Below are 52520 nucleotides of genomic sequence, written 5' to 3' on the forward strand. Positions count from 1 at the left end.
AACTGAAACTGCCGGTCTTGATGGCGCACTGAAGGAGGCTTGAACTATGAAGACGATCAAGATTCCGTAAAGGAGCTGGGTGCTTGTCTGTGATGCCGCCAAGGCATTGCTTTTGCGCGATGACGGCGACGGCGAACATTTGAATTTAACGCCGGTGAAAATCGAGACTGAGGACCACCCGCCCACCCATGAGCTGGGAACAATTCTTGCGCCAGCATCTCGACCCATCCGTTCAAGAGGTCCTTTCAGGAGAAATTGCAAAGAACCTCGCATATCTGCCGGTATGGGAAATCGAAAGACATCTGACAAAGATCGATCAACGCGGTCTCGCCCTGATCGCCAAGCGCAAACTGGCAAGTGCCTTGATGATCAATATCATCAAGACGGCGCTGGCGAAGGAATTCGGCAAACCACTATCCATCGAATGCGTTTCCGTTCCGGGACCGGGCGAAATCCTCGCGAAGGTGTCATGACCTGCGGCATATGCCATACTGATCGGATTTATTGTGATTGTGGCTCGAGCTGTTCACCCGCTCGCGATCTCGATTACGACGTCAAACCATGGTGACACTTTGTGGATGGGTTCGGAGGATCTCTCTACCAGGATTGAAGGGTCGGGGGATCCATATCCAGGAGGGTTATGTTCATGAAAGCGATGACGCTTCAGTCCATCGGAAAGCCTCTGGTTCTCGTCGAGCGGCCAGATCCGTCACCGGGGCGAGGTGAACTCAGACTGAAGGTGGAGGCCTGCGCCGTTTGTCGCACGGATCTGCATGTCATCGATGGCGACCTCGCCAATCCGAAGCTGCCGCTCGTGCCGGGCCACGAGATCGTCGGGATCGTCGATGCCGTCGGTGACGGGGTCGCGGCCACGAGATTAGGAAGCCGTGTCGGTGTGCCATGGCTGGGCCACAGCTGCGGGGTGTGCCCCTATTGCCGGTCGGAGGCTGAAAACCTTTGCGACCGGCCGGAGTTTACCGGCTATACGCGCGATGGCGGCTTTGCCACCGATGTCGTGGCCGATGCGTCCTATGCCTTTGATCTTGATCCAAAAGATGATCCGGTTTCGCTTGCACCTTTGCTCTGCGCCGGGCTTATCGGCTGGCGCTGCCTGAAGAAGGCCGGTGACGGCAGAAGGATCGGGCTTTACGGCTTCGGGGCGGCAGCCCATATCATCGCCCAGGTATGCGTATGGCAAGGTCGTGAGGTCTACGCCTTTACGCGTAGTGGAGACAATGAGGCGCAGCGTTTCGCGATAAGTCTCGGCGCCGCGTGGGCGGGAAGTTCAGACGACAGGCCGCCGGTGCTGCTGGACACGGCGATTATATTTGCGCCGGTCGGAACCCTCGTGCCGGCCGCCCTCAAGGCGGTCCGCAAGGGCGGACGTGTCGTTTGCGGCGGCATTCACATGAGCGACATTCCGGCCATGCCCTATGCCGTCCTTTGGGGAGAGCGGGAGCTTGTTTCCGTTGCAAATCTTACCCGTGAAGACGCCGCGCAGTTCTTTCCGATCGCCCGGCAGGCGGCCGTGCGCACACATACGGTCTCGTATCCCCTCGATCGGGCAAACCTGGCTCTCTCAGATCTTCGCGCCGGCCGGTTCAGCGGCGCGGCCGTCATCGTTCCCTGAGGCAAAGCCATGAGGTCTCGAAGAACCTTGACCTTCATCAAAGCGAAGTGGACGAAGGATGGATATCTGCGCCAAGCGTGGGAAAGAGCATCCGGACGACCAGCACCATCGTCCTTGCCGCGCCGGAAATGAAGAGAGCGACCAAAAGACACTCAAGGGAGAACTGATTTGGAGCCGGCCGCATCGCCCATCCGCAATGCTCATTCAATGACCGTCTTGGAAGTCGCTGCTGCGCTCGGCGTTGAACCGGCCCGCGGGCTTGACGAAAAGGACGCCGAGCATCGGCTGCAGCTGTTCGGCGCAAATGCCCTTACGGCGAAAAAGCGCCTTTCGGATGTTCGCCTGATGCTGCGGCAGTTCGCCAGCCCGGTCATGCTGTTGCTCGCCGGCGCTACCGCGCTTTCGCTTGCGTTTGGCGAGTATCAGCAGGCCGTGGCCATAGCTGCAGTGCTGTTTATCAATTCGGCGATCGGCTATTTCACAGAGCGGAGGGCGGTTCGCTCTCTGGAAGCGCTAAGGCGACTTGGAAAACGCAGCGCGCGCGTACGTCGGGCAGGACATGTGCTGCAGATCGCGGCGGAGAAGCTGGTTCCCGGAGATATTGTCCTTCTTGATGCAGGCGACGTCGTCGCAGCGGACATGCGGTGCGCGAGTTCCGCCACGTTGAGAATCGACGAGTCGGCTTTGACCGGTGAATCCGTGCCGGTCGGCAAGGGGATCGAACCGGACTCAGCACTTGCCGGATTACACGAGCGCAACGCCATGCTCTTTAAAGGCACACACATCGTGAGCGGAGGTGGCGAGGGCATCGTGACGGGGACCGGTCTCGCCACGGAACTTGGCCGCATTACCCAACTGGTCGACGAGGCCAGTGGCGGAGTTTCTCCTCTTGAGCGTCAGCTTGCGTTTCTGTCGCGGCAACTCATATGGATTACCTTGGTACTTGCCGCGGCCATTTCCGCAGCCGGGCTCTCTTCGGGAAGACCGGTCTTCTTGATGGTGGAAACGGCGATTGCGCTTGCCGTAGCCGCCATCCCCGAGGGTCTGCCCATCGTGGCGACGCTGACACTGGCACGCGGCATGCTGCGCATGGCCCGGCACAACGCACTGGTCGAAAACCTGGCAGCCGTAGAGACGCTCGGTTCGACGACCGTCATCATGACCGACAAGACCGGCACACTTACCGAAAATCGCATGGAGGTTGAGCAAATTCTGACACCTTCCGGTGATTTTTCCATTGACCGTGGTCTGGCCACCATCGTGAAGGAAGGCGCCATCGTCGATCCCTCGGCCGATCCGGAGCTCATGCAGGCACTGCTGATCGGCGTTTTGTGTTCAAACGCGGAATACGACCGCCATGCCTTTTCCGGCACCGGTGATCCGATGGAGATCGCGCTCCTGCGCGCGGGAAGTTTCGCAGGGCTCGATCGCAAGGAACAGATTGTGACGTTTCCGGAAGTGGCCGAGCATCCCTTCGATACCACGACCAGGCGCATGGCAACCATACACAGGACCGGCGACAATCACTTTGCTGCCGTAAAAGGTGCTCCCGAAGAAGTGCTGGCGGCTGCAGACCGGATCGGCATCAAAATGGAACCGCTTGGTGCGACCGAACGGACGGCATGGCTGCGGCGCGGTGAAGAACTTGCTGCAAGAGGGCTCAGGGTCCTTGCAGTCGCCGTTCATCCGCGTGCGCTCCAGGATCAACCGGTTCCAGACGCATTGGTCTTCTACGGCCTCGTCGCTTTTCGCGACCCGCCGCGAGGCGATATACCGGAAACGATCGCCGCGTTACGAAGGGCAGGTATCCGCGTCGTCATGGCAACCGGCGATCACCCGAGTACCGCGCTTGGGATTTCGCAAGCGATTGGCCTGACGGAGCCAGGTGCGTTGGTGATGACCGGCGCAGAACTATCCCGGCTGGGTGACGCGTCGGCGGCCGAGCGTCAGGAGATCGTTCGTAGACAGATCTTCGCGCGCGTGAGCCCGGAGCAAAAGCTCGAATTGATCAGCGCCTTTCAGCGCGAAGGCGAAGTGGTCGCCATGACGGGAGACGGGGTCAATGATGCGCCGGCTCTCAGCAAGGCAGACATCGGTGTCGCCATGGGCCAACGTGGAACAGATGTGGCCCGAGAGGCTGCGGACATGGTCTTGCTCGACGACGCCTTTTCAACCATCGTGCATGCCGTTCGCGAGGGACGGATCATCTTCGCCAATATCCGCCGGTTCTCCGCATATCTGCTCTCGTGCAATCTGGCAGAAGTGCTCGTTGTAGGTATTGCCGTCTTCACGGGACTTCCACTGGCGCTGCTGCCGCTCCAAATTCTTTTCCTGAACTTTGTCACGGATGTCTTTCCGGCCTTTGCGCTTGCCGCCGGCGAAGGCGAAGACGACGTACTCGACCGGCCGCCGCGCCAGCCCAACGAGGCAATCCTCACGAAGGCGCAATGGCTCTCTGTCGCAGTCTATGGAGCGGCAATTTCGGGCGCCACGCTTTTGGCATTGATTTCTTCGATCCGCTGGCTTGGCCTGGCAGCCGAACAGGCGACGACGGTTTCCTTTGTCACCATCGCGCTTGCCCAGCTGTGGCATACCTTCAACATGCGGGAGAGCGGGAGTGGTTTTTGGTCTAACTCCGTCACCCAAAACCGCTTTGTTTGGTATGCCACCGCACTTTGCCTTGCACTGCTGTTTGCGGGGATAAACGTGCCGTTACTATCGGAAACCCTGGAAATTGCGTCGATAGGGATGGAAGGCTGGGCGCTTGCCATCGGCTCCAGCCTGCTGCCGCTTGTTGCAGGGCAGCTCTGGCTTTCGTTGAGCGCTCGACGACCGGCCCTCGGCCCGCATCTCAAGACGGAGCTGAATGAGCAGCCCTGACGGGGACAACGGGGCATGGCAGCGTTGATCTTCATCAATGCGGGCACATTGCGGCATGCTTTGATATTCTTCTGCGGACTTCATCAAGGGCGAGGGAGCTCTTTACCACTGTCAGCGGCTGCGCCATCCGGATGAACGGCTAAAAAACGGAGATAGCAATGGGTCTCGACGATCAGCGGGAGGCAATAGCCTTCCTAAGCGATCCGAAATCGTACGGTCTCAGCGTGCCGGTTGATGTGATCGAAACGCATATCTCGCGGATTTTTCTGGCAGGTCCGCGCGCCTACAAAATGAAGAAAGCGGTGAAGCTCCCTTATGTTGATTTCTCGACCGCAGCCCTGCGTTTGAATGCCTGCCAAAAGGAGGTGGAGCTGAACAGACTGACGGCGCCCGGCCTCTATCTCGGCGTCAAGACCCTCTCAAGGGACAAAGACGGCGCCGTCTGTTTCGCAAAAGACGGCACATGCATTGACGCCGTCGTCGAGATGACCCGCTTCGACCAGGATCTCTTATTCGACAGGCTTGCGGCAGCCGACAAGCTGACCGACGATTTGATGACGTCGACAGCGCGAATGATTGTACGCTACCATCAAGATGCGATTGTCACGCAAGGCAAGGATGGTGTGGCCGAGATGGAGGCGGTCCTGAGCGTCAACAGGGCGGGATTTGCGACCAGCACGCTCTTTACCGAAGACGAGATAGTTTCCCTTGACTGGCTTTTTCGACGCGCGCTTGAACGGCATGCGGATCGATTGCGGACGCGAGGTGCGACGGGACGTATAAGGCGATGCCACGGCGATCTGCATCTACGCAATATTTGCCTTCTCGACGGCGAGCCGCGCCTGTTTGATTGCATCGAATTCAACGATGCTATCGCCACCGTCGACGTCCTTTACGACCTTGCCTTTCTGCTCATGGACCTTTGGCACCGAGGCCATCGTCATCATGCCAATCTGGTTGCTAACCGGTATTTCGACGAGTCCGACAATGAGGATGGCTTCACGCTCTTGCCTTTCTTCCTGGCGGTCCGCGCTGCGGTCAGGGCTCACGTGACGGCAACGCAAGCGGAAACTGCAAAGGAGAATATCGACGTGCTGCGCGCCGAAGCCCGTTCCTATTTCGCGTTGGCGCAAGAGCTGCTGGGAGCGCAGCCTCCACGGCTGATCGCACTCGGCGGGCTGAGTGGCTCCGGCAAGACAACGGTGGCTGAACGCCTTGCACCCCACATCGGCACGGCGCCTGGCGCGCGCATCATCGAAAGCGACCGCCTGCGCAAGGCCATGCACGGCGTTCCTGCGGAAACGCGCCTTCCGAAGGCGGCCTACCGCCGAGAGGTGTCCCAGCGCGTATATACGGAAATGGTCCTGCGGACGGACGCCATTCTTTCCGACGGCGGATGCGTCGTGGCCGATGCCGTCTTCGACGACGCCGGGCATCGGGCTGCCATCGAGACACCCGCGCGTCGGCGAAGCATCCGTTTCAGCGGGTTCTGGCTCGATGCTGAACCTGCCTTGTTATGGAAACGCGTGGAGGACCGGCGAGGTGGTCCTTCGGATGCGAGGCTCGAGGTCCTTGTGATGCAGCTTTCACGCCGGGTTGATGACCTCGCCTGGCGCAAGATCGATGCCTCCAAAAGCGCTGACCTCATCTGCGACGAGATTCTTGCGGAATCGATGTCCGATGAGCCGGCCACGGCAGGAACTTGAAATTTCCGAACCGCCTGCAATGCGGCAGTCGTGACCTAGAGATTTGATGCGAATCAAAGCCAGCCGCTATCGCAGCGCTAAGGTCGAGCCCGTGCGTTTCAGCGTGGCTCGCGCGGCCGTCAAGGCTCGCAAGCCAAAACCGTCTGCCGCTCAAGGTGAAAGGGCGCCGAATGTCGATCAAGAACCTTGCGCCGCTGCTTCACCCTCGATCGATTGCCATTATCGGCGCCTCTACGCGGCCGGACGCGATCGGTTCAAAGATTCTGGACAATGTGCTGCGCAGGATTTGCCGGTGACATCTGGCCGGTCAACCCGAAGCACCCGCAAATTCTCGAGCAAAGCTGCTATCCAAGCGTCTCTGCATTGCCTGCCGCGCCCGACATCGCAATTGTTGCGACACCGGCGCCGACGATCCCGTCGCTTCTTCACCATTTGGGAGAGAAGGGAACGAAGATCGCGGTTCTTGTCAGCGCAGGACTGTCGGACAAGAACGGTCTCAGGCAAGCCGCGCTTGAGGCGAGCAAACCTTACGGCTTGCGGCTCTTCGGGCCAAACGTCGTTGGCTTGATCCTGCCGACGGCAAATCTCAATGCAAGCTTCGTGCTCACAGGTGCCAGCCGCGGCAACATTGGGCTGCTATCCCAATCCGGCGCTATCGTAAGCTCTCTTCTTGATTGGGCAGCCGATCACGATATCGGTTTTTCAAAGGTCATTTCGCTTGGCGATATGATCGATGTCGATATTGGCGATGCGATTGATCTCCTGGCGACCGATCACGACACGTCTGCAATCATCATATATCTGGAATCCATCGTTAATCCGAGGAAGTTCATCTCTGCCGCGCGTGCGGCGGGGCGCCTGAAGCCGTTGATCGCCATCGTCCCGGGCCGCCATAAGGCTGCTGCTGCGGCAGCGGCGACCCACACTGGTGCGCTCGCCAGCAACAACCGCATTCTTGATGCGGTCCTGAAAAGGGCCGGGATCATTCGGGTCATGACGCTTTCGGAGCTGTTTGCCGCAGCCGAGATCACCGCGCGCTTCCCGCCGCTCTCGCCTGCGCATATCGCCATCGTTACCAATGGCGGTGGAGCTGGTGTGCTTGCGGTCGACAGCCTTCTCGACAAGAGCGAGGTGCTTGCATCATTGACGGCAGAAACGGTGGCCGATCTCGACCGGCTGCTCCCGGGCGGATGGTCCAGGAGCAATCCCGTCGATGTCGCGGGCGATGCAACACCCGACCGCTACGCTGCAGCAGTCAGGACGACCGCGGCCGATAGCGGGGTGGATGCCATTCTTGCCTTGCATTGCCCGGTACAGGCTGCGCCGCCGGCTGCGACCGCCCTGGCGGTTGCAGGCATAGTGCAGGAGGGCACATTGGCCGGAAAGCCGCTGCTCACCTGCTTCCTGGGCGGGAAAGCGGCCAGGGGCGGCCGCCAGATTCTGCGCGGTGCTGGCATCTCCGACCATGAAATGCCCGACGACGCGATAGCCGCCCTTCATATTCTCGCCCAGTGGGGCCGGCGCAAGGAGCAACTCACGCACATTGCGGGTTCGACCACCAAAGAGATCAGCTTCGATCGAAATGCAGCTTTCGGCATATTTGAGGAAGCGGCGAGCGAGGGGAGGGCTATGCTGACAGAGATCGAAGCAAAAGGCGTGCTTAGGGCTTACGGGATTCCAGTTCCCGAACATCTCGTTGCTGAAACGATCGCGGCCGTCGACAACCTTGCGACGAGAATGTTGCGGCACCATCGAGCCATCGTCTTGAAGATCCTGTCGCGGAAAATTACCCATAAATCGGACATTGGTGGCGTCGCCTTGAATCTCACAAGCACGGCCGAGGTGCGCCGGGCCGCCCGTAAAATGAAAGCAGCGGCAACGACGGCAGGTTTTGCCGACCAGATCGACGGATATGTCCTCCAGCCGATGGTCAAGGTCGACAATGGGTTCGAACTTCTGGCGGGACTTTCGGCTGATGCCGTATTTGGGCCAGCCATCGTGTTCGGGGCTGGAGGCATTGCAGTCGAGCAGACCGACGACATCGCCACGGGCCTACCGCCTCTTGATGACGGCCTGGCAGACGATCTGATCAAAGCCACCCGCATCGACCGGCTGTTGCAAGGCTTTCGTCACATTCCGGCCGCAGATCGTGAGGCCATCAAAAAAGTGCTTCTCGCGCTGTCGCAGATGGCGGTCGATTTTCCGTTCGTTCGTGCTGTCGATATCAATCCGCTGGTCGCCGGATCTCGAACAATCATCGCCCTCGACGCCCGCATCGAGATCGATCCATCCAGATTGCGGGAACCAGCGCCGAACCGGAACCTGGTGATCAGGCCATATCCGGCCGGGTGGAGCCGCGACGTCACCTTGAGCGGGCAATGCTTCTCCTTGCGCCCGATCCTTCCATTGGACGCCGAGCTATATGCGGGGCTGCTGGAGCAGACAACGGCAGACGATTTGCGGATGCGTTTTTTTGGGCAGGCCAGGCTTTCCGAGGCGGCAATCGTCCGCATGACACATATCGACTATGAGCGGGAGATGGCCTTCGTGGCGATCGATCCGGCAGGGCAGCTTGCGGGCGTTTCGCGTCTCGTGATCGATGCAGGGCGGGAGTGGGGCGAGTACGGACTGCTTGTCAGGAGCGACCAACAGCGCATCGGCTTGGGAACGGCGCTCTTGCAACAGCTCCTGATGTTTGCGCGTGCTGAAGGTCTGACGGAGGTCCGTGGCACCGTTCTACGCGGCAACGAAAAGATGCTCGGGCTGTGCCGCAAGCTTGGATTTCAGGTGGCGACCTCAACGTGCGATGCCGGGCTGAAACAAGTGCGCATCGCGCTTGACGGTCCGAATGCGGCAAGAGGTGTGGTCCAAGCGTGATGCAAACACGGGAGGCCATAAACTGCGACGGTCATTTCCCAATCCACCTTGAGCGAGATCAAGGACGAAGACGAAGAGATGGCGTAGCTCAATCATTTGAATAACCGCGGAGGCCGCACATGACCAGCCTGCAGATGTCACTTCCATTCTTGCAATTCAGCCCATTCGGTGCTGCCATTTTGGCAGGCACGAAGTTTCAGGCGGAGTTTGCCGGCGCGGCGCTTCGGTATCAGATCGAGGGCCTCTCGTTCTGGCTAGATCGCATTTACAAGGACGTCATATTCGCCAGCGCCCTCGCAAACCCTCAGGCGGTGCGTGACGCATCAGACCTTATCAATGATTTCTCAACACAAATGATCACGGACTATGCACGCGAAACCAGCCGCATCTTTGCCGTTGCGGCAAAGACTGCAAACGAGACCGCGACAATCGCACACGTCGAGGCTTTGCGAACGATCGAGGACATCGCCGCCAGTTCGGTTGCTCCCTGACGCCTGCAATGGGTCCGTCCGTCATCTGCCAGCTTCGCGTTGCGGCCTTGCTCTCCCTGGCCTCTGCGCCGTGAAGATCGGCTCGTGCATCTTCTCGTGAAGAAGTACTTCATCGGCGGCCGGCGGGCGGCAGGGAGGTCGGCGACGATCGCCTGCAGCGGATTCGCTTCTTCCGGCAAGACAAGGACGGTTGCCACAGCTCGTACACGTCAACAAGGATGCCATGAGGACACTGGTTGAGGAGCCATTCTCGCTTGTCGGCCGATCGCATAGGCGGGAGCTTTCGGCTGTCCCTCCTAGCCGTTCAGCTATCGGTTCCCATCACCAGGACCACGCAGAGGACTCTCGCCTCAAGTCATGGCCGGATTCCATCCCGGCCAAAGCGGTGCTCTCACCGCACGCAATGCCGGCGCACAACACGAAAGGGAGGGGTTCCCCGGTTGCCCCTCCCTTTCCCGCCGGCCCCCAGATTCAGTCCCATCGAGACTGAGCCGGCGGATGCGCCCTGCGCATTCAAGTTGCCTTGATCGAGATTTTTTTGCCGTTCTGCTGCGCGCCTGGCGTCTTCGCAAGGACGACCTTCAGGATACCGTTCGCAAACGACGCATCTATCTTATCTGCATCGACACCATCGGGGAGCTGGAGGCTACGCTCGAAGGAGCCATAGCGGCGTTCGGAAAGGAAGTATTCCTTTTCCGTCTGCTCTTTACTTTCCTGCTTCTCGCCTTTGATGGTCAGTATGCCGTTTGTCAGCGTCACATCGAGCTCGTTTGCTTCGATGCCCGGCAGCTCGGCGGTGAGCTCATAGGCATTGTCGGTTTCGGCGAAATCGATCGCGGGGACACCGCGCGTGTAGGCGGCTGGCAAGCGGGAAAATGATGTCCGATCGAAGAACCCCGGATTGAACTCGTTGAAAACCCGATCGATCTCCGACCTGAGGCTTTCAAAGGGTGACCATCTTGGTGTCGTGGGTGTGACACTCTTGTCCGTGCTCGCAGGGAGCTTGGTTGCCATATTGGCCATGGCTTTCTCCTCATCGTTACGGTGACCGCAAAAAAGCATTCCTCATCGGCGGCCACTTTCTCGTCTTCGTAAGACGCAGGCTCTTCATAAACCAACCGCCAGGCGGCACATTGATCAGCATCAATCACGCGGGCCATGCTTTGCGAATTTCGTGCCGGGCACAGGACCCTTTTGGTGGACGGAGCAATTGCGAACCTAGCCAACGTCATTTGCGCAAGATCAACGCGAGCATGAGTCATTCGGATAGCCTTCCAGCCTACAACCGAGATGAGGAGATACGTCATGAGAGTTCAGTTCCACCTGCCTTTGCTCACCTATCCCGACCCCAGCTCTTTTGCTCTGATCCAGAATGCCATCGACTTTGCACGGCGCCAGGAAGCGCAGCTTCATGTCAGCGTGTTCGAGGTCAAGATTCCGAGGGTGTCTCCGCCATTTCCACCCATCGTCGATGTCGATAAAATGAGCGCTGACGCAGAGCGCTCCAGCCGCGCTTGCGCTACCGCACTGATCGAAACCGTGCGAGATTATGCCCATAAGGCCGACCAGGCAGCGGCGATTTCATCATTTGAGGCGACCGAGCCGCTCGTCGGCGACAGGATTGCCGAGATCTCGCGTATTTACGACCTCTCGATCATGGAAACCTCGCCAATCACCAGTTCCGTCATCGAACGCGTTCTGTTTCAGAGCGGGCGACCGCTACTGTTGTTCCCGGCAGACAATTGTTGCGGACGAATCGATACGGTCGCAATCGCCTGGGACGGCAGCGCGACATTGGCGCGGGCGCTGACCGGCGCGCGCGCGTTCTTGGACAACGCTTCCAAAGCTGTGCTCATCTCGGTCACGGACGACAAGGCGATAGACGCCGACCTTCGCGATCGCTTCGCGACACTCATCCGCGCTGGCGGCCTTGCTGTCGAGATCGTCGATGCGCAATCGCAAGGGACACCCGTAGCAGCCAAAATACAATCCGTCGCCGCTGAATCGCGAGCAGACTTGCTGATCACTGGAGGCTTTGGCCACTCAAGACTGCGCGAACTCATTCTGGGGGGCGTGACACGATCGCTGCTTAACGGCCTAGAAGTACCGGTTCTCCTATGCCATTGAACGTCAGGCCTCCGCTTGGCAGTCAAGACAGAACCAGGCGGGCCGATAGGGGCCGGGCCGAGTTCACTGTCGGTTGCTCGATCCGCTGACGGCCTGAGCCTTCTTAAAGGAGATCCTTGCCGCCAAGCCCCACGAACTCAATGCGAAAGCCTTGAGCGCGTGCATTTTTGATAAATCGATCGGCGCTCAAGACGTCGACAACGATGCTGCCGCCGAGACAATGACCGAGAGGTTCGCATAGTTCCTTACGCACCCAGGCATCGGCGCGGGGCGAGCGGATTGAAATTTCCCATCGATCGACCGCTATCCTGTCGAGCGTGAGGTCGCAGTCGCAGTGATGCGGCACAGGACACCCTGCCCCGGCAAGCAATGCCTCGCCAGTCCGCGAGCAATTTGGACCGATCGTCATTGATACGCTCCTTTGCCTCGTTGTCACGATGTCCCGAGCCTCGCCGCAAGCCGGTCTCTCTTTGTTTTAAGTTGAAGCGTCGCGAATTGCATCGAGATCCTCGGCCTGCTCCTGCGCGCTCTTCAGCAACTCCTCCGCATATTTCTCGGCCGAGGAGATATCGGCTCCACTCAGCTTGGCATCGCGGCACTTGCGGTCGACGGCATGCCGCAGCGCTTCCATCAGGGCAGATCGCTCTTGCGGATCATGAAGGCGAAGAAGACGTGTGAGCGCCGTCACAGCGACAAGCTCGAGGATCATCATTCGGCCTTCGATTTCGCCGAGCGAGGGGATTGCCTTGCCGGGTTCACCTCCAAGGCGGTCGCGTTTGGCCCTGAGCATGGTCAGATCCTTTGTAAAGACATTCGTATAGTCTGCGGAAACTCCGCCAGCCGCTTTGATCCGCATCAACCAGACAAGAATCATGCCGGGGATAGACAGGTCCAGCGATCATGCCACCTTTTCCGGCTTCCACGCGTCACCAATTGCTTTTCTTCCCGTCAGTTCCTGCACGATCACGCGAAAGAACACGACGGTAGGCATGACTTCAAGTTCGCGGGATTGCGGTTTTGACCCACCCGGCTCCCACCAGTCGTTGTGGTCTTGAAGGGCCGCCCAGGCGCGCATTCGCTCGTCGTGCCACTCTTCGGTGTCAGGTAGCTCCTGGTATGTCCCCCGCGCAATGACGCTCGCCCAGTGGCGATCGTCCTGGAATTCATCGACCTCGATGCAGACATGCGGATTGTCCCGTATCCACTCCACCTTCTGACCAGGCAACGAGAAGCCGTAAAACCAGTTTCCAGCAAACGCATAGTGTATGGGCACGACATATGCCCAGTTGTCCTTCGTACATGCCAGTCTGCCAAGGCGGTGGCTGGAGAGGAAATCTACGCATTCCTGCCATTTCATCTCAGTGATGATCATTGAAGTCTCCTTTTTCAGACAGGCACGATGTCCTCCCGTTGCGCTGCGCACGTTGATCCGTGTCAAATGCGCGAAACCACGGAATGTGACGGCCGTATTCGGCTTTCGATCCTGTAGGCCGCAGCGCTCGCAAGGCGTTGAGGATCACGGCGACATCGATTGCCTCCTGCAGCAAGGCGCCCTGCAGGGGCAGAAGAAATCCACAGGCAGCTGCAATCATCCCGGCGATTGAAAGCCCGAGCCCGACGATCACGCTCTGGCGTGCAATGACGACCGCCCTTTGGGCGACGGTGAGCGCGTCAGCCAGAGGTTCGAGGCGGTCCACGAGCAGAACAACGCCGGCGGCCTCCGAGGATGCGGCCGCTCCCCGCGCACCCAGCGCGACACCGACGTCGGCTGCGGCAAGTGCGGGGGCATCATTGATACCGTCGCCAACCATCATTACAGGGCCGAAACGCCGGGCGGATTTAACGCATTCTACCTTTGAAGCAGGGCTTTGCTCACCAAGAATCTCCTCGATGCCAAGTGCTTCGCCGACATCCCTGGTGACCTCTGATCTGTCTCCCGAAGCCAGAATTATTCTTACGATCCCCGCATCGCGCAGTTTTCGAAGCACGGTCACTGCTTCCGGGCGCACAGGATCTGCCATAACGATCAGCCCTGCCGCAACGCCATCGACTGCAACGGCCACTACGACCTCGCCCGTACGGCGCCCGGATAGAAATGCGCGCGGACTGCCCTTCAGCACCCGGTGCTCCACGAAACCGCTGCCGCCGACGATCACGCGATGCCGGCCGACAGTTCCTTCGATCCCTGCTCCAGGGGATTCCGTGACATTGCCTGGCGGCACAAGGTTCAGGTCGCGTTCACGCGCAGCCGCGATGAGTGCTGCAGCCATGACGTGGCCAGAGGCCTGATCGAGCGATGCGGCGAGACGAAGCAATTCGTTCTCGTCGATCCACTCGGCATTTTTTATAGCGACAATGACCGCCGCACCGTGGGTGAGTGTACCCGTCTTGTCCAGAATGGCGACGCGCACGCGGCTTAAAGCTTCCAGGACGCCGCCATCTTTCACGAGGCATCCGATGGCAGCGCAACGTGAGATGCCCGACATGATGGCGACGGGAACGGCGAGGATCAGCGGACAGGGAGTGGCTATGACAAGAACCGCAAGGGCCCGGCGTGGTTCATTGGAAAGGAACCACGCCGCCAGAGCCAAAGACACACTGACAGCGAGAAATACCAACCCGTAGCGATCTGCAAGGCGAGACATGGGCGCCCTGCTCTTCTGTGCGGCTTCGACAAGACGGATGATCGCGGCGTATGTGCTTTCGGATGCCGAGCGAATTGCCCTGATATCAAAGACGCCTCCGACCGACGTGCTGCCGCTCAGGACTTCGTCATCGATACCATGTTTTCGCGGGAGCGCTTCGCCGGTCAACGCAGACTCATCGAGAAGGGCATCATCTGTGACGACGATTCCGTCGACCGGCAGAACCTCGCCTTGACGCACCATAAGGCGGTCGCCGGCCTTGATGTCTGCAATTGGGACCTCCTGCAGACGGCCGTCTTCGTATCGAAAGGCCGTCTGGGCAACGCGGCCCAGCAACGCCGTCATCTCGCGGGCAGCGCGCTGGGACGCGTATGCTTCCAGCATCTGGCCGCCGGCATACATCAGAGCAACGACATTGGCGGCAAGGGATTCGCCGAATGAAAGGGCGAATGCCATCGACAGTGCGGCTAGGATGTCCAGCCCGAAATCGCCGCGATGGAGAGACCGGAACGTCTGCCACAACAGCGCGCCGAGGACCGGCATGGTGGCGATCGTCCATACAAGCCGGGCATTGGCCGGATCCTTCGCTAGCGTAAAGATCAGCCCCGCCGAAAGCCCGAAAACCGCAACTAGCGGCAGCCACATGCGGCGGGCTTTGGAGAGAAAGGCTATCGGTCCGGTCGCTGCGTTCACCGTCATGATCCGCTTCCACCACCGTGGCATGCGCGCGAAAGCGCGGCGTTGTGTACTAGGCCTTGATCGACGACTTGATCAAAGCTGCTGCATCAGGCGCCGCATTGATCTGTCTCAACACCGCACGAAAATCGGGATCAGATGATGAACCCGAGGGTGATATTCGACGCCAAGTCAGGCGCTTATTGACCGTCTATCAGATGAAGCATGTGCGTTGCGGAGTGAGTGAGCTCGTTGGCGCACGCATTTGCGCTACATCAATGCCGGAGCTGCCGCAAACAGAGAAAATGAACTGAACGGCAGCAAAGCCGTGAGAGGAGGACCAAGACATGACTGCACAGTATTTTCTTCCGCTGGCGACCTATCCCGATTCAAGTTCCGGACTGATCGTTTCGAACGCTGTAACCTTTGCCTCGTCCTGCGGCGCAAATCTTGATGTGTGTGCGATAAGGATCGAGATTCCGCACATCCCCAACGCATGGTCTTCCTTGCTGTTGGATACCCCAAAGATGATCGAGCAGGCAGAGATATTGAGCCGCGATCGCGCGGCAACGCTGATGGCAGCCGCGACGAACCTTGGAGCAAACGCCGATATTGGACTTTGGGCAAGAGAGGTAAAAGCGAGCTTGCCCTTTCTGCATGAGACAGCGGCAACAGAAGCGCGTTTTTTCGATTTGACTATTCTCGAATGTGTTGCGGAGGTTCCCGATACGCGCAGTATCGCTGAAGCAGTGATATTCGGCTCTGGCCGGCCAGCTGTCATCTTTCCCAACAGGACCTTTGCCGGCCCGATTGATCATCTGGTCATAGCTTGGGACGGAAGCCGGGCCGCCGCCCGGGCAGTCAACGATGCCGGCCCCTTCATCCGCAAAGCCCGACGGGTTTCGGTACTGTCTTTGACCGGCGAAAAGCCGCTGCCGGAAACAAGCGGAGCGCGCCTCGCTGAAATCCTGGTCTCCAGCGGGATCAATGCAGGCGCAACCGTTGCCCCGGCTACTTCGTCATCGATCGGCGCAAGCATTCAACGGGCCGCGCTCGAGCTGGGTGCTGATATGCTGGTCATGGGGGGATTCGGACATTCGAGATTGCGAGAGTTTGTCCTCGGTGGAGCAACCGACGGCGTCTTGGAAGAGCCTCTTTTGCCTGTGCTCATGTCACATTGATAGACACACACCGTTCCGATGGCGGAAACGGCTGTGTTACGGCGTCTGCAATGACGGCGATCCCAAAAAGGTCTGCCGCGCTCTGCCGGCGGCCTTGGGCGGTTGTCGATCGATCACCAGCGCTCGGACAGGCGCTGACTGTCCTGTGGTGTCGCGCTTCCACGCGGTGGCAGCTTTTGCAAGGACTCCAACCTCGTAAGCACATCGATACTTATCCGGAAGTGGCCAAACGATCGCGTTAACTATTTCTAACGTTAGCGCCGTCGTTGCAATACTCCCGCACAGGCGGCGGCGTTCCGCTTCGCGGTCATGTTGCGGTTCTATCAAACGGATCTCTATTCCGCCAAGCTTAGGATATAGGCCGACACGTCCTGAACATCGGTCTGCGAGAGTATTATGTTCGGCATGGTTGGATGACTTTGGGCCGTGAGCCAAACGTTAAGTGCCATGGCGGTCATTCCCGGTGTCCCAGCCACCGCTTCGAAGCTGGGCGCCTCGGCAACAGGGGATCGAGTTTGACCCACAAGGACGGCATGGCATGTTGCGCATACCTCAAGCGCGAGCCGGCGCCCGTGCAGAATATCCTGTGCCCGCGCTGCCGAGACTGTTGCAAGGATGCCGGCAATGACTGCGACGGTCGCTGTTCGCATCGCAATATCCCTTTTGGATCTTTTCTGTTGAGACGACGATATGATTTGCTCACCGGCCCCCGTGCGTACGCATGATTGGCGATGGCTTCGTCACCTGTGAGTGCAGTTGCAACCATGTCGTCCTTCTTTTCGTGGGAACTTCGCTTGGTCGCAAAAGTTCCGGCCCGCGGGCTTGATGATCCATTCAATATACATTATGTTTAATTATATAATAATGCAACACGAGTCACTCTATGACGATCTCTAAAATCTCCGACATGCTTTGCGTGATGCCGCAGCCTGATATTGGCGACTTTCAGTCCTTGCGCGACCAGGGGTTTACAACCCTCATCAACGCGCGCCCGGACAAGGAGGAGGCCGGCCAGCCCGGAACTGCTGCTGAGGAACGGGCCGCCGCCCATTCGAACATGTCTTATTCCTACATACCGATCACCATGGCGACCGTCACCGAGGCAGACATCGGTGCCTTCCAGAAGGCACTGAACGATTCAGTGGGGCCGGTCGTTGCCCACAGCAAGTCGGGAACGCGCGCGCTTCTTCTCTATGCGCTCGGCGAAGTTCTAGACGGGCGGATGAAGCCGGAAGATGTGCTACCGTTCGGTCAGAAGAACGGATTCGACCTATCGGCCGCCGCCAATTGGGTCGAGAAGCGAGCTGCATCGCGCCCGCAAGTCAAGGGTTTCTTCGACAAGCGGACATGGAGCATACAATATGTTGTGTCGGATCCCGAGACCGGAGCGTGCGCGATCATCGACCCCGTGCTCGACTTCGACGAGAAGGCGGGCGCGACGGCGACGCATAGTGCCGACGCCATCCTTGAATACGTGCACAAGAACGGTTTTTCGGTGGAATGGATCCTCGACACCCATCCGCATGCCGACCATTTTTCCGCCGCCCGGTACCTGAAGGAAAAGACGGGCGCGCCGACGGCGATCGGAGAACGCGTCGTCGACGTCCAGGAGCTGTGGAAGGACATCTACAACTGGCCCGAACTCAAGACGGATGGTTCCCAATGGGATCGGCTGTTTGCAAGCGGCGAAACCTTTAAGGTTGGCTCGATCGACGCCAACGTGATGTTTTCGCCGGGGCACACGCTTGCTTCCGTCACCTATGTGATCGGCGATGCCGCCTTCGTCCATGACACCATCTTCATGCCGGACAGCGGAACGGCTCGAGCCGACTTCCCTGGCGGCGACGCACGCATGTTGTGGAGGTCCATCCAGGACATCCTCGCCCTTCCCGACGAAACCCGGGTCTTCACCGGACACGACTATCAGCCCGACGGCCGCGCACCGCGGTGGGAGAGTACGGTCGGCGAACAAAAAACGGCAAACTCTCATCTCGCCGGGGTGTCTGAGGAGGCCTTTGTGAAACTTCGCACCGAGCGCGACAAAACACTGCCCATGCCGAAGCTCATCCTGCACGCGCTGCAGGTCAATGTGCGCGCCGGCCGACTGCCCGAGCCGGAATCAAACGGCAAGCGGTATCTGAAACTCCCTCTGGACGCCCTCAACGGGGCGGCATGGTGACTGTCATGAGTGTGAAACCAAAAAACATGACGATCGAAGACATGGGCGCACGTGCGACGGAAGTGTCGGGACTTCTTAAGACGCTGTCGCATCCGAATCGGTTGATGCTCGTCTGTACGCTCGTTGAGCGAGAGTATTCGGTCGGAGAACTGGAGCAGAAGCTGGACATCCACCAGCCGCATCTCTCCCAACACCTGACGGGGCTGCGCGAAGCCGGGATCGTCGAGACTCGGCGGGAGGGAAAGCAGATTTTCTATCGTTTGACGGCAGACAAGGCAGCCCGCCTCGTCGGCGCGCTCTATGAGATTTTCTGTCAGGAGGCGGCCTGATGACTACATACCTTCCGTCTCTCCTCGGCGGGATGCTGATCGGGCTTTCGGCCGCGATGCTTCTTTTATTGAACGGCCGCATCGCCGGGATCAGCGGCATTGTCGGCCGACTAGCCTTGGGCGTTGGCGTTGCTGTCAACCTCGCCTTCGTAGCGGGCCTCGTTCTCGGTCCGCTTGTCTTTCTCGCTGCCTTCGGTCACTGGCCGACGGTCACGATCTCCGCCATATGGCCGATCATCATCGTCGCCGGGCTGCTCGTGGGATTCGGCTCGCGCATGGGCTCCGGCTGCACCAGCGGTCACGGCGTTCTCGGTCTTGCCCGACTGTCGCCGCGTTCGGCAGCCGCTGTCATCACCTTTCTGACCTCCGGTGTCGTTGCCGTGGCATTGCTGAAAGGATTCGGGCTATGAGCCGCATCGCCATTCAAACTGTCGCAGCCCTTATGTCTGGAACCGTATTCGGCTTTGGCCTTTCACTGTCGGGCATGCTTGATCCTGCGCGCGTGCAGGGATTTCTCGACGTCTTCGGGACATGGGATCCGAGCCTCGCCTTCGTGCTAGGAGGCGCCGTCAGCGTAGCGTTCGTGGGTGTCAGGCTGTCCCGTCTGATGGGTCGGCCTGCCCTCGACGACAGCTTCGACATGCCAACAAACCGCAAGATCGACGCGCCCCTGATCATTGGTTCCGCCACCTTCGGGCTTGGCTGGGGCTTAGGCGGTTTCTGCCCTGGCCCGGCGATCGCGGCTTTGCCTTTAGGATACGCGCGGACCTTCGGCTTCGTCATTGCGATGTTGGTTGGCATGGCCGCTCACGACCGGCTGCTGAGGAGACAGACGTGACGTATTCGGTTGCCTCCGCAGTAAGCTCCGGCGCGCTGGTGGGCTTCATGCTCGGATTGCTCGGCGGCGGCGGTTCGATCCTTGCGACGCCGCTCTTGCTCTACGTGGTGGGAGTATCCCAGCCGCACGGGGGATCGGAAGTGGGGGGCTTGCCGCTTCCGTCAATGTCTTTGCGAACTTCGCTCTTCCGGGCATTGGCGAATAGGGGCTCCGACACTTTCATCGTGCGATGCGGGTCGACAGAATAATGGAGGAGAGCGTTCGTTCAACGCCGTCAATTGTTCCGATCTGGTCGATCAATTGATCGAGTTCGGCGATCGATGGCGCTGTAATGATTGCGATCAGATCAAACGAACCACTTACTGAATGAAGGGTCGTCAGCTCCGGGATCTTGTCAAGGGACGAGGTCACCTGCGAAAGCGCTTTAGGAGCGATGGTGATCAGAACATGCGCCCGGACCAGACCGGCCATGTAGCGCTCGGACAACCTCAAGCCATAGCCTGCGATCACACCTTCCCGCTCCAGTCGTTCGAGCCGTGCTTGGACCGTCGTCCGAGACAGCGACAGCCGCTTGGCAAGCGTCGCTACCGGCAGGCGGGCATTCTCCGCCAGCAACGCCAGCAGGTCGCGATCCTTCTCTGTGATTTGCATCGTTCCCATCTACATTTCGCTCAATCGAATCGTCATTTTGCACAGTAATATACAGCGGAATGCTCGTTTCATAGCTATGATTCGGTCTTGCGTTGCCATCATCTACGTTCATCGAAGGCAAACGACCAGGGGACGTCTATGAAGGAAATCGTGATCATTGGGGCAGGCAAGATAGGTGGTGCGGTCGCCGCAATGCTTGCAACGACAGGCGATTACCGCGTTTTGGTGGCTGACCGTAGCGAGAGGCAGTTTTCAAGTATCGATCGTCACCTCGGGATTTGCACGGTCGTCCTCGACGTTTCGGACCGCGAAAGTCTTGTCACTGTTCTGACGGGAAAATTCGCAGTTCTTTCCGCTGCACCCTTTGATCTTACGGGATTGGTGGCCGAGGCTGCCCTGGAAGCCGGCGTGCATTATCTCGACCTGACGGAGGACGTGGCAACGACTAAAAGGGTGGAGGCGTTGGCCAAAGGCGCACGAACGGCTTTCATCCCACAATGCGGATTGGCGCCCGGCTTCATCTCCATCGTTGCCAACGATCTGGCAAAGCGCTTCGACAGTCTGGACAGTGTTCGCATGCGGGTGGGTGCCCTTCCTCAATATCCTTCCAATGCGCTGAACTACAATCTGACCTGGAGCACGGATGGGCTAATCAATGAATATATCGAGCCTTGCGAGGCGATCGTCGAAGGAAAGCTGGTGACCGTGCCAGCCCTGGAGGAGCGGGAAGAGTTTTCGCTCGACGGTGTAACCTATGAAGCCTTCAACACCTCCGGAGGTTTGGGAACCCTCGCCAAGACGCTGGAGGGGAAGGTACGCACCATGAATTACCGCACGATTCGATATCCCGGGCATCAGGCGATCATCAAGGCGTTGCTCAACGACCTCAATCTAAAGAACCGGCGCGACGTGCTGAAGGATCTGTTCGAAAACGCCCTGCCGGCCACCATGCAAGACGTCGTGGTTATTTTCGTCACTGTCTGCGGCTGGCGCGAAGGCCGCTACATGCAGGAGACTTATGCCAACAAGGTCTATGCTGGGACTGTTGGAGGGAAGAAGATGAGTGCGATCCAGATCACCACCGCAGCCGGCATTGCCACCGTTCTCGACCTTTTGTCGCATGATAAGTTGCCCAGCAAGGGCTTCGTCCGCCAAGAGGAAGTCGATCTTACAACTCTCCTGAACAACCGTTTCGGGCAGGTCTACCATCCGGACGCAATAAAAGTGAAGGAAGCTGTCTGAGACCCTGGCGAAGTGCGAGCGAAGGGTCCGGTTTTGCGGTTCGTCAACTGCTCACGCGCAATGATCGCCTTGTTGCTGTTGGCTCGAGCCGTTGGAAAGGCGCCCAGCTAGGGTTGCAGGCGTGCTGCAAAAGCGAGAAGCACCTGTCGCTGACCTTTCAGTATCTTGTGTTCGGCTTCGTCAAGCCGGAACCATCCGGCTCGATCGACCTCTGGAAATGTTCTCATTTTCCCTGATCTCGGAGGCCATTCGATCTGGAATGTGTTGCTGACAATCGCTTCGGCGTCGATATTGGCCTCAATTGACCATGCCAGCACGGTCTTACCTCCGGGCTGCCGGTATTCGCCGAGCCAGGTGAAGTTGCCTTCGATCTTGGACCCCACCTCCTCGAACACCTCCCGTTTCGCCGCCTCCAGCGGATCCTCACCTTGCTCCATAAGGCCCTTCGGGATCGACCAGGCGCCTTCGTCCTTCTGCGCCCAGAACGGCCCACCGGGATGGACCAGAAACACTTCCGGATATCCGGCGGTCTGCCGGAATATCAAAAGGCCTGCGCTACGTTTCGGCATGACAAGAGCTTCCTTGGGAGGCAGGAGCGAATATCTCGCACTCTACAAGATCCGACTGTGCGGAGTTTGAAACTCCACCATTGCAGTTTGACGAATATCATAGTTTCACTCCGCCATCGTCCTATACTCCTGTCACCGGGCAACCATTGCAGCTGCCTGCAGAGGAGTAAGAAAATGTCGCTCGAAACACGGCATGCCGACAATAGCGTCCTGACGATCAAATTTCCGATGGGTGCAAAGGGATGCAAAAGCGAGCGCAAGACCGACATCGAGCCGGATAACCTTCCCTGCACGTATGCTCGCTACCAATCTGGGCGCAGAACGCTATTTTAGATCACAGGGAGGTGTTTGCGTGTTTGAAATTCATGAAATGAACAACAAGCAATGCGTTGAGCTGCTGCAGCGAGCACATTTCGGCCGGCTTGGATGCTGCAGGGAGGCCAGTCCCTACATTGTGCCGATCTATTTCGCCTACGAAGCGAACACCATTTACAGCTTCTCGTTGGCGGGCAAGAAGATCGAATGGATGCGGGACAATCCAAATGTCTGCCTTGAGGCCGAGGAACAGGGCGGAGGCAAGGGTTGGAAATGCGTCATCGCCACCGGCAAGTTCCAGGAGCTGCCCGACATCGAGCCATGGCGCGCCCAGCGGATGCTTGCATGGTCACTTCTGCAAAAGCATAACGACTGGTGGGAAATTGGCGCCCTGAAGCCGGAGGCGATGCGCTCGGAAGCTGACACCAGCCCGATCTACTATGCGATCAACATTCAAGCGCTCACCGGCCGGTTCGCCCGGCCGCTCGAGCAGCAGTGATATCTCGACTTTCGCATGGGTTGATGGCCGCGCGACATGGCCATGATCGTATCGTCGCGGTCATCGCCTGCAAGCTTTTTTTAAGGCTGTTGGACCTCAGATCCGACAACCAAGTCGCCCATCCCGTACGAGACGCTGCGACCTGTGAGCTTGGTGATCCCGCGGCAAACCAGCACTCCTCGGCGCGCCGAGCAAGCGCATGGCAACTGTGCAAAGATGCCGACGCGCGGGCAGGCTTGGTTTCGCGTCATTGGCCTTTCAATGCCTCGCCAATTGCCTTGGCAAGCTCGGCCTGGCGGTAGGGCTTGCGCAACACTTTCAAATTCTCTCCGCCGAGCCAGTTGGAATGGACCAGTTCCTCTGCGTAACCTGAAGTGAGCAATGCCTTCAGCCCGGGATAGAGTCTTCGGGCTTCCTGACAGAGTTGGTAACCGCCTATCGCACCGGGCATCACCAGATCCGTAAACAGCAGGTCGATGTCGGGATGAGACGCCAATATGCCAAGCGCCTCCGCCCCGTTCTCCGCTTCGAGCACCCGGTAACCGAGCTGCTTCAGACGGGCAACCGTGAGGCGGCGAACACGGTCGTCGTCCTCCACGGCAAGAATGCATTCGCCATCACCAGACACGGCAGCCGCATCGGGAGGATTTGCTTCAATTGCCGCGTCCGCCATCACGTGCCTCAGCAGATAGATATTGACGGTCGTTCCCTTGCCTTCCTCACTATAGATGCTGGCGTGGCCACCCGATTGCTTGGCAAAGCCGTAGATCATCGAGAGACCAAGACCGGTGCCGCGGCCGGTGTCCTTGGTCGTAAAAAACGGCTCGAAGGCTCTCTCCTGCACGGCGCGAGGCATGCCGATGCCTGTATCGGAGACAGACAGCCGGACATAATCCCCGGGGGTAAGGCCCTCGAGGTCAACCGCGAAATGCTCGTCGATACGAGCGTTTTGAGTCTCGACCACGAGCCGTCCGCCATTGGGCATGGCGTCTCTTGCGTTGACGGCAAGATTGACGATGGCACTTTCGACTTGCGATGGGTCCACCCTGGCGAGCCAAAGGTCAGCGGCAAGACTGGTGCTGAGCGAGATTGTCTCGCCAAGCGTGCGGTGGAGCATTTCCGAAAGACCCAGAACGAAGGTATTCAGATTGACGACCTCCGGTTCGAGATGACTGCGTCGGGCAAATGCCAGAAGTCGAGATGTCAGGCGAGCGCCCAGTTCGGCGGCATCGAGAGCCTCCTGTGCGAGTTCGCGCTGGTCTTTCGTGGTTAGTCGCGCCTCGAGCATCTCCAGATTGCCGACGATCACTGTCAAGAGATTGTTGAAGTCGTGGGCGATGCCGCCGGTCAGCTGCCCCATGGCCTCCATCTTCTGGGCTTGGCGCAAGGCCCGCTCGGTCGCCTTGTGCGCCGACAGGTCATGAATAATCCCGGTGAAATGGCGTTCACCGTCGATCTGAAATTCGCTGACAGCCAGATGCATTGGAAACGTGCTGCCATCGCGGCGACGTCCGGTCACTTCGCGGCCTATCCCGATGATTTTGCGGCGTCCGGTCGCGAGATAGTTGTTGATGTATCCGTCGTGCTCCCGATGATAGGGCTCCGGCATCAGAAAGTTGACATTACGGCCGAGGAATTCGGACTGCTCATAGCCGAACAGCTTTTCGGCCGCAGGGTTGACGGTGGTTATGTGGCCACGGCTGTCAATCGTGATAATTGCGTCAAGCGCCGACTGCAAAATTGCCCGAAGCTTCGATGCCTGCCCAGCCAGTGACGGTTCGAGGTCGTCTGCCATTCGGGTCCAATCTGAATTTCCAAAAAAAGCAGCCGGAGCTTAACTTCCCCAGTTGATCGAGACAATAATTAACAGCTTTTACGACAAAGCCTTCGATGTGGACGGTTTTCCGACAAGCTGCAGCGTCGATCAATGCTCGCCTCGAGGCAGCCCTGCTGGCGGGCACGTTGCAATCGCCTGGCAAGGATGAGGTCGTTGCTGAAGTCTCGCTGTCTTAAGAAGTAGCCGATGTCTCACCCCGCAGTGGTTGCAGTTCACCTGCACGATGCCGGCGTTTCGCTCAGTTCTGTCAGATGGGGAAATCTTGGAGTTGGCTCGTCGTGGCGAAGGAGACGGGGCAGCCGGATGTTTGACGCAACGCAATGCGTCAACTCGGTGTTCGTTTTATTCTAAGCCCAGCCTCCACTGATGGAGGGCAACTTCAAAGGAGGAGACATCCAATGTCACTGTTCAAATTGTCGACCATGGCGGCCCTGTTGACCGCTTTTGCGGCCATCGGTGGCGGCATCGCTTGCGCGCAGACGCAAGACCCTCATCATCCCGAAGCGGCCAACGGGGCGGGTCAGGACCAGGCGATCCAGCCGGGAGGACCAGGGACGATGCCTCGCGGAATGATGGGTCGAGACATGATGCCGTCCGGCATGATGGGTGGAATGGCGATGGGGCCTATGCGTGGTCATATGATGAAGATCATGTTCGCCATCGCTGACGCAGATGGAGATGGCGCGCTTTCCTTCGAGGAGGTAACCGCGATCCACAAGCGGATCTTCGACAAGGTCGATGCGAACAGGGACGGCAAGGTCACGCCCGAGGAGATGCAGGGGTTCATGCGGCAATAAATAACGCCCCACTGCGACAGCAAAGGCGTGCACGAGGTCCGGGTCTATATTGGCGCACGCCGGCGCGCAGATTTGCACGGAGGCAATTGCCCCTGTTTAGCGCTCGGGCGCGGCTGGACTTCAGCCGCGCCCGAGCGCATGTCATCTCAAGCGACGAGATCGAAGCGATCGGCGTCCATCACCTTCGTCCAGGCTGCCACGAAATCGTGCACGAACTTCTCTTGCGTGTCGCTCTGACCGTAAACCTCGGCAAGCGCCCTAAGCTGAGAATTCGAGCCGAAGACGAGGTCGATACGAGTACCGGTCCACTTCAGCTCATCCGTATTGCGGTCGCGACCCTCGAACACATACTTTGATCCTGGAGCCGCCTTCCAAACCGTGCCCATGTCGAGCAGGTTGATGAAGAAGTCGTTGGTGAGCGCTTCAGGGCGCTTGGTGAACACGCCATTCTGGGACTGTCCCGCATTGGCGTTCAACACACGCAGGCCGCCGACAAGAACCGTCATTTCCGGCGCGGTCAGCGTCAGCAATTGCGCCTTGTCGATCAGCAACTCCTCGGGCGAAATGGAATATTCGCCCTTCTGATAGTTGCGGAACCCATCGGCGATCGGTTCGAGAACGGCAAAGGAGGCCACATCGGTTTGCTCCTGCGTCGCGTCGGTGCGGCCGGGTGTAAACGGAACCTCGACGTGATGACCGCCGTTCGCTGCCGCCTTCTCGACGGCCGCTGCGCCACCGAGCACGATGAGATCTGCAAGCGACACCTTCTTGCCGCCAGGCTGGGCATCGTTGAACGCCTTCTGAATGCCTTCAAGGGTGTCGAGCACCGTTGCCAGCTGGGCCGGCTGATTGACCTCCCAGTCCTTTTGAGGCGCAAGACGGATGCGCGCGCCATTCGCGCCGCCGCGCTTGTCGGAGCCGCGGAAGGTCGAAGCCGAAGCCCAGGCGGTCGACACCAGCTGGGAGATGGGCAGTCCCGATGCGAGGATCTTGTCCTTGAGATCGGCGATATCCTGCGTATCGATCAGGACGTGATCAACGGCGGGAACCGGATCCTGCCAGATCAGTTCTTCTGCGGGAACCTCCGGGCCGAGATAGCGTGCCCGCGGGCCCATGTCGCGGTGGGTCAGCTTGAACCACGCACGGGCAAATGCATCGGCGAACTGATCCGGATTTTCGAAGAAGCGCCTCGAAATCTTTTCGTAGGCAGGGTCGAAGCGCAAGGCAAGGTCCGTGGTCAGCATGGACGGCGCGTGACGCTTGGACTTGTCGTGCGCGTCCGGTACGGTAGCAGCACCCGCACCGTGCTTCGGCGTCCACTGATGCGCTCCGGCCGGGCTCTTCGTCAGTTCCCATTCGTAACCGAACAGGTTCCAGAAGAAGTTGTTGCTCCATTTCGTCGGTGTCGTGGTCCAGGTGACTTCGAGACCGCTGCCGATGGTGTCACCGCCCTTGCCCGTTCCGAAGGTGCTTGTCCAGCCGAGGCCCTGTTCCTCGATGCCAGCCCCCTCGGGCTCTGCGCCGACATGTGAGGCGTCGCCTGCGCCATGCGTCTTGCCGAAGGTGTGTCCGCCTGCAATGAGCGCAACGGTCTCTTCATCATTCATGGCCATGCGCGCGAAGGTCTCACGAATGTCCCTGGCGGCGGCAAGCGGATCGGGATTGCCGTTCGGTCCTTCCGGATTGACGTAGATGAGGCCCATTTGTACGGCGGCGAGAGGGTTTTCGAGGTCTCGTTCGCCAGAGTAGCGCTTGTCGGCAAGCCAGGTGTCCTCGGCGCCCCAGTACACGTCCTCTTCGGGCTCCCATACATCCGGGCGACCGCCGGCGAAGCCGAACGTTTTGAAGCCCATCGACTCCAGCGCAACGTTGCCGGTGAGGATCATGAGGTCGGCCCAGGAGATCTTGTTGCCGTATTTCTGCTTGATCGGCCATAGCAGCCGGCGCGCCTTGTCGAGGTTGACATTGTCCGGCCAGCTGTTGAGCGGTGCAAACCGCTGCTGACCGGCTCCCGCGCCACCGCGCCCGTCACCAGTACGGTAGGTGCCCGCGCTATGCCATGCCATGCGTATGAAAAGCGGGCCATAGTGACCGAAGTCCGCCGGCCACCAGTCCTGCGAATCAGTCATCAGCGCGAAGAGATCCTTCTTCAGGGCTTCCAGGTCGAGCTTCTTGAACTCCTCGGCATAGTTGAATCCCTTGCCCATAGGGTCGGATAGCGAGGAATTCTGATGAAGAATTTTGAGATTCAGCTGGTTCGGCCACCAGTCCCGGTTCGACCGCCCGCCATGGGCCGTATGTGTATGGGCAACCGGACACTTGCCCGCGGTCTCGACTTTTGAATCCATGTTTTTATCCCTTGCGATTACTTGTACTGGGTGACCCAGCGGAAGACGGCCTGCAGGAAAAGAGCTTACGACGTTAGGCGTTGCGGATATCTAGACATCAACACGCTACAGGCCGCCGTCGATCACAAACTGGTTCGGACAGCGGCCGCATCTCCTCTCTGCTTCGGGCACTATATCCAAGCTGCTTCATTAATTTAAGTTGGATTTTCTGATCGCAGCGATAAGGTGAGGTTATGACAAATTTGACACTCAAGCAGCTTCGCTATTTTGAGGCGCTGGCCCGACAGGGCCATTTTGGACGCGCGGCAGATGTCTGTGCGATTTCCCAGCCCGCCTTGTCCATGCAGATCAAGGAACTGGAAGAAACGCTGGGGACAGAGCTCTTCGAAAGAGGCGCGCGTCAAGTCCGGCTGACCAGCTTCGGGGAAGCCTTTGCGCTTCGCGTGCGCGACATCTTGCGTTCTGTTGATGAACTGGCAGACCTCGCACGCGCTTCGCAGGACCAGCTGGTGGGCCGGCTGCGGATAGGCGTGATCCCGACGGTCGCGCCCTACCTGCTGCCTGCGATCATCGGCAACCTCACCCGCATAAATGACGGGCTTGAGATCCACGTGCGCGAGACGTTGACCTCCAAGCTGGTTCATGAACTGGCGGAAGGCAGGCTCGACACTGCAATTGTCGCTTTGCCGGTATCGGAACCTTCGTTGACCGAGGTTGCGTTGTTTTCGGAGAAGTTCGTTCTGGTCCGTCCAAGCGAGGATGAAGGTAAGCCTGTACCCAACCGCGAGGCCCTGCGTGAAATGAGGCTGCTTCTACTGGAAGAGGGTCACTGTTTTCGCGATCAGGCTTTGTCGTTTTGCAACGTTCATTCGGCGCTGCCGCGAGAGCTGCTGGACGGCAGCTCTTTGTCGACGCTGGTCCAAATGGTCAGCGCCGGTATTGGCGTCACTTTGATCCCCGAAATGGCCGTGGGAGTCGAGACGCGCTCGGCGTCAGTCTCCGTCGCTCACTTTCAAAGCGTTCAACCCTCACGAACGATTGGCATGATATGGCGCAAGACGAGCCCCTTAGCCCAACAGTTCTTGAAGGTTTCTGAAATCGTTCGTCAGTCAGCCGATGCGATGCGCAAGCAATACAAATCGAGCATCGTGGACGTGGGTGGCGCGTAATAACTGGCTCCCGGCGCCATTATTTGGGTACGCCATGTGCCTGACCTTCATCCTTGACTTCCTGCGGCGTGGGCGTGGGGATAACGCCATGATCCGGGGCCCGCACATCCTGCCCGATCGAACCATCCGAACCTACTGGACGCTCACCTTGACGGCCGGCACGTCTCGTGTCTCGCAGGGTTGTTGCCTCGTCGATGAGGGCGGCCAGTTCCTCGTCGGACAAGTTGGACAGGTCAAAGGTCTTGGTCATCATTCTCTCCTGGCAGGCTCAGTTTCTACGATGGTAAACGCACAACTTCGTGAAACGACTCAACGGCGGGAAGAAATCTGACGGCGCCAGCACGGCCGACCAGGCGAAAAAGCCAAGTCCACCCCCCTAAGCTCCCGCCGTCGAAGAAGATGCGGCAACATGGCAATGCATTATCCCGGAACTGATGTGCCATTCTTTGAAAGAACGACGAAACCCTCTGACGAGCCGTGGCATCGACGTCAGCCTTTGCGTGTTCCTGTGCATGGACGGCCGTCGCGCGAGGAGTGCCGACTAGATGCACTTGAGAAATCGATCGGTTTCCGTCAGCTCGAGCTGCACTGAAAATCGCTCGCCCAGGAGTTCCAATGACGCCTCATGCGATTCATCTGCACCGCTACAGACAGCGTCCGTCAATAAGATGACCCGGTAGCCGAGATCGATTGCACCCAGAACCGCAGCCAATACGCAGACGTCCGTCTCGCCACCGCTGATGACAAGGGTCGACACGCCCTCTTTGGCAAGCGTCGCATGGAGCCGGCCACAGATCCAAGGTGAGTAAGTGGCCTTGTCGAAGACCCGAGCAGGCGGGACAAGGCGGGCAAGCGAAGGGACAAGTTCGATCAGACCCGGCGGCAGCTGCTTGCGCGTCATCATCCACCATTTCTCATAATAGTGTTGCCAAGTGCCCGGCATGTCGGCTGCGTTTTCCGGTGGAATAAATCGGGTAAAGACCGTCCGCTCGGCATGAATGCCTGCGACCTCCTCAACCAGCGGCAAGGTGCGTTTCATCCATTCGACGTGCCATGGCGTCGCCTCGAAGAACAGGCTCTGCATGTCCACGCACAAGTGACGCCATTCGCCAAGACTGTGCATATGCTCGCTCAGCGGCGTCACTCCTTGCTAATTTCCTCTAGGATTAATCGCAGCTCAGTGATTGGCAGGCGGTTTTCGTCGAACAGCTCGACGGACAGCATGTGGACGGGGGTTTCGGGCAATCCGCCGGCGGCAGTCTCGGTAAGAGCGTCGCGGGCTTCGGCCTTTGCAGCCTGCACCCCATCAAACTCGCGGCTCGTCTCTGCCAATTCCCCTTTCGCGCCGACGACCCTGTAAAAGTATTTCATCTGACCTCTCCATGGGTTGTCAGTGAAACACTTTCCAGGAGCGCTGGTTCCGCGTGAAACGTGATGCCTTTGGACAATCATGCCGAAGACGACGGGCAGTCGGGTCGTCTCGCAGAGGTTTTTTCGTTCCGCATCTCGGTGAGCGATGGGCTTGTTATCAGCTGATCGGAACATCCCGCGCTGCGTCGCGTTCAGGTTTGTCACTTACCCCTACCATAGGAGAGCAGAATGGCTGCAAAGACGCTAAACGACCTGTTCGTCGACACGTTGAAGGACATCTACTTCGCCGAAAAGCAGATCCTCAAAGCCTTGCCGAAGATGGCGCGCGCGGCGCAATCGGAGGAAGGCAAAGCAGGCTTCCTGAAACACCGTGACGAAACGGAAAGTCAGATCGAGCGGCTCGTGCAGGTGTTCGAGATCATCGGCAAGCCCGCTCGTGGCAAGACCTGCGAGGCGATCCAGGGCATCATCGCCGAAAGCGAAGAGATCATCGAAGAGTTCAAAGGCTCTGCCGCACTCGACGCGGGATTGATCTCTGCGGCCCAGGCCGTCGAGCATTATGAAATCGCCCGCTACGGCACGCTGATCGCCTGGGCCAAGCAGCTGGGTCTGAAGGACGCGATCCCTCTCCTTCAGGCAAGCCTCGCGGAAGAGGAAGCAACCGACAAGAAGCTCACCCAGCTTGCGCAAACTTCGGCAAATGTGAAGGCAACGAAGGCTGCATGAGTCATTATTCTTGGAGGGCCGCCATTCCGGCGGCCTTCCAGCATGCCCCGCGTCGGCCCTGGAGGGTGCTCTTTCATTCCACCAGGCCCGGGCGGGACATTTATTCGCGACGACCATTTGTTCTGTCCAAACGCAATCCGTGTCACGCGGTCGCGACAGGATGGGGAACGCAGCGCGTTCGGCATCGTCAGGCGCCATCGAAGCCCTGATCGAGACCGCAAGCTGTCACGGCAAAGACAGCAGCTGCGCAAGTGTGACCGGTCGGAGAGCCCGCGCATCAACGCCGACATCATATTGCCGGGGCATCGGTTTCAGCCGACCATGCGAATGCCCATGAAGGTTGATCGAGTTCTTGCCCATCTTGTGCCAAGTCCGGAACGGAAAATGACATAGCACGAGAAGATGCTCGTCTGTAACGAGCTCGGCATAATGCTGAACGCTGGTCCAGTTCTTAGCCTTCGTTGTCGTCTCGGGATCACAGTTGCCAATAATCAAGTGCTTGCGGCCGTTCAGAATCGAAAGAAGGCGATCGCAGTCGCCCCCTTTCGCCGACATGAAGTCGCCGAGATGCCAGATGTCGTCGTCTTTTCCGACGATGGCATTCCAGTTCCTGATCAGCGCAACGTCGTGCTCTGCCAAATCGGGGAACGGCCGGCGATCGATCCGCAGCACACGTGGATCGGCGAAATGGGTGTCACTCGTAAAGTAGATCATGACTGGAACAATGGAGCGGCGGCGGCCAGAGTCAAAGTGCCCAGCAAAAAGCCAGCGACGGGCAGTATCGGCACGCGCCTTTTCAAGGCAGGGGGCGTCAGTTTCCCGGACGACAAAACAGCAAAATACAGCCGTCGGACTTAAAGTTCCTGACCTTTCGGTGGGTTCATAAGAGACGTTTTTCAAAACGATCAATTATCCATATCTTCTGGATTTGCAGAGGCACCTCACCCTAGTTAACCTTGCGATTGTGGATCATATCTCCATGATTGCACGGATGATTATACCAAGACGGAAAACAGCAGAGCTCGTCGAGCTACCTCAATAACAATCCAGCGGTCGCCTTGCTCGGGCCTCGACAGGTGGGGAGAACCATCCTCGCATTGGAGGTCGGCGAGCAACGGCCGCCTATCTATCTCGATCTCGAATCCGACGCGGATCGTGCCAAACTCGCCGAGCCGGAACTTTATCTTGCCGGACACGAGGACAAACTCGTTATCCTCGACGAGGTCCATCGCGCTCCGGACCTGTTCCAGAACCTACGCGGCCTGATCGACCGAGGGCGGCGGGGGACTGCGCAGCGGCCGTTCCTGTCGCATGGCTCGGCCTCCATCGATCTCCTGAAACAGTCTGGCGAGAGCCTGGCCGGTCGGATCGGCGATCTGGAACTCGCACCGATCGGCGGCCTAGAGGTCGAAGCCGGCGAACTCAACAAGCTAACAACTCGCAGGCGGTCGCGAATGATGTTCGCGTGAATTCTGTCGCTATTTCAGGATTTCATCGACACGTCTGGCGAACCTGTCGATCGTATCCGATGGCGGTCAATCGCATGTTCGATCATCTGCGGGACAGACATCAGCTCGCCGCGGTCACGCGAGAACGCAACGCATCCATAGTTCCCGACCGTAAAAGCAGGAACTCCAGGCGGCCTGTCAACAGACATCCGGAGCGGCAAAATAGCGGAGCACCAGTGCCGCCACTGTTCCGCCTGTCAGCTTAGGCCTGTTTTGCGCCCATCTGTGTTTGTGGTACTCTACAACCAAAATTCGCAACTGATGAGGCTTTACATCGGCCCCTCAATGCTTGACCGGATCGGACTGAAGGCATACGGCGTGGCCGCCCAATCATCCAGCTTCGTGTGTGTTCTTCGGAGTTCGTGAATGGAGTCGCTCATGATCAGTCGCCTATTATTTGTTACTTTGCTCGCACTCGCAACAGCGGTTTGTCCGACGCGAGGGGAGGCCGGGCCGAGTTCTGCGTCCGCCGACGGTGCAGCCGTTCCGACAGTCTCTACCACGACACCACGGAATGTGGTCACGGCAGCGCGACATCAACAAAAGGCAGGGCGATTTTTCATTGAGTTCCGTTCCCGCTATGCCCTCAGCTACGGCCACACCTACGTGATTTTTGGGCGTATGGGCAAGACGGGCAACATAATTGATCGCGAAGTGGCCGGTCTGCACCCGGCTTCGAATAGTGCAGTACCATATATCTTGGGCCATTATATACCGGTGCCAGCCGAGACTGGGGAGAGCGACGGAGACCTGGATGACCGGTACAGATCGGCTAGCTGGCGCGTTACACTGAACGAACAGGAATACAGGAACGTTGTTGCTTACATCCGCAAGCTGCAGGCCACTTCCCGCTTCTGGCAGGCGACAGTCAGTAACTGCAATGCCTTCGTCGGGAAAATAGCACGTTCCATGGGGTATAAGACGCCCGGCATCTGGCTCCGCCCGCAGCAGTACGTTATCAAGCTACGAGAGATGAACGGGGGGCCGAATGCAGTCGGCTACACCGGGCCTCCAGGTTAGATTTTGAGAAGACCACTGTATCTACGCGTTTTTCAGCCGACAGAGTCGCGGCTGTTCTCGGCGCATTTCCTACAGATGTCTGCTCCTTTGCGATCACGTATTCTTCTTCAGGAATATGATCCGAGGTGAAATCGAAGCGGGCTAAGGCAGCTTAGGAGCCGTCGCCTGCAGAGCAGCGGCAATTCCTCGCGGCCGCTGGTTTATTCAGCGAACGACGCAGATGACAACCCGAGCGCACGGCGATAGTCGGCCCGAGACGCTGCTCTCCTTACCTCAGAGACTCATCGACGGAGCAAAAAAGCAACGCACTCTGTTTTCGCTGGGAAAAAGGCAGAAGTGATAGGCGCCATCCGGCGACTTTCTTCTTTCGGCCTGCGGGATCGAAAGGACGTGCTTGCGCGTGACCAGGCGATGATCGCCAAGCAGAAGCGTTATTATGTATCCGCTATCACCAGGACGCACAGTTTCCGACGGAAGCCTTTGGCAATCGCCTCTCTTGCCGTCACCGTCACAGCAGAAGGGCTCGTAGGTGTAGCCTAGCCCGATGGCGCTTGATGAGCATGAGAGAGGTTAGCCACCACGATCATAATCCCCGCAAGTAGCATTCGCATGGCGTTCTCGCTTCCAGATGTGACCCTAGCAGTGCATGGCGCAATCCACGCCCCGACAAGGTCCGTTATTCGTTTCTGTTAGATGGATCAGCCAACACCGAAGGCGGACGACTGATTGGATACTTGATGACCGAGACCTTCTCCGCGAGCTTAATGTCGCCGTTTTCCTTGAGCAGCGTACGAAAGCTCGGATGCAGCCCGCCATCTTGATAGGCCAGCGGCGCGAAATCTTTGGCAGCCAGTTCCTGGTATTTCTTTTCGTCAGCAGATGATTTGGCTACGACCGCAGGATCAGATTGATCGATGCGCTTCGGACACACGGCAAGTGGATCGTCGGGGTCGCCATCCTTGAATTCGGCGTCGAAGACGAATTTCCTGCCGCAGGGTGCAACCCTGGGCTCGCGCCGCCAAAAAGTTTTCCTACGAATACACCGCTGGCCAACGGGCATTGAATGGCTGATCATGTCGCCGCTTGCCATCCCGCTGCTATTCTACCTATGTTTGCGGCAAGGCTTACAAAAACGAGGACAAGAAATGCCGACGGGAACAGTGAAATTCTTCAATCAGAACAAGGGCTTTGGCTTCATCCATCCAGATGACGGATCGACCGACACGTTCGTTCATATTTCCGCCGTCCAGCGGTCGGGCCTTACCAGCTTGAGCGAAGGCCAGAAGGTCAGCTACGAGATCGTCGAGGATCGCCGGTCAGGGAAATCGTCTGCCGAAAACCTGAAGCTCCTGTAGTTTAGGGGGAGGCAAGAGCGTCGGGAAAAAAGAAGCGTTTCCGCTCTACGTCGCTCTCGTTCGCGCGCATCGCTCGCGGCCGAAACGAAGTGTGCGGCGCGGCGTGCTCGTCAAGGCAAATCGCCAGATCGCACTGCTTGCTTCACTGGCAGGTCTGCTCTTCTTCTGTGCCGTCGTGTTGGAAACGCTCATCCTTGACTAAGATGGACGCACGCTCATGAAAACTTTGGGCTTCCCGTCCTTCGACAGACTGTAGACGTCGTACGACGCTTGCGGATCGTTGCCCATCCCGAGCGACCCTGCTGGCATCCCTGGCACCGCCAAGCCCGCAATATCCGGCCTCTTGCTCATGACCGTTTCAACCGCCTCCAATGGAACGTGTCCCTCAAAGAAATAAGGGCCGGCGACAGCAGTATGGCAGCCCTGCATTTCCGCAGGAATCTTGTATTTCGCCTTGATAGCTGTCAGGTCATCGGGGTGTTTCACCGTGACAGTGAAGCCCGCGTTGGCCATCGCGTTTGCCCAGGCCTCGCAACAGCCGCAGTTCGGGTCCTTGTATGCGATCATGCTTTCACCCGCCGCCCGCGCTACCCCAGTCCACGAAATCGATCCAGCGGCAACGACAGAACAAAGGAACTCTCTTCTTTTCATTTTGGTTGTCCTTTCGAATGGCGTCTGAAGACGGAAGCAGAGCCAAAAGCGGCCATCATGTGGGCATCTCGATGCCAGAATGGCATTATCGGAGTTGAGCCTTGGGCGGTCAAACCACGTTTCGGAGATCGTTCGCCCGCGCACGGTCGAGCACCCCTCAGCGGAAGAAGACATATTTTACGAGGGCCGCGATCACCAGAACGATGACGGCGATCCCGATGAGCGTCGCGATGCCCATTCCCCACATCATTCCGCCGCCCATCATGACGTTCATCATAGCGTCCTCCTTTCATTCGGCCGCTTCGCTCCGGGCGTCGTCTGAGCCAGGCTTGACGTCGACGAATGGGATGTTTGCGCTGGCAGGTAATCGCCATCCTTTGGCTAGCCCGTAGATCGCAGGAATCACCACCAAGGTGAGGAGCGTCGAAGAAATCATGCCGCCGATCATCGGCACGGCGATGCGCTGCATGATTTCCGATCCGGTACCGGTGCTCCAGAGGATGGGTACCAGCCCCGCCATGATGGCGACGACAGTCATCATCTTCGGCCGGACCCGTTCGACCGCCCCGATCATGATCGCGCGATTGAGATCGGCTCTTGTGAAGTCCCGCTTCTCCATCTCACAGACGGAGCGTCGCTCCTTCAAAGCCTGGTCGAGATAGATCAGCATGATCACGCCCGTTTCGGCCGCGACGCCCGCCAAGGCGATGAAGCCGACGGCAACCGCCACGGAGGCGTTGAAACCAAGCCACCACATCAGCCAGATGCCGCCAACCAGTGCGAACGGCAGGGACAGCATGACGATCATCGTCTCCGTCAGCGCCTTGAAATTCAGGTATAGCAATAGGAAGATCAGCGCCAAGGTCAGCGGCACGACGATCATCAAGCGTGCTTTCGCACGTTCGAGATATTCGAACTGCCCGCTCCAGGCGACGGAATAGCCTGCTGGCATCGTCACGCTTTTGGCGACCGCCTTCTGCGCTTCAGCTACGTATCCGCCCAGATCGCGATTGGCGATATCGACGAAGATGTAGACCGCAAGCTGACCGTTCTCCGTGCGGATCGTGGTAGCTCCGCGTGCGAGCTTGACATCGGCGACCTCCCCAAGAGGCACCGATCCGCCGCCGGGCAGCGATACTTGCACGTCCCGGGCAATGGATTGCTGATCACTTCGATAGGCCCGTGGATATCGGATGGCCACCCCGTAGCGCTCGCGGCCCTCGACGGTCGAGGTCACCACCTCCGAGCCGAGCGCCATGCTGATGACGTCCTGAACATCGTTGACCGTCAAGCCGTAGCGTCCGAGCGCAGTGCGATCCGGAACGATGTCGAGGTAGTAGCCGCCGATCACCCGTTCCGCATAGGCGCTCGATGTTCCGGGGATGGTTTTCAGCACGTTTTCGATTTGGCGAGCGACCGTTTCCATCTCGCCGAGATCAGTGCCGTAAACTTTGGCACCTACAGGCGTCCTGATCCCGGTCGACAGCATGTCGATGCGGGCGCGGATCGGCATCGTCCAGGCATTGGAGACGCCGGGGAACTGCAGAGCGGCGTCCATCTCCTGCTTCAGGCTGTCGGTCGTCACGCCTGGCCGCCACTGCGACTTCGGCTTGAGAGTGATGATCGTTTCGAACATCTCCGTCGGAGCCGGGTCGGTGGCGGTTAGCGCACGGCCTGCCTTTCCGAAGACGCTCTCGACCTCAGGGAACGACTTGATGATGCGGTCCTGTGTCTGCATCAGCTCTGCCCCCTTGGTGACCGATATGCCTGGCAGCGTGGTCGGCATATACATCAGCGTCCCCTCATCAAGGCTGGGCATGAATTCGCTGCCGATATGCTGGACCGGCCATGCGGTTGCCGCGAGGATCGCGACGGCGGCGAGGATGGTCAGCGTCTTGACCTTGAGGACGCCCGCAATCACCGGCCGGTAAATCCAGATCAAAAAGCGGTTCAGCGGGTTCTTATGCTCGGGCACGATGCGGCCGCGTACGAAGAGGATCATCAAGGCAGGAACAAGCGTGACTGAGAGGAATGCCGCCGCCGCCATGGCGAACGTCTTGGTGAAGGCCAGTGGTCCGAACAGCCGTCCTTCCTGAGACTCCAGGGTAAAGATCGGCAGGAACGATACGGTGATGATTAGCAGACTGAAGAAAAGTGCTGGTCCGACTTCGCTTGCGGCACCGACCAGTATCTCGATACGAGGTTTATCTGGCGGAGCGCGTTCGAGGTGCTTGTGGGCGTTCTCGATCATGACGATGGCCGCATCGATCATAGCGCCGATGGCAATGGCGATACCGCCAAGGCTCATGATGTTTGCGCCGATGCCGAGGATTTTCATGGCAATAAAGGCAATCAGGATGCCGACGGGCAGCATGATGATCGCCACGAGAGCACTGCGAACATGGAGAAGGAAGGCAACCGTTACCAGCGCGACGACAAGAGACTCCTCGATCAAGGTGCTCTTCAGCGTTTCGATGGCGGACTCAATCAATGTCGACCGGTCATAGACCGGCACGATCTCCGTTCCCCCGGGGAGGCTGCTTTGGACCGAAGTCAAACTCTTCTTGGCGTTATCGATCACGGTCAGGGCATTGGCTCCGAACCGTTGCAGGACGATGCCGCTTGCGACCTCGCCTTCGCCGTTCAGTTCGGTAATTCCCCTTCGTTCATCCGGAACGAGTTCCACCTTGGCGACGTCGCCCAGCCTGAGCGGCGTGCCGCGTTGCGTCTTGAGCACGATGTTCTCAATATCGCTGATGCCCTTGAGATAGCCGCGTCCGCGTACCATGAACTCGAATTCGGAAAGTTCGATGGTTCGGCCGCCGACATCCGAGTTGCTGGCCCGGACCGCATTGGAAATGTCGTTAAGCGATATACCCTGAGCCTTCAGCCGAGAGGGATCAACGACGATGGAATATTGCTTCACGAAGCCACCAACACTGGCCACTTCCGCGACCCCCTCCGACTTCGAAACGCCGAACCGCACGACCCAGTCCTGCAGCGAGCGGAGTTCTGCGAGCGTGAGGTCCTTGGCGACCAGAGCATACTGGTAGACCCAGCCAACACCTGTGGCGTCTGGGCCGAGCGTCGGGGTCACACCCTGAGGCAGGCGGCTCGACGCCGCGTTCAGGTATTCCAGCACGCGGCTTCTCGCCCAGTAAGGATCGGTGCCGTCTTCGAAGATCACGTAGACGAAGGACACGCCGAAAAAGGAGAAGCCGCGAACAACCTTCGACTTCGGCACCGTCAGCATCGACGTCGTCAGCGGATAGGTCACCTGGTCCTCGACCACCTGCGGTGCTTGTCCCGGATATTCCGTATAGACGATGACCTGGATGTCGGAGAGATCGGGAATGGCGTCGAGCGGCAGGGACCGCAGCGCATAGACGCCGCCCGCAACGGCAAGCGCCGCGCCGACGAAGATCAGAACGAGATTGTGAGCGGACCAGGCGATGACGCGGGAGATCATGGCTTCACCTCATCTATCGCCATGCCGCTCAGCGCCGAGTTTAGGTTGCTTTCGGCATCGAGCAGGAAGTTCGCCGCCACCACCACCTCATCGCCTGCTGCGATGCCTTTGGTGATCTCGGTCTGCTCCTCACCGCGAGCGCCGAGGGAGACATCCTTTGGCTCGAACTTGCCGTCACCCTTGTCGATGAAGACGACCTGCCGGTTGCCGGTATCGATGACCGCACTATTGGGCACGACGACGACTGGCTTCTGTACGCCAGCTTCGATCTCGACGTCGGCGTACATGTTGGCCATCAGAATTCCGTCCAGGTTCGGAAGCTCGATCCTGACTTTCGTTGTCCGGGTCTCCTGCTGGATTTCGGGATAGATGAGATCGACGGTTCCTTCGAAGGTCCTGCCCGGGAGGCTCCGAAGCGTCACTGCAACGGGGGCTCCTTTTTGAATGGAAGCCAGATCGAATTCCGGCACGTCGGCGTTCACCCAGACATAAGAGGTGTCCGCAATCCGAAACAACGGATCACCCGGTTTCGCCATCATTCCGGTTGTTGCCATGCGTTCAAGGATGACCCCATTGCGGGGGGAAACATATTCGATGCTCGTTGGCACCTGGTGCTTCTCGGCAATGCTCCGGATCACTTCGTCCGGTACGCCCAGGTTCTTCAGTCGAAGCGCCGAACCGGCATCGCTGATGCGGAGATCACCCTTTCCCGCAGCGAATTCAGCTCCGGCGGTGGCGATCTCCTTGGAATAGAAGCTGAAGAGGCTCTCTCCCTTGCCGATGCGGTCGCCAGTTGTCACGTTTGCCACGTGATCGATGAAAGCATCGGTGCGCATAGAGATGACGCTGATGAGCCGCTCGTCCAGGACCACCGTTCCGGGCACCCGGATTTTGCGTGAGATGCTTGCCAGTTCGGCCTTCGTCGTTTTGACACCCGTGCGCTGCAGCTTGCCGAGCGAAACCTTGACCGTCGATGCGTCGGCCTGATCGCCTTCAAAGACGGGGATGTAGTTCATTCCCATTGAATCCTTCTTCGGCACTTTGGAAGTGTCCGGAAGGCCCATCGGGTTGCGGTAATAAAGGATCCTGCGCTCCGTCGCAGCCGATCCTGTCGCCGATGTTTTCGGCTGGGTGGAGGTTTCGGCCGTTTTAATGCCCGAGGCTGTAAAGCTGATGTCTTCACTTTCGCGAACGGACACGAAATCGCGCCCGTCCGACGTTTTCTTAGGCTTGGCAGAATATTCGGGCAGCCCGTCCGGATGGCGGTAATAAATGACGGCCCCGGTCGGTTCAGGCTTGCTCGGCTGCGCTTCAGCGACGCTCATGTCGAAAAGCATGTGGAGTTGCTGCTGGCCTACTCCCTGGGCACCAGCCAGGTACGCTCCCACGCCGACGACGGCGAGGGACGTAACGGCGGCCAGCCATGCTGCGGACTTCACGGGGTGGCCTTGACGACGACTTCACCTGCCACGGTTTCGCCTTCGCCCTGAACTTTCGCCCCAAGCTGGAAACGCCACCCGCCTTCCATGCTCAGATTGGTCTTGAACTTATAGGTCCCCGCCTGTCCGGAGGGCAGTTCCTCGACAGGCGTGGTCATCGTCTCCATGCCCTCAGGAGCCATGTCCATGCGGGTGGTGAAAATAACCGCGTCAGATACGGGCTGCCCGTTTCGTTTATCAACGAGACGAACATAGACTTCGGCATCGGGTCCCTGTTTCACCTCTGCTGACACGAGCTGAAACGCGTAGTCTTGTGGGCTGGCATAGGAAAACGTCGATGAGGCCGACAAAATGACAATCGCAGCGAGGCTTCCTCGCGCAAAGTTCCTTGTGGTTTTCATAGTTCACATCTCTATAGGCGGGCCATGGCCTCGCCAAAAAACAGGTAGCCGCACTCGCGCTCACGCAAGCAGCGACGGTCAAAAGGGGATGAGAACTATACGCGGGGTGGTCGTGCCGGAGGTTCCACCACGGCAGATGCCAAACTCGCGTCATGACTGACTAGGAAGGGCGGCGCTCCCGGATAAGAAACCGACAGGCTGGCGGCGTCTGAGGCTGGGACAAGGAGCATGGACGCGCAGATGAGCGCCAACGGGCAATTCTTCGAGCAGTTTATGGGGGGCTGCTTCTCGTCCGGACAGCAGGGCATCTCCTCGGTCGTGGAAGCGGTATCCGCAGACGCCATCTGCATGTCCATGCCTGCCATCGCGGCAGGTCCTGACGAAGCCATCGCGCTTTCCGCCACGCCCATACTCACCGGGCCAAGAATGACCCCGAGCATTGCAAGGACGCAAAGCAGGCGTTGAATGGCGGCGACGAACTTCATCCCACTATACTCGCATGCCACCTTGGCCGAAGAAAGCGAGCTCACGAAAATTTGTGCTATTTCCGATATCCGCGAAGCTCATTGTATTTGGCAATCTGCTCTGGCGTCATGATCGCCGTTACCTCCAGATGCGCTGAAAGATGAATCATTCGCAGGCGTGAGCGGCTTTCCTCAGCGTTGTCGATCAGGGCCGATAGTTGGCTATCCGCAACTGACCTTTTCTTGAAGATGGCATCAAGCTCGCGCTCGGCCGCCACGAACGTCTGCGCTTCCTGTATCGCGCGACGTTGCATGTCATCGAAAATCGACTGAACGCGCCCCACCTGTTCCTCCGTCAGCCCAACCTCATCTTTCATCGAAAGCAGGTGTGATGGGCCGGGATATCCATTCAGCTCAGCAGATTTCGCAAAACCCCAACCGCCGCCACGCATCAGCTCGTCAATGTCAGCTTCGGAAAGGGATTTGATCTGCCGTCCGGTTTCTTCGGTGTATGGCGACGTCGTGTGGTGCTGGTGTTGTTCAAACGCGAAGGCGGGACTGGATAGCAGGACGACAGCGATAGCTGAAACAAACTTCATGGGGGTTCCTCAGGTGGACGCCCCACTCTTGCCCGCTTTCGCTGACTGCGACATGATCGCTATCATGTCCAATCCATTTAGCGACCTATTTCTTCGACTGTCGACGGGTAAAGGAGACTTTGCCGCCGGTCAGCGCATCTTCAATCAAGGTGACGCGATCACATGGCTGTATCTGGTGCGGGCCGGTGCAATCCATCTTGTTCGATATCAAGCTGATGGAAACGTCGCGGTGCTTCAGCGGGCTTCGCCAGGAATGGTCCTCGCAGAAGCTTCCGTGTTCTCGTCCCGGTATCATTGTGATGCCGTCGCCGTAACGAATTCGGAGGCGCTGATCATTCCCGTCAATTCAGTCAGAAGGCTCCTGCGGAGTGATCACGTATTCGCAGAAACCTGGGCTTCCTATCTGTCACATCAGCTGCAGCAGGCACGAAAGCGTGCGGAGATCGCCAGCCTCAAAACTGTGGCGGCACGTCTAAGCGCATGGCTTGCGTGGAATGATGGGTTGCTGCCATCAAAGGGCGAATGGAAAAACCTCGCTGACGAGATCGGAGTCTCGCCGGAAGCGCTCTATCGAGAGCTGGCAAAACGCGGCAAGTCTTTTTCGCACAAGACTTCTTGACCTTCCCATAGTGGGAAGCCCCACATGTGAATGGTCACAAATTACGGAGACCACCATGTACGAGTTCGACATTCAGAATATGACCTGTGGCCATTGCGCGAGCACAGTCGAAAAAGCAATCAAAGCAGCCGACCCGGAAGCGTCCGCTACCATCGATCTTACGGCCAGGACTGCCAGGGTGCAGAGCAAGCTCGAACCGGCGGCCATCAATGCTGCCATCGAAAAAGCGGGCTATCCGTCTAGCTTCAAGCACATTTGATTTCCGTAGCGGGCCGCCAAGTTAAACAGATGGCTCCATCTACTGTCACCGGGGCAACTCATAGGTCTGCGGCGACCGTCGATATGCCTCTTCACAACGCGGCGAACAAAACCACGGCCCCTGCGGGGCGGCCCGCCTATAGGCTGAATAAGGTGCATGCATCTTGCACACCGGATCGACCCAGGCCGGATCAGCCGACGGAGCAAGCTCGATCTCATAAAGAGGGGCTTCCCCGGCTACCGATCTAAGCGCCACCATTCCGAGGTCTCGCACCAGGATGCCTCTGGCGATAGCCGCCTCGGCAATAGGTTGAGTGGCAAGCAGTTGACCAGGCGATGCAAGCGCGGCGATTCGTGCTGCAATGTTGACGGTCGATCCAAAGAGATCGCCTGCTCTGCGGATGACCGGCCCATGGTTCAGCCCCGTCCGAGTGAGCGGTAGCCGTGGCTCCTTGCGGCATGTCTGCAACAACGTTCCGAGTACCTGGATCGCTGTATCGGGCTCAGGAAATGAGAGCATTGCCTCATCACCGATCCATTTGATCGGAGGCTCATAGCCGCTGAGGGCGTCGCGGACCATGCTCTCGAATACCTCAAGCACGTCAAGCGCGGCTGCGTCTCCATAAACATCCGCAATCGCGCTGAACCCCGCGATATCTATGAACGCAACGGTGGCCGGTGCTTTATCCAAAATCTCTCGCTGCCTCACATCTCTCTCCATGGCCCGAAGATTTGATCGCTAGCAACGCCGCATTCTCGCCCGCGTTCGCTTCCTAAGCAACTTCTGAAACTCATCGCCAACAAGAGCCCTTGACCTTCCCATGATGGGAAGGATTACTTATGTATGCAGTTCAATGAGGGATCGTCCCATGACTGCCATATTACAGATCGAAAAATCGACCGCGCTGTCCATCCCGACGGAGTTCGGGATCGAAGGAATGTCCTGTGCGTCGTGCGTCGTGCGGGTCGAGAAAGCCATCAAATCTGTTCCCGGCGTCAATGCCGCGTCAGTCAACCTTGCGACAGAGCGAGCAACGGTAACTTTCAACGATGCGGTCGATACCGCTGCCGTCATGCAGGCCATCGAGGGTGCCGGCTATGAAGCAAGGATCGAAACGCAGGAATTTCTCGTCGAGGGTATGACCTGCGCGTCTTGCGTCTCGCGCGTCGAGCGTGCCCTCAAGGCGGTTCCTGGTGTCACGGATGCCAACGTCAATCTTGCGACGGAGAAGGCGACAATCCGCTATGTCTCAGGCGCAACGACCTCAGCGGCACTCTCCGCAGCCATCCGCAACGCGGGTTACGAGACCAAAACCACTGTCAATGTTGCCACTGAGGATCAAGAAGACAGGCGCGACGTTGAAATTCGGTCGCTTGCTCGACAGCTTCTTCTCTCCGCCGTTCTGACTTTGCCACTCTTCGTAGTGGCGATGGGATCGCACTTCATTCTTGGTGTCCATGAGTTCGTGATGGACACCATCGGCATGCGTGAGAGCCTGTACCTCCAGTTCGCACTGGCAACCATTGTCCTCTTTGGCCCAGGGCTTCGTTTCTTCCGCAAGGGTGTACCAAACCTACTGCGTTGGACACCTGACATGAATTCGCTCGTGGTTCTCGGGACAACGGCGGCGTGGGCCTATTCGGTCGTCGCCACCTTTCTTCCGAGCGCCCTGCCCGCCGGTACCGTCAACGTCTATTATGAGGCAGCAGCTGTCATCATCACGCTGATCCTCCTGGGTCGGTACCTTGAGGCTCGGGCGAAAGGCAAAACCAGCCAGGCAATCAAGAGGTTGCTCGGCCTTCAGGCCAAGACTGCCTTTGTCGATCATGGTGGTGAATTCGTGGAAATACAGATCAGCGACGTGGTCGTTGGCGACGTTATTCGAATTCGTCCGGGCGAAAAAGTGCCGGTCGATGGCACCGTAGTATCGGGTGAATCCTACGTCGACGAAGCCATGATTACGGGTGAGCCGGTACCGGTCCTTAAGTCGGTCGACAGCGAAGTTGTCGGCGGCACCATCAACAAGACCGGTTCCTTTACGTTCCGCGCAACGAAAGTCGGTAGCGACACTTTGCTCGCGCAGATCATCAAGATGGTCGAGGCAGCGCAGGGCTCGAAACTGCCGATCCAGGCGCTGGTTGACAAGGTCACCGGCTGGTTTGTACCTGCTGTGATCGTCGCGGCTCTCCTGACGTTCGGCGCTTGGATGCTCTTTGGCCCGTCACCGGCTTTGAGCTTTGCGCTGGTCAATGCAGTAGCGGTCCTGATCATTGCCTGCCCCTGCGCCATGGGCCTCGCGACGCCAACCTCGATCATGGTCGGTACCGGACGTGCGGCCGAACTGGGCATCCTGTTCCGCAAGGGCGAAGCCTTACAGAGCCTGCGGGATACACAGATCGTCGCAGTCGATAAAACGGGTACACTGACCAAGGGCAAGCCCGAACTCACCGACTTCCAGGTGTTGCCAGGCTATAGCCGTGATGATGTGCTCTCTTGGGTCGCCAGCCTTGAAACCCTCTCGGAGCATCCGATTGCGGAAGCTATCGTTGCCGCAGGAAAGGTGAGTGGGCTTCCGAAGTTGGAAGTCTCGGGTTTCGAGGCAGCGCCGGGCTTCGGCGTGAGCGGTATCGTTGCCGGGCATACAATTCTCGTCGGTGCTGACCGAGCGCTGGCCCGCGAAGGCATTGAAGTCACAGCCTTCGCCAGCCTCGCGAGCGATCTTGGTCGCGAAGGAAAGTCGCCCCTTTACGCAGCTGTCGACGGACAGCTGGCAGCCATCATTGCGGTGTCCGATCCGATAAAGGAAACGACGCCAGCAGCAATCCAAGCACTACACGCTCAAGGCCTGAAGATTGCGATGATTACCGGCGACAATCGCCGCACGGCAGAGGCAATTGCCGCGCAATTGGGTATTGATCACGTTGTCGCGGAGGTTCTTCCGGACGGCAAAGTCGAGGCCGTTAAACAGCTTCGCAAAAACGGCCAGAAGGTTGCGTTCATCGGCGATGGCATCAACGACGCCCCGGCTCTATCTGAGGCTGATGTCGGTCTGGCCGTCGGTACCGGTACCGACATCGCCATCGAAAGCGCGGATGTCGTGCTGATATCAGGCGATCTGACAGGCGTGGCTCGCGCCATTGGACTCAGCCGGGCGACGATCAAGAACATCAAGCAGAACCTGTTCTGGGCCTTCGCCTACAATGTCAGCTTGGTGCCGGTCGCAGCAGGTGTCCTGTATCCCGTAAATGGCACCTTGCTTTCGCCAGTATTTGCGGCTGGCGCAATGGCAATGTCCAGCGTCTTCGTCCTGGGCAACGCGCTTCGTTTGCGTCGTTACCAAGCCAACTGATAGCAGAGCTGCATCGCGGATTCCCGATGCAGTTCCCTCGCATGAAGGAAAATACGATGAACATCGGACAAGCAGCGAAAGCCAGCGACGTCTCGGCGAAAATGATCCGGTACTACGAGAAAATCAAGTTGATCACCCCCGCGCATCGCACAGAATCGAGTTACCGGACCTACACTGAGAACGACATTCATACACTCCGCTTCGTTCGCCGAGCACGCGATCTCGGGTTTTCCGTTGAACAGATGAAAGCCTTGCTCGCGCTGTGGCGAGACCGGTTACGCGCGAGCGCAGACGTAAAGAGCATCGCACTTGAGCATATTGCTGAACTAGAGCGCAAGGCTGCCGCGATCAAAGCGATGACCGAAACGCTTAAACATCTTGCAAATCATTGCCATGGAGATGACCGGCCAGACTGCCCGATCATCGAGGAGTTCGCGAACTCAGGCCAAAGAGAAGATGATCTGCCTGCCATCAATGCTCGTTTTGGAATGAACGGCTTGAGGACAAAGCAGTCCTCGCCCTGAAAACGTTTCATATTAAAGGTTGTCGACAGAACCTTTAATATGGCTCGCCGTTGTTGCGTCGTATGAAAGGTTAGGTCGGCTGCCGTTGCCGTCAGTCCATCCTGAATCGAGAATGGCAGGTCGTACAGGTCTGCAGCATCAGGTGAAAGGCGTGCTCGGCCGGTATGGAGGACAACTGCGCCCCGTTCTTGACATGTGTTCCGAGCGGTCCACCGCCCATCGACTCCCCTGGTTTCATGCGCATGCTGTCCGTCATCGCTGCAGGATTTTTGTCGGCGGCTGCGTCCAACGCGGTGGCGTATACTTTCAGATCGTTCGCCAGACGATCAAACCGCTCGCGCTCTTCGACGATATTTGGTTTTGCCTTCGACTTTGGATCGGCGGCTTCGGCTGCAAAATAGCCGATCAGTACCTCCCCGGATTTGTCGCGAATGGTGTCGGCGGCCCACTCGAACTCGGCTGAGGAGTATGTCGCTGGTTCCTTAAACATTCCGGCGATGGTCTTCGTGGCGGCGGCAATCGCTTTCATATCCGCTTGCCTCAGTGCAGTGATATCGCGAGCAGCAACGGCCGCCGACGCAAGCGCAAAGCAACAGATAACCGCATAGAATAAAACGCCTAGCTTCATTCCAAAATCTTCATTTCGTTTTCACCACCTACCCAGTCGTGTCCCAGCAGGTTCCTGCTGGGCTTGGCTCCGCTAAAGAGCCCAATCCAATGACTGGAAGGAGACCTATAAAAAGCCTCTCCCGCAAGTCTCATAACGATCACCGGTTCGCCCAAGAGAATGGGATGCGCGATATAGGCTATTTGCAGTTTGGTAACATTATGATTTTGCAAGAGGAGGCGGCAGCCGCCTCCTCTTTAAGGCATTTAAGCCGCCATTTTCTCGCAGCTTTCTGCGCAACGGCGGCAGGCACCGACACAGCTGTCCATATCGCCGACGCGTTCGCAATCAGCCGCGCACTGGCGGCAGATTTCTGCGCATTCTCGGCAGGTGTGCTTGTGGTGCTCTGTGCCGATCAGCATGAAATGCGCCGACGTCTTGCAGATTTCAGCGCAGGCCATCATCAATCGAAAGTGATCTGGCTTCGTATGCTCACCGCCCATTGCCAGGCAGTGTGTCATCGCCATCGACAGACATTCCTGATAACAGGCGAGGCAGTTGTCGATGCACTCCTTCATCTCGGCAGATACGTTATGCATGGTCAGGTCTCCTGTTACTTTGCTTCCTTGTCGAGCCACTTAGTCATGTCGACGATCTCTTTCTTCTGAGCATCGATGACCATCTGAGCCATCTCCTTGGCTTCCTTGTTGTCGCCGTACTTCAGCTCGACCTCGGACATGCTGATCGCACCCATGTGATGGGCGATCATTCCGCAGATGAAGGAGACGTCGGCATCCTTCTTCATTATTCCCTGCATCATGGTCATATGCATGGACTTCATTCCGTCCATCGATGCCTTCTGATAGTCGGTCATCTCGCCCATGGGCATGTCGCCCGACTTCATATCCCCACCCATGGACATGCCCATCTTCGACATGTCCATTCCTTCAGTTTTGCACTTTTCGGGATAAGTCATCTCCTGGGCCGATACCACAAGCGGAGCCAGCGACAGCAGAGCAGTTGCGCCGACAATGGCGAGCGAAGTTTTCACGAAAACGTTCATTGGAATCTCCTTTGAGATCAGTTGATGCTTGAAAACCTTCAGACGCCGAAAGCCTTCGGCGGTGGGTCAATCGGCCTGATCAGGAGAAGCGGACTGGAGGTGGCAACCGACGGGCGAACGACGAGCGGCTCCGAAAGTGGCTGCGTGGCGGTTGGAAGTGTGGGCATGATCGGACAACAATGCATGCTCACGCAGCACAGTCCCGGGAGACGATCCAGCTGATGACTTTGCGAGTGACCTGCAGGCACACGCAGAGAAATGCAGCCTTCATCGCCTGCATTGGCAAGGTGGCCCGAAATAGTGACCAAGGTCAACGCCACCAGCAATATGACGGCTAGACGGCAGATGTTACTCCAGCTGACCATACGTCGAGATTCCCTTCCGCCGGAGAACTCTCGCGGTATAAAGATGTTCCGCTACCCTCTGAATTGGATCGGCCGAGCGAGAAGGCAACGGCCCGGAAATCCTTAACCGAAGCTCAAGGGACGTGCGATACGACTGGCGGCGTTGAGGGATTGAGATGACGCCGCGCTACTCGCTTTCGCAGATTGTGCTCCATTGGGCTGTGGCCGTGCTGATACCCATCCAGTATTGGACAGGCGGAAGCATCGAGCGGACGCATCACGCGGTTCACATGGGCTTGTCCCCAGAGCCATGGGACGTGATCCAGCATCACGTTCATAACTACGCCGGGATTGCTATCGGGGCACTCATGGTTGCCCGGTTCGGTCTCCGGGTCATTCATCGCAGCGCTTTGAAGCATCCGGCGAAAAGCCTGGTGGATCGGCTTGCACGCGCGATGCACTTTGCATTCTACGCTGCGATTATCGCTCAAGCGGTCATGGGCTTCGTCGCAAGCTACCTATGGTTCGGGATCGCGCCAGTTCATGTCATGGGCTCGCGTGTCATTCTGGCGCTATTGGCGCTGCATATTGCCGCGGCGGCCTGGCACACATTTGTTTGGCGCGACGAAACTGTCGACCGGATGATCTTTCCCCGACGTACACTTTCTTGAGTTCACGACATCAATTTCAGAGTGGCGAATGTCAGGACAACGTAGCGCCCTGTCTTTGCGATGAATACCAGGATCGTGAACGTCAAAAGCGGCTCGCACAATACGCCTGCTACGACGGTCAGGGCGTCTCCGAACAGCGGCATCCAGGATAGCAAGAGCGACCATCTCCCGTATTTGTGGTACCATACGGACGAATATTCGAGGGTTTTCTCGCTGACAGGAAACCAGCGTCGATCACGAAAGCGCTCGATGCCTCGCCCGAGGAACCAGTTGACAACACTGCCGAGCGTATTTCCAACACTCGCCACCATGAGAAGCAGAATCCAGGAGAATTTTCCGCTCAGCACCAAACCAACGAGCACGGGTTCCGATTGCATCGGAAGAATGGTGGCAGCCCCGAGAGCGACCAGAAAAAGGCTCGCATACGCGGAAATGTCAGAAAACATTGATGCCGTTACCCGAAAATCCAGCTCTCACGGAAAGCCTGTTTGTCCCCTAGTCAGCGTTTCTAAGCGTGTTCAGCATATTAACCGATACTTAAGGCCGCGCTTGCGGCCATCTCGACTCAGGATCGAATTCGGTGGAGAATTCGCTGAAATCTGGGGTTGGTGATGAAGCGTACTCTTCTTGCGTTATCGTTTATGGCGGTCGCGGCCGGTTCGGCTATCGGTCAGTCGCCGAGCGACACCGCTCCCTTCGTCTATCTTCCGGAAATTCCAAATGCCCTCGTGCTCAACGGATCAATTGATTTCCGTGCGCCGCTTGCCTTTAAACGAGCCTTGCAAGCTCATCCTGAAACGCAGGTGATAATCCTCCAAAGCGACGGCGGCTCAGTCCAGGCCGCTTTGCTCATCGCAGAACAAATTTACGACCGCAAGCTGAGTACGCTCATTCCGGAAAAAAGCCTGTGCGCTTCGGCCTGCTCCTATGTCTTCTTCGCCGGTGTGAACCGACTGGCTTCAGGCCAATTGGGTGTTCACCAAATCTCCGGGTCCGAAGACATTGAGTCCGCGCAATTGAACCTGTCGGACGTTATCGAAATGCTGAGCAAATATGACGTTCCGCCTGCAGTGATAACGCGAATGCTTCGGACGCCGCCAAAGGACATCTACATCTTCAATCCGGCGGAGATTTCATCGCTCAAGATTAACCGTACAGCGGGCACCATGCAGACCACCTCACCGCCCAGCGCGGCTGACGAAGACACGGCAAAGCAATTTGTTCTGGGCGTCATCACGGCAAGCTCGCTGCCGAAAAGCGATCTGCTCGCGCTCACCTCGAAAATCTATTTTGACGACATTTCTTTTTATGGCACGACAAAATCGAAACCCGATGTCTTGGCTGAGAAAGCGACGTACGTCGACAGATGGCCGATGCGAAGCTCTGTCGTCCAACCGGACAGTGTTGTCAGCTCGTGTACGGCGGGGCGCTGTCGGGTAAGCGGGATTTATGAGTGGCGTGTGTTCGATCCCAAAAGAAACAAGCGAGCGTCCGGCTCGGCACAGTTTGTCTATGAAATTGACATGAGTGGGCTGCGCATCGTGGTTGAAGATGGCAAAGTAATCAGTCGTCAAAAGAACGGCGAGAGATAAACAGACGGCAACGGCCGCCAAAGGACGTCATTTTGTCTTGACCTTCCAACCTTGGCAAGGTCCATGTTCCTCTAACTCGCAACACCATCGTCACATAAACGACGCGAATCTTTGCGAGCCATTCACCGCAATTGAAAACCGGCTACTTTGACAGTAGTCGATTGAGTATGGGCAAAATGTACCGAATCGCACTGAGCAAGTTGCTCCTGATTGTGCGGCTGGCGATTATAGTATCGCTGGCAGGCTACAGTATGTCCAATGCCAGAGCGGCCATGCATGGCACGGCATTTCCTGAATTCGAGCAAGCTGCTTCGCAGGTTGTTCAGCATGACAATCACGACATGGACAAAATGTCGGGACACGGTCACTCACACGATCATGCTTCAGGCGACGAAGACCGCGGCATCAAATTAGTGAAGCAAGAGTGCTGCAAGGATTTCTGCAGCGGCATCGGTATTATTTCCGAGGGTCATGACGTTGGCGGGCCGGTTGTGACATCGATTCGGCAGTTCGATGACGATCAGCAAACCCTTGGCGAACTGCCGCCTCTTCACCGTCCTCCGAATATCTGAATAGCGATTTAGCCCGCCTCGTCGGGTCCGAAGGCATTTCGTGGTGATTTCCACCACCCTTGCCTATTGAAATTTACTATTTGGATTTTAGTCATGAAACCTTCCATGTTCGTGGTGGGGTTACCCCTGACCGCAGGCGGCTGCGCATCCACGCTACCTCCCGATGTGATTGGATCGGCTGATGTTCAGCAGACGTATGCGGTAAGCCCGCTTCAATACCGTTCACCTCTCTCTAGTTACCTTGCACGCCAGCCCGTCGACCCCAAGCCATGGCGCAGACAGAACGATCTGCAGTCTCCAGCAAATGGAGACGCCTCATGATCGATCCTAGAAGAACGATGGTAGCGCTGGTATTCCCGCTGGTGCTGAGCGCTCCGTCACAGACCGAGGTCGCCGCTGCTTCCGAAAGCAGCGGTGGCGGCCATTGGCGTGGGAGTGGACCGGCGAGCTGCCGGACGCGACCAAGGCCAAAGACGCCAAGACGCAAATCACGCCCAGGCCGACAAAAGGCTGAGGCTCCCATGAAGAACTATGTATTGGCACTGGCGCTGCTCACCCTCGCAACCCCAGCCCTGGCTACCGGCAATCACGCTGGCGGTCACGGTGAAGAAATGGCCATTGGCGAACCTGGCGATAAAGCCAAGGCAACACAAACGATCCGCGTCACGATGAAGGAAACCGACGACGGCAAGATGCTATTCACTCCCGCCGTCTTCAACGTGCGCAAGGGACAAACGGTCAGGATCGCGATCAAGAATGCCGGAACCGTCGACCACGAGTTCGTGCTCGATCAGGAAGACAAGATTCTTGAGCATAAGGCGGTCATGGAGAAGTTCCCCGAGATGGAACATGACGATCCAAACTCGATCCGCCTTCCGGCCGGTCAATCCGGCGAGATCGTCTGGAAGTTTACCACCGGTGGCGAGTTCAAG

The 52520-nt window shown here is 58.1% G+C and carries 56 protein-coding genes and 1 pseudogene (1 of these 57 only partly in view); 32 read left to right on the plus strand and 25 right to left on the minus strand.

The window, feature by feature from the left end:
* From BLP23_RS30045 to BLP23_RS30075, 7 genes are all read left to right on the plus strand, one after another.
* Positions 1-32: the end of a universal stress protein gene (locus BLP23_RS30045; RefSeq protein WP_167364037.1), read on the plus strand. 796 nt of this gene lie to the left of the window's left edge; only the last 32 of its 828 coding nucleotides appear in the window; the start codon falls outside the window, past its left edge; it ends in the stop codon at positions 30-32.
* A 156-nt stretch (positions 33-188) separates the two neighbouring features.
* On the plus strand, positions 189-473 hold the full coding sequence (locus BLP23_RS35410) for a hypothetical protein (RefSeq protein ID WP_208603215.1): 285 nt from the start codon (positions 189-191) through the stop codon (positions 471-473).
* A gap of 173 nt (positions 474-646) precedes the next feature.
* On the plus strand, positions 647-1630 hold the full coding sequence (locus BLP23_RS30055) for a zinc-dependent alcohol dehydrogenase family protein (RefSeq protein ID WP_092588414.1): 984 nt from the start codon (positions 647-649) through the stop codon (positions 1628-1630).
* Positions 1631-1837: 207 nt separating this feature from the next.
* Positions 1838-4510 (plus strand): cation-translocating P-type ATPase, encoded by a 2673-nt coding sequence (locus BLP23_RS30060; RefSeq protein WP_139187139.1) that lies wholly within the window; start codon positions 1838-1840, stop codon positions 4508-4510.
* A 158-nt stretch (positions 4511-4668) separates the two neighbouring features.
* Complete coding sequence (locus BLP23_RS30065; protein ID WP_092588365.1) at positions 4669-6216, plus strand: bifunctional aminoglycoside phosphotransferase/ATP-binding protein; 1548 nt, start codon at positions 4669-4671, stop codon at positions 6214-6216.
* 270 nt (positions 6217-6486) lie between these two features.
* A complete protein-coding gene (locus BLP23_RS30070) occupies positions 6487-9093 on the plus strand; it encodes a bifunctional acetate--CoA ligase family protein/GNAT family N-acetyltransferase (RefSeq protein WP_233426864.1) in 2607 nt (868 codons plus the stop codon).
* Positions 9094-9212: 119 nt separating this feature from the next.
* Entirely contained in the window at positions 9213-9584 is a 372-nt protein-coding gene (locus tag BLP23_RS30075) for a hypothetical protein (RefSeq protein WP_092588366.1), read from the plus strand.
* 513 nt (positions 9585-10097) lie between these two features.
* Here BLP23_RS30075 and BLP23_RS30080 read toward each other — a convergent pair.
* Positions 10098-10607, minus strand: coding sequence for an Hsp20/alpha crystallin family protein (locus tag BLP23_RS30080; RefSeq protein WP_092588367.1), 510 nt, complete (start codon positions 10605-10607; stop codon positions 10098-10100).
* A 282-nt stretch (positions 10608-10889) separates the two neighbouring features.
* Here BLP23_RS30080 and BLP23_RS30085 point away from each other — a divergent pair, with 282 nt between their 5' ends.
* Complete coding sequence (locus BLP23_RS30085; protein WP_092588368.1) at positions 10890-11711, plus strand: universal stress protein; 822 nt, start codon at positions 10890-10892, stop codon at positions 11709-11711.
* Between the two features lie 103 nt (positions 11712-11814).
* Here the strand turns inward: BLP23_RS30085 and BLP23_RS30090 are convergent, their stop codons facing one another.
* The 4 genes from BLP23_RS30090 to BLP23_RS30105 all read right to left on the minus strand — a co-directional run bounded on the left by BLP23_RS30090 (position 11815) and on the right by BLP23_RS30105 (position 15055).
* A complete protein-coding gene (locus tag BLP23_RS30090) occupies positions 11815-12120 on the minus strand; it encodes a hypothetical protein (protein WP_092588369.1) in 306 nt (101 codons plus the stop codon).
* A 66-nt stretch (positions 12121-12186) separates the two neighbouring features.
* Positions 12187-12501, minus strand: a complete 315-nt coding sequence (locus tag BLP23_RS30095; RefSeq protein ID WP_139187140.1) for a hypothetical protein — start codon at positions 12499-12501, stop codon at positions 12187-12189.
* A 108-nt stretch (positions 12502-12609) separates the two neighbouring features.
* Entirely contained in the window at positions 12610-13083 is a 474-nt protein-coding gene (locus BLP23_RS30100) for a pyridoxamine 5'-phosphate oxidase family protein (RefSeq protein ID WP_092588371.1), read from the minus strand.
* A complete protein-coding gene (locus BLP23_RS30105) occupies positions 13070-15055 on the minus strand; it encodes a heavy metal translocating P-type ATPase (RefSeq protein WP_092588372.1) in 1986 nt (661 codons plus the stop codon). Before BLP23_RS30105 ends, BLP23_RS30100 begins: the two co-directional genes overlap by 14 nt.
* Positions 15056-15378: 323 nt before the next feature.
* On the opposite strand from BLP23_RS30105, the gene BLP23_RS30110 reads away from it, so the two are divergent.
* Entirely contained in the window at positions 15379-16212 is an 834-nt protein-coding gene (locus BLP23_RS30110; RefSeq protein ID WP_092588373.1) for a universal stress protein, read from the plus strand.
* Positions 16213-16547: 335 nt separating this feature from the next.
* Here the strand turns inward: BLP23_RS30110 and BLP23_RS35175 are convergent, their stop codons facing one another.
* Positions 16548-16862, minus strand: coding sequence for a c-type cytochrome (locus tag BLP23_RS35175; protein WP_092588374.1), 315 nt, complete (start codon positions 16860-16862; stop codon positions 16548-16550).
* A 233-nt stretch (positions 16863-17095) separates the two neighbouring features.
* Between BLP23_RS35175 and blh the strand changes: the two genes are divergently transcribed.
* The 5 genes and pseudogenes from blh to BLP23_RS30140 form a co-directional block, all read left to right on the plus strand.
* Positions 17096-18391, plus strand: coding sequence for a bifunctional sulfur transferase/dioxygenase Blh (gene blh, locus BLP23_RS30120; RefSeq protein WP_092588375.1), 1296 nt, complete (start codon positions 17096-17098; stop codon positions 18389-18391).
* A gap of 5 nt (positions 18392-18396) precedes the next feature.
* Positions 18397-18720 carry a sulfite-sensing transcriptional repressor BigR gene (bigR, locus tag BLP23_RS30125; protein WP_233426865.1) on the plus strand — a complete coding sequence of 108 codons (324 nt, stop codon included), beginning with the start codon at positions 18397-18399 and terminating at the stop codon, positions 18718-18720.
* Positions 18720-19130, plus strand: coding sequence for a YeeE/YedE family protein (locus tag BLP23_RS30130; protein ID WP_092588377.1), 411 nt, complete (start codon positions 18720-18722; stop codon positions 19128-19130). Before bigR ends, BLP23_RS30130 begins: the two co-directional genes overlap by 1 nt.
* Positions 19127-19558, plus strand: coding sequence for a DUF6691 family protein (locus BLP23_RS30135; RefSeq protein WP_092588378.1), 432 nt, complete (start codon positions 19127-19129; stop codon positions 19556-19558). The genes BLP23_RS30130 and BLP23_RS30135 overlap by 4 nt, the downstream gene beginning before the upstream one ends.
* Before the next feature lie 47 nt (positions 19559-19605).
* Positions 19606-19742: pseudogene (locus BLP23_RS30140) on the plus strand (TSUP family transporter); the annotation flags it as partial.
* 35 nt (positions 19743-19777) lie between these two features.
* Here BLP23_RS30140 and BLP23_RS30145 read toward each other — a convergent pair.
* Positions 19778-20209 (minus strand): Lrp/AsnC family transcriptional regulator, encoded by a 432-nt coding sequence (locus BLP23_RS30145; protein ID WP_092588415.1) that lies wholly within the window; start codon positions 20207-20209, stop codon positions 19778-19780.
* A 138-nt stretch (positions 20210-20347) separates the two neighbouring features.
* On the opposite strand from BLP23_RS30145, the gene BLP23_RS30150 reads away from it, so the two are divergent.
* A complete protein-coding gene (locus BLP23_RS30150; RefSeq protein ID WP_092588379.1) occupies positions 20348-21451 on the plus strand; it encodes a saccharopine dehydrogenase family protein in 1104 nt (367 codons plus the stop codon).
* A gap of 107 nt (positions 21452-21558) precedes the next feature.
* On the opposite strand, the gene BLP23_RS30155 is transcribed toward BLP23_RS30150, so the two are convergent.
* Positions 21559-22020: an NUDIX hydrolase gene (locus BLP23_RS30155; RefSeq protein ID WP_092588380.1), complete on the minus strand. Its 462-nt coding sequence runs from the start codon at positions 22018-22020 to the stop codon at positions 21559-21561.
* Between the two features lie 352 nt (positions 22021-22372).
* Between BLP23_RS30155 and BLP23_RS30160 the strand changes: the two genes are divergently transcribed.
* Positions 22373-22834, plus strand: coding sequence for a pyridoxamine 5'-phosphate oxidase family protein (locus BLP23_RS30160; protein WP_233426866.1), 462 nt, complete (start codon positions 22373-22375; stop codon positions 22832-22834).
* 247 nt (positions 22835-23081) lie between these two features.
* On the opposite strand, the gene BLP23_RS30165 is transcribed toward BLP23_RS30160, so the two are convergent.
* Positions 23082-24629 carry a PAS domain S-box protein gene (locus BLP23_RS30165; RefSeq protein ID WP_092588382.1) on the minus strand — a complete coding sequence of 516 codons (1548 nt, stop codon included), beginning with the start codon at positions 24627-24629 and terminating at the stop codon, positions 23082-23084.
* A gap of 440 nt (positions 24630-25069) precedes the next feature.
* Between BLP23_RS30165 and BLP23_RS30170 the strand changes: the two genes are divergently transcribed.
* Positions 25070-25468: an EF-hand domain-containing protein gene (locus BLP23_RS30170; protein ID WP_092588383.1), complete on the plus strand. Its 399-nt coding sequence runs from the start codon at positions 25070-25072 to the stop codon at positions 25466-25468.
* A 146-nt stretch (positions 25469-25614) separates the two neighbouring features.
* On the opposite strand, the gene katG is transcribed toward BLP23_RS30170, so the two are convergent.
* Positions 25615-27816, minus strand: coding sequence for a catalase/peroxidase HPI (gene katG, locus BLP23_RS30175; RefSeq protein WP_092588384.1), 2202 nt, complete (start codon positions 27814-27816; stop codon positions 25615-25617).
* Positions 27817-28049: 233 nt separating this feature from the next.
* Between katG and BLP23_RS30180 the strand changes: the two genes are divergently transcribed.
* Positions 28050-28985: a hydrogen peroxide-inducible genes activator gene (locus BLP23_RS30180; protein WP_092588385.1), complete on the plus strand. Its 936-nt coding sequence runs from the start codon at positions 28050-28052 to the stop codon at positions 28983-28985.
* Between the two features lie 19 nt (positions 28986-29004).
* Here BLP23_RS30180 and BLP23_RS30185 read toward each other — a convergent pair whose 3' ends face one another.
* From BLP23_RS30185 to BLP23_RS30195, 3 genes are all read right to left on the minus strand, one after another.
* Positions 29005-29238, minus strand: coding sequence for a hypothetical protein (locus BLP23_RS30185; protein WP_233426867.1), 234 nt, complete (start codon positions 29236-29238; stop codon positions 29005-29007).
* Between the two features lie 288 nt (positions 29239-29526).
* Positions 29527-30108: a cysteine hydrolase family protein gene (locus BLP23_RS30190; protein ID WP_092588416.1), complete on the minus strand. Its 582-nt coding sequence runs from the start codon at positions 30106-30108 to the stop codon at positions 29527-29529.
* A gap of 17 nt (positions 30109-30125) precedes the next feature.
* Positions 30126-30356 carry a DUF6894 family protein gene (locus BLP23_RS30195; protein WP_092588387.1) on the minus strand — a complete coding sequence of 77 codons (231 nt, stop codon included), beginning with the start codon at positions 30354-30356 and terminating at the stop codon, positions 30126-30128.
* A 228-nt stretch (positions 30357-30584) separates the two neighbouring features.
* Between BLP23_RS30195 and BLP23_RS30200 the strand changes: the two genes are divergently transcribed.
* Positions 30585-31082 carry a YciE/YciF ferroxidase family protein gene (locus tag BLP23_RS30200; protein WP_022713077.1) on the plus strand — a complete coding sequence of 166 codons (498 nt, stop codon included), beginning with the start codon at positions 30585-30587 and terminating at the stop codon, positions 31080-31082.
* A 225-nt stretch (positions 31083-31307) separates the two neighbouring features.
* Here BLP23_RS30200 and BLP23_RS30205 read toward each other — a convergent pair whose 3' ends face one another.
* Complete coding sequence (locus tag BLP23_RS30205; protein WP_092588388.1) at positions 31308-31796, minus strand: metallophosphoesterase family protein; 489 nt, start codon at positions 31794-31796, stop codon at positions 31308-31310.
* 362 nt (positions 31797-32158) lie between these two features.
* Here BLP23_RS30205 and BLP23_RS30210 point away from each other — a divergent pair, with 362 nt between their 5' ends.
* Positions 32159-32551 carry an AAA family ATPase gene (locus BLP23_RS30210; protein WP_233426868.1) on the plus strand — a complete coding sequence of 131 codons (393 nt, stop codon included), beginning with the start codon at positions 32159-32161 and terminating at the stop codon, positions 32549-32551.
* Between the two features lie 405 nt (positions 32552-32956).
* Entirely contained in the window at positions 32957-33610 is a 654-nt protein-coding gene (locus BLP23_RS34815) for a hypothetical protein (protein WP_407691819.1), read from the plus strand.
* Between the two features lie 676 nt (positions 33611-34286).
* On the opposite strand, the gene BLP23_RS30225 is transcribed toward BLP23_RS34815, so the two are convergent.
* On the minus strand, positions 34287-34700 hold the full coding sequence (locus BLP23_RS30225) for a hypothetical protein (RefSeq protein WP_208603217.1): 414 nt from the start codon (positions 34698-34700) through the stop codon (positions 34287-34289).
* A 55-nt stretch (positions 34701-34755) separates the two neighbouring features.
* Between BLP23_RS30225 and BLP23_RS30230 the strand changes: the two genes are divergently transcribed.
* Positions 34756-34965 (plus strand): cold-shock protein, encoded by a 210-nt coding sequence (locus tag BLP23_RS30230; RefSeq protein WP_092588389.1) that lies wholly within the window; start codon positions 34756-34758, stop codon positions 34963-34965.
* 198 nt (positions 34966-35163) lie between these two features.
* Here the strand turns inward: BLP23_RS30230 and BLP23_RS30235 are convergent, their stop codons facing one another.
* From BLP23_RS30235 to BLP23_RS30255, 4 genes are all read right to left on the minus strand, one after another.
* Positions 35164-35616, minus strand: coding sequence for a DUF411 domain-containing protein (locus tag BLP23_RS30235; RefSeq protein ID WP_092588390.1), 453 nt, complete (start codon positions 35614-35616; stop codon positions 35164-35166).
* A 289-nt stretch (positions 35617-35905) separates the two neighbouring features.
* The gene (locus BLP23_RS30245; protein WP_092588391.1) at positions 35906-39085 is read right to left on the minus strand and encodes an efflux RND transporter permease subunit; all 3180 of its coding nucleotides are present in this window, start codon (positions 39083-39085) and stop codon (positions 35906-35908) included.
* On the minus strand, positions 39082-40524 hold the full coding sequence (locus tag BLP23_RS30250; RefSeq protein ID WP_233426869.1) for an efflux RND transporter periplasmic adaptor subunit: 1443 nt from the start codon (positions 40522-40524) through the stop codon (positions 39082-39084). Before BLP23_RS30250 ends, BLP23_RS30245 begins: the two co-directional genes overlap by 4 nt.
* Entirely contained in the window at positions 40521-40925 is a 405-nt protein-coding gene (locus tag BLP23_RS30255) for a FixH family protein (RefSeq protein WP_092588392.1), read from the minus strand. The genes BLP23_RS30250 and BLP23_RS30255 overlap by 4 nt, the downstream gene beginning before the upstream one ends.
* 228 nt (positions 40926-41153) lie before the next feature.
* Here BLP23_RS30255 and BLP23_RS30260 point away from each other — a divergent pair, with 228 nt between their 5' ends.
* Positions 41154-41390, plus strand: a complete 237-nt coding sequence (locus BLP23_RS30260) for a hypothetical protein (protein WP_092588393.1) — start codon at positions 41154-41156, stop codon at positions 41388-41390.
* A 76-nt stretch (positions 41391-41466) separates the two neighbouring features.
* Here the strand turns inward: BLP23_RS30260 and BLP23_RS30265 are convergent, their stop codons facing one another.
* Positions 41467-41988: a Spy/CpxP family protein refolding chaperone gene (locus BLP23_RS30265; RefSeq protein WP_092588394.1), complete on the minus strand. Its 522-nt coding sequence runs from the start codon at positions 41986-41988 to the stop codon at positions 41467-41469.
* 52 nt (positions 41989-42040) lie between these two features.
* Here BLP23_RS30265 and BLP23_RS30270 point away from each other — a divergent pair, with 52 nt between their 5' ends.
* The gene (locus BLP23_RS30270; RefSeq protein ID WP_092588420.1) at positions 42041-42607 is read left to right on the plus strand and encodes a Crp/Fnr family transcriptional regulator; all 567 of its coding nucleotides are present in this window, start codon (positions 42041-42043) and stop codon (positions 42605-42607) included.
* Between the two features lie 55 nt (positions 42608-42662).
* Positions 42663-42866 (plus strand): heavy-metal-associated domain-containing protein, encoded by a 204-nt coding sequence (locus tag BLP23_RS30275; protein WP_092588395.1) that lies wholly within the window; start codon positions 42663-42665, stop codon positions 42864-42866.
* Between the two features lie 45 nt (positions 42867-42911).
* Here BLP23_RS30275 and BLP23_RS30280 read toward each other — a convergent pair whose 3' ends face one another.
* Positions 42912-43556, minus strand: coding sequence for an adenylate/guanylate cyclase domain-containing protein (locus tag BLP23_RS30280; RefSeq protein WP_233426870.1), 645 nt, complete (start codon positions 43554-43556; stop codon positions 42912-42914).
* Positions 43557-43734: 178 nt separating this feature from the next.
* Here BLP23_RS30280 and BLP23_RS30285 point away from each other — a divergent pair, with 178 nt between their 5' ends.
* Positions 43735-46215 carry a heavy metal translocating P-type ATPase gene (locus tag BLP23_RS30285; RefSeq protein WP_092588396.1) on the plus strand — a complete coding sequence of 827 codons (2481 nt, stop codon included), beginning with the start codon at positions 43735-43737 and terminating at the stop codon, positions 46213-46215.
* Positions 46216-46271: 56 nt separating this feature from the next.
* Positions 46272-46739 carry a Cu(I)-responsive transcriptional regulator gene (gene cueR, locus BLP23_RS30290; RefSeq protein WP_092588397.1) on the plus strand — a complete coding sequence of 156 codons (468 nt, stop codon included), beginning with the start codon at positions 46272-46274 and terminating at the stop codon, positions 46737-46739.
* A 91-nt stretch (positions 46740-46830) separates the two neighbouring features.
* Here cueR and BLP23_RS30295 read toward each other — a convergent pair whose 3' ends face one another.
* The 3 genes from BLP23_RS30295 to BLP23_RS30305 all read right to left on the minus strand — a co-directional run bounded on the left by BLP23_RS30295 (position 46831) and on the right by BLP23_RS30305 (position 48409).
* Positions 46831-47367: a cytochrome c gene (locus BLP23_RS30295; protein ID WP_092588398.1), complete on the minus strand. Its 537-nt coding sequence runs from the start codon at positions 47365-47367 to the stop codon at positions 46831-46833.
* Positions 47368-47612: 245 nt separating this feature from the next.
* Positions 47613-47945 (minus strand): four-helix bundle copper-binding protein, encoded by a 333-nt coding sequence (locus BLP23_RS30300; protein WP_092588399.1) that lies wholly within the window; start codon positions 47943-47945, stop codon positions 47613-47615.
* 14 nt (positions 47946-47959) lie between these two features.
* Positions 47960-48409 carry a DUF305 domain-containing protein gene (locus tag BLP23_RS30305; protein ID WP_092588400.1) on the minus strand — a complete coding sequence of 150 codons (450 nt, stop codon included), beginning with the start codon at positions 48407-48409 and terminating at the stop codon, positions 47960-47962.
* A gap of 520 nt (positions 48410-48929) precedes the next feature.
* On the opposite strand from BLP23_RS30305, the gene BLP23_RS30310 reads away from it, so the two are divergent.
* Positions 48930-49424, plus strand: coding sequence for a cytochrome b (locus BLP23_RS30310; protein ID WP_092588401.1), 495 nt, complete (start codon positions 48930-48932; stop codon positions 49422-49424).
* A gap of 2 nt (positions 49425-49426) precedes the next feature.
* Here the strand turns inward: BLP23_RS30310 and BLP23_RS30315 are convergent, their stop codons facing one another.
* Entirely contained in the window at positions 49427-49870 is a 444-nt protein-coding gene (locus tag BLP23_RS30315; protein ID WP_092588402.1) for a YqaA family protein, read from the minus strand.
* A 165-nt stretch (positions 49871-50035) separates the two neighbouring features.
* Here BLP23_RS30315 and BLP23_RS30320 point away from each other — a divergent pair, with 165 nt between their 5' ends.
* The 4 genes from BLP23_RS30320 to BLP23_RS30335 all read left to right on the plus strand — a co-directional run.
* Positions 50036-51016: a COG3904 family protein gene (locus tag BLP23_RS30320; protein ID WP_092588403.1), complete on the plus strand. Its 981-nt coding sequence runs from the start codon at positions 50036-50038 to the stop codon at positions 51014-51016.
* A 167-nt stretch (positions 51017-51183) separates the two neighbouring features.
* Complete coding sequence (locus tag BLP23_RS30325) at positions 51184-51588, plus strand: hypothetical protein (protein ID WP_208603218.1); 405 nt, start codon at positions 51184-51186, stop codon at positions 51586-51588.
* Positions 51589-51681: 93 nt separating this feature from the next.
* Positions 51682-51909 (plus strand): hypothetical protein, encoded by a 228-nt coding sequence (locus tag BLP23_RS34820; protein WP_092588404.1) that lies wholly within the window; start codon positions 51682-51684, stop codon positions 51907-51909.
* 200 nt (positions 51910-52109) lie between these two features.
* A partial coding sequence (locus BLP23_RS30335) for a cupredoxin domain-containing protein (RefSeq protein WP_092588405.1) occupies positions 52110-52520 on the plus strand: 411 nt, incomplete at its 3' end.

This window comes from Rhizobium mongolense subsp. loessense (assembly GCF_900099775.1).
Lineage (GTDB): Bacteria > Pseudomonadota > Alphaproteobacteria > Rhizobiales > Rhizobiaceae > Rhizobium > Rhizobium loessense.

Excerpts from the sequence above, each read along its gene's own strand:
- BLP23_RS35410 (WP_208603215.1), top strand. The coding sequence starts at position 189 with ATGAGCTGGGAACAATTCTTGCGCCAGCATCTCGACCCATCCGTTCAA.
- BLP23_RS30055 (WP_092588414.1), top strand. The coding sequence starts at position 647 with ATGAAAGCGATGACGCTTCAGTCCATCGGAAAGCCTCTGGTTCTCGTC.
- BLP23_RS30060 (WP_139187139.1), top strand. The coding sequence starts at position 1,838 with ATGACCGTCTTGGAAGTCGCTGCTGCGCTCGGCGTTGAACCGGCCCGC.
- BLP23_RS30065 (WP_092588365.1), top strand. The coding sequence starts at position 4,669 with ATGGGTCTCGACGATCAGCGGGAGGCAATAGCCTTCCTAAGCGATCCG.
- BLP23_RS30070 (WP_233426864.1), top strand. The coding sequence starts at position 6,487 with ATGTGCTGCGCAGGATTTGCCGGTGACATCTGGCCGGTCAACCCGAAG.
- BLP23_RS30075 (WP_092588366.1), top strand. The coding sequence starts at position 9,213 with ATGACCAGCCTGCAGATGTCACTTCCATTCTTGCAATTCAGCCCATTC.
- BLP23_RS30080 (WP_092588367.1), bottom strand. The coding sequence starts at position 10,607 with ATGGCCAATATGGCAACCAAGCTCCCTGCGAGCACGGACAAGAGTGTC.
- BLP23_RS30085 (WP_092588368.1), top strand. The coding sequence starts at position 10,890 with ATGAGAGTTCAGTTCCACCTGCCTTTGCTCACCTATCCCGACCCCAGC.
- BLP23_RS30090 (WP_092588369.1), bottom strand. The coding sequence starts at position 12,120 with ATGACGATCGGTCCAAATTGCTCGCGGACTGGCGAGGCATTGCTTGCC.
- BLP23_RS30095 (WP_139187140.1), bottom strand. The coding sequence starts at position 12,501 with ATGCTCAGGGCCAAACGCGACCGCCTTGGAGGTGAACCCGGCAAGGCA.
- BLP23_RS30100 (WP_092588371.1), bottom strand. The coding sequence starts at position 13,083 with ATGATCATCACTGAGATGAAATGGCAGGAATGCGTAGATTTCCTCTCC.
- BLP23_RS30105 (WP_092588372.1), bottom strand. The coding sequence starts at position 15,055 with ATGACGGTGAACGCAGCGACCGGACCGATAGCCTTTCTCTCCAAAGCC.
- BLP23_RS30110 (WP_092588373.1), top strand. The coding sequence starts at position 15,379 with ATGACTGCACAGTATTTTCTTCCGCTGGCGACCTATCCCGATTCAAGT.
- BLP23_RS35175 (WP_092588374.1), bottom strand. The coding sequence starts at position 16,862 with ATGCGAACAGCGACCGTCGCAGTCATTGCCGGCATCCTTGCAACAGTC.
- blh (WP_092588375.1), top strand. The coding sequence starts at position 17,096 with ATGACGATCTCTAAAATCTCCGACATGCTTTGCGTGATGCCGCAGCCT.
- bigR (WP_233426865.1), top strand. The coding sequence starts at position 18,397 with ATGAGTGTGAAACCAAAAAACATGACGATCGAAGACATGGGCGCACGT.
- BLP23_RS30130 (WP_092588377.1), top strand. The coding sequence starts at position 18,720 with ATGACTACATACCTTCCGTCTCTCCTCGGCGGGATGCTGATCGGGCTT.
- BLP23_RS30135 (WP_092588378.1), top strand. The coding sequence starts at position 19,127 with ATGAGCCGCATCGCCATTCAAACTGTCGCAGCCCTTATGTCTGGAACC.
- BLP23_RS30145 (WP_092588415.1), bottom strand. The coding sequence starts at position 20,209 with ATGCAAATCACAGAGAAGGATCGCGACCTGCTGGCGTTGCTGGCGGAG.
- BLP23_RS30150 (WP_092588379.1), top strand. The coding sequence starts at position 20,348 with ATGAAGGAAATCGTGATCATTGGGGCAGGCAAGATAGGTGGTGCGGTC.
- BLP23_RS30155 (WP_092588380.1), bottom strand. The coding sequence starts at position 22,020 with ATGCCGAAACGTAGCGCAGGCCTTTTGATATTCCGGCAGACCGCCGGA.
- BLP23_RS30165 (WP_092588382.1), bottom strand. The coding sequence starts at position 24,629 with ATGGCAGACGACCTCGAACCGTCACTGGCTGGGCAGGCATCGAAGCTT.
- BLP23_RS30170 (WP_092588383.1), top strand. The coding sequence starts at position 25,070 with ATGTCACTGTTCAAATTGTCGACCATGGCGGCCCTGTTGACCGCTTTT.
- katG (WP_092588384.1), bottom strand. The coding sequence starts at position 27,816 with ATGGATTCAAAAGTCGAGACCGCGGGCAAGTGTCCGGTTGCCCATACA.
- BLP23_RS30180 (WP_092588385.1), top strand. The coding sequence starts at position 28,050 with ATGACAAATTTGACACTCAAGCAGCTTCGCTATTTTGAGGCGCTGGCC.
- BLP23_RS30185 (WP_233426867.1), bottom strand. The coding sequence starts at position 29,238 with ATGATGACCAAGACCTTTGACCTGTCCAACTTGTCCGACGAGGAACTG.
- BLP23_RS30190 (WP_092588416.1), bottom strand. The coding sequence starts at position 30,108 with ATGCACAGTCTTGGCGAATGGCGTCACTTGTGCGTGGACATGCAGAGC.
- BLP23_RS30195 (WP_092588387.1), bottom strand. The coding sequence starts at position 30,356 with ATGAAATACTTTTACAGGGTCGTCGGCGCGAAAGGGGAATTGGCAGAG.
- BLP23_RS30200 (WP_022713077.1), top strand. The coding sequence starts at position 30,585 with ATGGCTGCAAAGACGCTAAACGACCTGTTCGTCGACACGTTGAAGGAC.
- BLP23_RS30205 (WP_092588388.1), bottom strand. The coding sequence starts at position 31,796 with ATGATCTACTTTACGAGTGACACCCATTTCGCCGATCCACGTGTGCTG.
- BLP23_RS34815 (WP_407691819.1), top strand. The coding sequence starts at position 32,957 with ATGGAGTCGCTCATGATCAGTCGCCTATTATTTGTTACTTTGCTCGCA.
- BLP23_RS30225 (WP_208603217.1), bottom strand. The coding sequence starts at position 34,700 with ATGGCAAGCGGCGACATGATCAGCCATTCAATGCCCGTTGGCCAGCGG.
- BLP23_RS30230 (WP_092588389.1), top strand. The coding sequence starts at position 34,756 with ATGCCGACGGGAACAGTGAAATTCTTCAATCAGAACAAGGGCTTTGGC.
- BLP23_RS30235 (WP_092588390.1), bottom strand. The coding sequence starts at position 35,616 with ATGAAAAGAAGAGAGTTCCTTTGTTCTGTCGTTGCCGCTGGATCGATT.
- BLP23_RS30245 (WP_092588391.1), bottom strand. The coding sequence starts at position 39,085 with ATGATCTCCCGCGTCATCGCCTGGTCCGCTCACAATCTCGTTCTGATC.
- BLP23_RS30255 (WP_092588392.1), bottom strand. The coding sequence starts at position 40,925 with ATGAAAACCACAAGGAACTTTGCGCGAGGAAGCCTCGCTGCGATTGTC.
- BLP23_RS30260 (WP_092588393.1), top strand. The coding sequence starts at position 41,154 with ATGGACGCGCAGATGAGCGCCAACGGGCAATTCTTCGAGCAGTTTATG.
- BLP23_RS30265 (WP_092588394.1), bottom strand. The coding sequence starts at position 41,988 with ATGAAGTTTGTTTCAGCTATCGCTGTCGTCCTGCTATCCAGTCCCGCC.
- BLP23_RS30270 (WP_092588420.1), top strand. The coding sequence starts at position 42,041 with ATGATCGCTATCATGTCCAATCCATTTAGCGACCTATTTCTTCGACTG.
- BLP23_RS30275 (WP_092588395.1), top strand. The coding sequence starts at position 42,663 with ATGTACGAGTTCGACATTCAGAATATGACCTGTGGCCATTGCGCGAGC.
- BLP23_RS30285 (WP_092588396.1), top strand. The coding sequence starts at position 43,735 with ATGACTGCCATATTACAGATCGAAAAATCGACCGCGCTGTCCATCCCG.
- cueR (WP_092588397.1), top strand. The coding sequence starts at position 46,272 with ATGAACATCGGACAAGCAGCGAAAGCCAGCGACGTCTCGGCGAAAATG.
- BLP23_RS30295 (WP_092588398.1), bottom strand. The coding sequence starts at position 47,367 with ATGAAGCTAGGCGTTTTATTCTATGCGGTTATCTGTTGCTTTGCGCTT.
- BLP23_RS30300 (WP_092588399.1), bottom strand. The coding sequence starts at position 47,945 with ATGCATAACGTATCTGCCGAGATGAAGGAGTGCATCGACAACTGCCTC.
- BLP23_RS30305 (WP_092588400.1), bottom strand. The coding sequence starts at position 48,409 with ATGAACGTTTTCGTGAAAACTTCGCTCGCCATTGTCGGCGCAACTGCT.
- BLP23_RS30310 (WP_092588401.1), top strand. The coding sequence starts at position 48,930 with ATGACGCCGCGCTACTCGCTTTCGCAGATTGTGCTCCATTGGGCTGTG.
- BLP23_RS30315 (WP_092588402.1), bottom strand. The coding sequence starts at position 49,870 with ATGTTTTCTGACATTTCCGCGTATGCGAGCCTTTTTCTGGTCGCTCTC.
- BLP23_RS30320 (WP_092588403.1), top strand. The coding sequence starts at position 50,036 with ATGAAGCGTACTCTTCTTGCGTTATCGTTTATGGCGGTCGCGGCCGGT.
- BLP23_RS30325 (WP_208603218.1), top strand. The coding sequence starts at position 51,184 with ATGGGCAAAATGTACCGAATCGCACTGAGCAAGTTGCTCCTGATTGTG.
- BLP23_RS34820 (WP_092588404.1), top strand. The coding sequence starts at position 51,682 with ATGAAACCTTCCATGTTCGTGGTGGGGTTACCCCTGACCGCAGGCGGC.